Origin of the sequence: Massilia niabensis, assembly GCF_042655085.1 — a bacterium.
In the GTDB taxonomy this organism is placed as follows: Bacteria; Pseudomonadota; Gammaproteobacteria; order Burkholderiales; family Burkholderiaceae_D; genus Telluria; species Telluria niabensis.
The window spans coordinates 792,887-850,151 of sequence record NZ_JBHSMU010000015.1 but is presented as its reverse complement, the minus strand read 5'-3'; the positions used below and the strand labels follow the sequence as shown (position 1 = coordinate 850,151).

General features: G+C 65.4%; 50 protein-coding genes (2 of these 50 cut by a window edge). 32 read left to right on the top strand and 18 right to left on the bottom strand.

Annotated elements, in window-relative coordinates; genetic code table 11:
- Positions 1-1,515 carry the 5' portion of a response regulator gene (locus tag ACFPN5_RS18240; RefSeq protein WP_379785200.1) on the bottom strand. It extends 1,467 nt beyond the left edge of the window, so 1,515 of the gene's 2,982 nt are visible here — the first part of the coding sequence; the start codon lies at positions 1,513-1,515; its stop codon lies off the left edge, out of view.
- Between the two features lie 246 nt (positions 1,516-1,761).
- Here ACFPN5_RS18240 and ACFPN5_RS18235 point away from each other — a divergent pair, with 246 nt between their 5' ends.
- The 4 genes from ACFPN5_RS18235 to ACFPN5_RS18220 all read left to right on the top strand — a co-directional run bounded on the left by ACFPN5_RS18235 (position 1,762) and on the right by ACFPN5_RS18220 (position 7,386).
- Complete coding sequence (locus tag ACFPN5_RS18235) at positions 1,762-1,989, top strand: hypothetical protein (protein WP_379785199.1); 228 nt, start codon at positions 1,762-1,764, stop codon at positions 1,987-1,989.
- Positions 1,990-2,102: 113 nt separating this feature from the next.
- Entirely contained in the window at positions 2,103-2,672 is a 570-nt protein-coding gene (locus tag ACFPN5_RS18230) for a DUF2760 domain-containing protein (protein ID WP_379785198.1), read from the top strand.
- The gene (locus ACFPN5_RS18225; RefSeq protein WP_379785197.1) at positions 2,669-4,540 is read left to right on the top strand and encodes an Hsp70 family protein; all 1,872 of its coding nucleotides are present in this window, start codon (positions 2,669-2,671) and stop codon (positions 4,538-4,540) included. The genes ACFPN5_RS18230 and ACFPN5_RS18225 overlap by 4 nt, the downstream gene beginning before the upstream one ends.
- Positions 4,537-7,386 (top strand): Hsp70 family protein, encoded by a 2,850-nt coding sequence (locus ACFPN5_RS18220; RefSeq protein WP_379785196.1) that lies wholly within the window; start codon positions 4,537-4,539, stop codon positions 7,384-7,386. The genes ACFPN5_RS18225 and ACFPN5_RS18220 overlap by 4 nt, the downstream gene beginning before the upstream one ends.
- A 214-nt stretch (positions 7,387-7,600) precedes the next feature.
- Here ACFPN5_RS18220 and ACFPN5_RS18215 read toward each other — a convergent pair whose 3' ends face one another.
- Entirely contained in the window at positions 7,601-9,739 is a 2,139-nt protein-coding gene (locus ACFPN5_RS18215) for a gluconolaconase (protein ID WP_379785195.1), read from the bottom strand.
- 415 nt (positions 9,740-10,154) lie between these two features.
- Between ACFPN5_RS18215 and ACFPN5_RS18210 the strand changes: the two genes are divergently transcribed.
- Complete coding sequence (locus ACFPN5_RS18210; protein WP_379785194.1) at positions 10,155-10,772, top strand: PRC-barrel domain-containing protein; 618 nt, start codon at positions 10,155-10,157, stop codon at positions 10,770-10,772.
- A gap of 120 nt (positions 10,773-10,892) precedes the next feature.
- Here ACFPN5_RS18210 and hrpA read toward each other — a convergent pair whose 3' ends face one another.
- Complete coding sequence (gene hrpA / locus ACFPN5_RS18205; protein ID WP_379785193.1) at positions 10,893-14,906, bottom strand: ATP-dependent RNA helicase HrpA; 4,014 nt, start codon at positions 14,904-14,906, stop codon at positions 10,893-10,895.
- Between the two features lie 162 nt (positions 14,907-15,068).
- On the opposite strand from hrpA, the gene argA reads away from it, so the two are divergent.
- From argA to ACFPN5_RS18190, 3 genes are all read left to right on the top strand, one after another.
- Positions 15,069-16,382 carry an amino-acid N-acetyltransferase gene (gene argA / locus ACFPN5_RS18200; RefSeq protein ID WP_379785192.1) on the top strand — a complete coding sequence of 438 codons (1,314 nt, stop codon included), beginning with the start codon at positions 15,069-15,071 and terminating at the stop codon, positions 16,380-16,382.
- Between the two features lie 36 nt (positions 16,383-16,418).
- Complete coding sequence (locus tag ACFPN5_RS18195) at positions 16,419-16,691, top strand: oxidative damage protection protein (protein ID WP_379785191.1); 273 nt, start codon at positions 16,419-16,421, stop codon at positions 16,689-16,691.
- 121 nt (positions 16,692-16,812) lie between these two features.
- Positions 16,813-17,961 carry a DUF3616 domain-containing protein gene (locus ACFPN5_RS18190; protein WP_379785190.1) on the top strand — a complete coding sequence of 383 codons (1,149 nt, stop codon included), beginning with the start codon at positions 16,813-16,815 and terminating at the stop codon, positions 17,959-17,961.
- A gap of 11 nt (positions 17,962-17,972) precedes the next feature.
- Here the strand turns inward: ACFPN5_RS18190 and ACFPN5_RS18185 are convergent, their stop codons facing one another.
- Complete coding sequence (locus ACFPN5_RS18185; protein ID WP_379785189.1) at positions 17,973-18,542, bottom strand: DUF488 domain-containing protein; 570 nt, start codon at positions 18,540-18,542, stop codon at positions 17,973-17,975.
- Positions 18,543-18,647: 105 nt separating this feature from the next.
- On the opposite strand from ACFPN5_RS18185, the gene ACFPN5_RS18180 reads away from it, so the two are divergent.
- Positions 18,648-19,490: a DUF817 domain-containing protein gene (locus ACFPN5_RS18180; RefSeq protein ID WP_379785188.1), complete on the top strand. Its 843-nt coding sequence runs from the start codon at positions 18,648-18,650 to the stop codon at positions 19,488-19,490.
- Positions 19,491-19,606: 116 nt separating this feature from the next.
- On the opposite strand, the gene ACFPN5_RS18175 is transcribed toward ACFPN5_RS18180, so the two are convergent.
- Positions 19,607-20,011 (bottom strand): hypothetical protein, encoded by a 405-nt coding sequence (locus ACFPN5_RS18175; RefSeq protein WP_379785187.1) that lies wholly within the window; start codon positions 20,009-20,011, stop codon positions 19,607-19,609.
- 240 nt (positions 20,012-20,251) lie between these two features.
- Between ACFPN5_RS18175 and arfB the strand changes: the two genes are divergently transcribed.
- Positions 20,252-20,650, top strand: coding sequence for an alternative ribosome rescue aminoacyl-tRNA hydrolase ArfB (gene arfB, locus ACFPN5_RS18170; RefSeq protein WP_379785186.1), 399 nt, complete (start codon positions 20,252-20,254; stop codon positions 20,648-20,650).
- Positions 20,651-20,662: 12 nt separating this feature from the next.
- On the opposite strand, the gene ACFPN5_RS18165 is transcribed toward arfB, so the two are convergent.
- The gene (locus ACFPN5_RS18165) at positions 20,663-20,992 is read right to left on the bottom strand and encodes a hypothetical protein (protein ID WP_379785185.1); all 330 of its coding nucleotides are present in this window, start codon (positions 20,990-20,992) and stop codon (positions 20,663-20,665) included.
- Positions 20,992-21,669, bottom strand: a complete 678-nt coding sequence (gene rpiA, locus ACFPN5_RS18160; protein WP_379785184.1) for a ribose-5-phosphate isomerase RpiA — start codon at positions 21,667-21,669, stop codon at positions 20,992-20,994. The genes ACFPN5_RS18165 and rpiA overlap by 1 nt, the downstream gene beginning before the upstream one ends.
- A gap of 164 nt (positions 21,670-21,833) precedes the next feature.
- Between rpiA and ACFPN5_RS18155 the strand changes: the two genes are divergently transcribed.
- The gene (locus ACFPN5_RS18155; RefSeq protein ID WP_379785183.1) at positions 21,834-22,805 is read left to right on the top strand and encodes a CE1 family esterase; all 972 of its coding nucleotides are present in this window, start codon (positions 21,834-21,836) and stop codon (positions 22,803-22,805) included.
- Between the two features lie 15 nt (positions 22,806-22,820).
- Here ACFPN5_RS18155 and ACFPN5_RS18150 read toward each other — a convergent pair whose 3' ends face one another.
- The 4 genes from ACFPN5_RS18150 to edd all read right to left on the bottom strand — a co-directional run bounded on the left by ACFPN5_RS18150 (position 22,821) and on the right by edd (position 26,619).
- A complete protein-coding gene (locus ACFPN5_RS18150) occupies positions 22,821-23,312 on the bottom strand; it encodes a hypothetical protein (protein WP_379785182.1) in 492 nt (163 codons plus the stop codon).
- Positions 23,313-23,487: 175 nt separating this feature from the next.
- Complete coding sequence (locus tag ACFPN5_RS18145) at positions 23,488-24,051, bottom strand: Rhs element Vgr protein (protein WP_379785181.1); 564 nt, start codon at positions 24,049-24,051, stop codon at positions 23,488-23,490.
- 13 nt (positions 24,052-24,064) lie between these two features.
- Positions 24,065-24,685: a bifunctional 4-hydroxy-2-oxoglutarate aldolase/2-dehydro-3-deoxy-phosphogluconate aldolase gene (eda, locus tag ACFPN5_RS18140; RefSeq protein ID WP_379785180.1), complete on the bottom strand. Its 621-nt coding sequence runs from the start codon at positions 24,683-24,685 to the stop codon at positions 24,065-24,067.
- A 14-nt stretch (positions 24,686-24,699) separates the two neighbouring features.
- Complete coding sequence (gene edd, locus ACFPN5_RS18135; protein ID WP_379785179.1) at positions 24,700-26,619, bottom strand: phosphogluconate dehydratase; 1,920 nt, start codon at positions 26,617-26,619, stop codon at positions 24,700-24,702.
- A 330-nt stretch (positions 26,620-26,949) separates the two neighbouring features.
- Here edd and pgi point away from each other — a divergent pair, with 330 nt between their 5' ends.
- The 4 genes from pgi (at position 26,950) to ACFPN5_RS18115 (ending at position 32,175) form a co-directional block, all read left to right on the top strand.
- On the top strand, positions 26,950-28,593 hold the full coding sequence (gene pgi / locus ACFPN5_RS18130) for a glucose-6-phosphate isomerase (protein WP_379785178.1): 1,644 nt from the start codon (positions 26,950-26,952) through the stop codon (positions 28,591-28,593).
- Positions 28,594-28,655: 62 nt separating this feature from the next.
- On the top strand, positions 28,656-29,513 hold the full coding sequence (locus ACFPN5_RS18125) for an SMP-30/gluconolactonase/LRE family protein (RefSeq protein WP_379785740.1): 858 nt from the start codon (positions 28,656-28,658) through the stop codon (positions 29,511-29,513).
- 312 nt (positions 29,514-29,825) lie between these two features.
- Positions 29,826-31,301 (top strand): glucose-6-phosphate dehydrogenase, encoded by a 1,476-nt coding sequence (zwf, locus tag ACFPN5_RS18120; RefSeq protein WP_379785177.1) that lies wholly within the window; start codon positions 29,826-29,828, stop codon positions 31,299-31,301.
- Positions 31,302-31,320: 19 nt separating this feature from the next.
- Positions 31,321-32,175 (top strand): SIS domain-containing protein, encoded by an 855-nt coding sequence (locus ACFPN5_RS18115; protein ID WP_379785176.1) that lies wholly within the window; start codon positions 31,321-31,323, stop codon positions 32,173-32,175.
- On the opposite strand, the gene ACFPN5_RS18110 is transcribed toward ACFPN5_RS18115, so the two are convergent.
- On the bottom strand, positions 32,172-32,831 hold the full coding sequence (locus ACFPN5_RS18110; RefSeq protein WP_379785175.1) for a TetR/AcrR family transcriptional regulator: 660 nt from the start codon (positions 32,829-32,831) through the stop codon (positions 32,172-32,174). The genes ACFPN5_RS18115 and ACFPN5_RS18110 overlap by 4 nt on opposite strands.
- Positions 32,832-32,918: 87 nt before the next feature.
- Here ACFPN5_RS18110 and ACFPN5_RS18105 point away from each other — a divergent pair, with 87 nt between their 5' ends.
- From ACFPN5_RS18105 to tal, 9 genes are all read left to right on the top strand, one after another.
- On the top strand, positions 32,919-33,359 hold the full coding sequence (locus ACFPN5_RS18105; RefSeq protein ID WP_379785174.1) for an ester cyclase: 441 nt from the start codon (positions 32,919-32,921) through the stop codon (positions 33,357-33,359).
- A 33-nt stretch (positions 33,360-33,392) separates the two neighbouring features.
- Entirely contained in the window at positions 33,393-34,133 is a 741-nt protein-coding gene (locus ACFPN5_RS18100) for an oxygen-binding di-iron domain-containing protein (RefSeq protein ID WP_379785173.1), read from the top strand.
- A gap of 142 nt (positions 34,134-34,275) precedes the next feature.
- Positions 34,276-36,480, top strand: coding sequence for a hybrid sensor histidine kinase/response regulator (locus tag ACFPN5_RS18095; RefSeq protein WP_379785172.1), 2,205 nt, complete (start codon positions 34,276-34,278; stop codon positions 36,478-36,480).
- Positions 36,477-36,887: an ASCH domain-containing protein gene (locus tag ACFPN5_RS18090; protein ID WP_379785171.1), complete on the top strand. Its 411-nt coding sequence runs from the start codon at positions 36,477-36,479 to the stop codon at positions 36,885-36,887. The genes ACFPN5_RS18095 and ACFPN5_RS18090 overlap by 4 nt, the downstream gene beginning before the upstream one ends.
- A gap of 157 nt (positions 36,888-37,044) precedes the next feature.
- Positions 37,045-38,595 carry a S10 family peptidase gene (locus tag ACFPN5_RS18085; protein ID WP_379785739.1) on the top strand — a complete coding sequence of 517 codons (1,551 nt, stop codon included), beginning with the start codon at positions 37,045-37,047 and terminating at the stop codon, positions 38,593-38,595.
- Positions 38,592-38,960, top strand: coding sequence for an EF-hand domain-containing protein (locus ACFPN5_RS18080; RefSeq protein ID WP_379785170.1), 369 nt, complete (start codon positions 38,592-38,594; stop codon positions 38,958-38,960). Before ACFPN5_RS18085 ends, ACFPN5_RS18080 begins: the two co-directional genes overlap by 4 nt.
- A gap of 22 nt (positions 38,961-38,982) precedes the next feature.
- On the top strand, positions 38,983-39,306 hold the full coding sequence (locus ACFPN5_RS18075) for a low molecular weight protein tyrosine phosphatase family protein (protein ID WP_379785169.1): 324 nt from the start codon (positions 38,983-38,985) through the stop codon (positions 39,304-39,306).
- Positions 39,307-39,397: 91 nt separating this feature from the next.
- Entirely contained in the window at positions 39,398-39,895 is a 498-nt protein-coding gene (locus tag ACFPN5_RS18070) for a GAF domain-containing protein (protein WP_379785168.1), read from the top strand.
- Between the two features lie 138 nt (positions 39,896-40,033).
- Positions 40,034-40,963, top strand: a complete 930-nt coding sequence (gene tal, locus ACFPN5_RS18065; RefSeq protein WP_379785167.1) for a transaldolase — start codon at positions 40,034-40,036, stop codon at positions 40,961-40,963.
- 64 nt (positions 40,964-41,027) lie between these two features.
- Here the strand turns inward: tal and ACFPN5_RS18060 are convergent, their stop codons facing one another.
- Positions 41,028-41,642 (bottom strand): TetR family transcriptional regulator, encoded by a 615-nt coding sequence (locus tag ACFPN5_RS18060; protein ID WP_379785166.1) that lies wholly within the window; start codon positions 41,640-41,642, stop codon positions 41,028-41,030.
- Positions 41,643-41,798: 156 nt separating this feature from the next.
- Between ACFPN5_RS18060 and ACFPN5_RS18055 the strand changes: the two genes are divergently transcribed.
- The 4 genes from ACFPN5_RS18055 (at position 41,799) to ACFPN5_RS18040 (ending at position 48,912) form a co-directional block, all read left to right on the top strand.
- Positions 41,799-43,130, top strand: coding sequence for an efflux RND transporter periplasmic adaptor subunit (locus ACFPN5_RS18055; RefSeq protein WP_379785165.1), 1,332 nt, complete (start codon positions 41,799-41,801; stop codon positions 43,128-43,130).
- Positions 43,131-43,160: 30 nt separating this feature from the next.
- The gene (locus tag ACFPN5_RS18050; RefSeq protein WP_379785164.1) at positions 43,161-46,319 is read left to right on the top strand and encodes an efflux RND transporter permease subunit; all 3,159 of its coding nucleotides are present in this window, start codon (positions 43,161-43,163) and stop codon (positions 46,317-46,319) included.
- On the top strand, positions 46,319-47,773 hold the full coding sequence (locus tag ACFPN5_RS18045; RefSeq protein ID WP_379785163.1) for an efflux transporter outer membrane subunit: 1,455 nt from the start codon (positions 46,319-46,321) through the stop codon (positions 47,771-47,773). The genes ACFPN5_RS18050 and ACFPN5_RS18045 overlap by 1 nt, the downstream gene beginning before the upstream one ends.
- Before the next feature lie 224 nt (positions 47,774-47,997).
- Entirely contained in the window at positions 47,998-48,912 is a 915-nt protein-coding gene (locus ACFPN5_RS18040; protein WP_379785162.1) for a M28 family peptidase, read from the top strand.
- Between the two features lie 15 nt (positions 48,913-48,927).
- On the opposite strand, the gene hemW is transcribed toward ACFPN5_RS18040, so the two are convergent.
- The 5 genes from hemW to ACFPN5_RS18015 all read right to left on the bottom strand — a co-directional run bounded on the left by hemW (position 48,928) and on the right by ACFPN5_RS18015 (position 53,556).
- Positions 48,928-50,169 carry a radical SAM family heme chaperone HemW gene (gene hemW / locus ACFPN5_RS18035; protein ID WP_379785161.1) on the bottom strand — a complete coding sequence of 414 codons (1,242 nt, stop codon included), beginning with the start codon at positions 50,167-50,169 and terminating at the stop codon, positions 48,928-48,930.
- Positions 50,166-50,750 carry an RdgB/HAM1 family non-canonical purine NTP pyrophosphatase gene (rdgB, locus tag ACFPN5_RS18030; RefSeq protein WP_379785160.1) on the bottom strand — a complete coding sequence of 195 codons (585 nt, stop codon included), beginning with the start codon at positions 50,748-50,750 and terminating at the stop codon, positions 50,166-50,168. The genes hemW and rdgB overlap by 4 nt, the downstream gene beginning before the upstream one ends.
- Positions 50,751-50,828: 78 nt before the next feature.
- Positions 50,829-51,563: a ribonuclease PH gene (gene rph, locus ACFPN5_RS18025; protein WP_379785159.1), complete on the bottom strand. Its 735-nt coding sequence runs from the start codon at positions 51,561-51,563 to the stop codon at positions 50,829-50,831.
- Positions 51,564-51,588: 25 nt separating this feature from the next.
- On the bottom strand, positions 51,589-52,539 hold the full coding sequence (locus ACFPN5_RS18020) for a PP2C family protein-serine/threonine phosphatase (RefSeq protein ID WP_379785158.1): 951 nt from the start codon (positions 52,537-52,539) through the stop codon (positions 51,589-51,591).
- A gap of 9 nt (positions 52,540-52,548) precedes the next feature.
- Positions 52,549-53,556 carry a serine/threonine protein kinase gene (locus ACFPN5_RS18015; RefSeq protein WP_379785157.1) on the bottom strand — a complete coding sequence of 336 codons (1,008 nt, stop codon included), beginning with the start codon at positions 53,554-53,556 and terminating at the stop codon, positions 52,549-52,551.
- Positions 53,557-53,649: 93 nt separating this feature from the next.
- Here ACFPN5_RS18015 and ACFPN5_RS18010 point away from each other — a divergent pair, with 93 nt between their 5' ends.
- The 4 genes from ACFPN5_RS18010 to ACFPN5_RS17995 form a co-directional block, all read left to right on the top strand.
- Complete coding sequence (locus ACFPN5_RS18010; RefSeq protein ID WP_379785738.1) at positions 53,650-54,537, top strand: YicC/YloC family endoribonuclease; 888 nt, start codon at positions 53,650-53,652, stop codon at positions 54,535-54,537.
- A gap of 200 nt (positions 54,538-54,737) precedes the next feature.
- Complete coding sequence (gmk, locus tag ACFPN5_RS18005; RefSeq protein WP_379785156.1) at positions 54,738-55,382, top strand: guanylate kinase; 645 nt, start codon at positions 54,738-54,740, stop codon at positions 55,380-55,382.
- A gap of 50 nt (positions 55,383-55,432) precedes the next feature.
- Entirely contained in the window at positions 55,433-55,636 is a 204-nt protein-coding gene (rpoZ, locus tag ACFPN5_RS18000; RefSeq protein WP_193688750.1) for a DNA-directed RNA polymerase subunit omega, read from the top strand.
- Between the two features lie 75 nt (positions 55,637-55,711).
- Positions 55,712-57,265 carry the 5' portion of a RelA/SpoT family protein gene (locus ACFPN5_RS17995; RefSeq protein WP_379785155.1) on the top strand. The gene runs 699 nt beyond the window's last position, so the window shows 1,554 of its 2,253 coding nt (coding positions 1-1,554); the start codon lies at positions 55,712-55,714; the stop codon falls past the right edge of the window.

Here is a 57,265-nt window from a genome sequence, read left to right as displayed (position 1 = left end):
CAGTTGCAGGTTGCTCGAAATGATCTGCAGCACGTTGTTGAAATCGTGGGCGACGCCGCTGGCCAGCTGGCCGACCGCTTCCATCTTCTGGGCCTGGCGCAGCGCTTCCTCGACCTTGAAGCGTTCGGTTTCCTCGAGCACGACCTGGCGTTCCAGCGCACCGTTCAATTCGCGCAGCGCGATCTCGGCCTGGCGCAGGCTTTCCTCGGTGCGCTTGCGATCGGTGATGTCGAAGGCCACGCCGAGGTAGCGCTGCACCCCTTCCACGGTCGAGGCCACGGGCTGGCCGCGGCGCGCGATCCAGCGCCGCTCGCCGGTGTCGGCGCGGATGATGACGAACTCGGCATACGCGATCGGATTCGATTCGCTGCCAAGCCGCGATGGCCCCGCCAGGTGCGCGTAAGCGGGGTCGACCTGGCCCAGCAGCAGGTTGGCGTCGATTTTCACATCGGGCGCGAAGCCCCAGAGGCGACGGTAGGCCTCGGACACGATGACTTCGCCGGTCGCCGGATACCACTCGAAGGTGCCTATCTCGCCCGCTTCCTGGGCCACGCGCAGGCGTTCCTCGGTCAGCGCGTGGTCCGTGATGTCGACGCCTTCAATAAAGATGCCATAAATCTTTCCCGTCGCATCCTTCAGCGGCTGGAACACGAAATCGAGGATGCGGCGCTCGGTCACCGTGCCGTTGCCACTGTCGAGCCGCACGTCGAGGTCCTGGCCATGGAAAGGCTCGCCCGTCTCGCGTACCCGGTCGAGCACATCGATGTAACCCTGCTCGACGACTTCCGGCAGCGCCAGGCGCACCGGTTTGCCAACCACCTGGCGCTGCTGGACCAGCCTCAGGTAGGAGTCGTTGGCCAGCTCGAAGACGTGGTCGGGTCCGGTGACCACGGCCATGAAACTGGGCGCTTGGCGGAACAGCCCATTGAGGAAATCCATGTCCCCGGTCAGCTGGCGGTTGGCCTGTTCGAGCCGCACGCGCAAGGCGTCGAGGTCGGCGTTGACCCGCCGCAGGTGCTCTTCCTGGCAGGCGCGCTGGCGCTCGCCCTGGACGCGCGCCGTGGTTTCGATCACGGTGGTCAGCACGCCGCGTATCTGCGCGTCGCCGTCGACGACCGGTGTGTAATACAGGTCGAACCAGGCGCCTCCCGGCTCGCCATCGCGATCGAGCACGAGATGCTGGTCATGGAAAACCTGCTCCCGGCCGGCAAAGCAGGCGTCGTAGACGCTGACGTTGAAATCGCGCGTTTCAGGCCACGCGTCAAAAACGGACCGGCCGAACACGGCAGGATGACGCGCACCAGCAATGCCCGCGTAGGCATCGTTATAGATCAGTACGCGATCCTCGCCCCAGGCCAGCACCATCGCAACCGGCGAGCGCAACACCATATCCACCATGCTGCGCAACGCCTGCGGCCAGGTTCCCGTTGCGCCGAGCGACGTGTTGCTCCAGTCGTGGCTGCGAACCAGTGCGGCGGTCGCGCCACCACAGGCGGGCCAGACGATCGTGCTCATAGGTGCCTTATGTGGTGGTGAAGGGAGAAGGTCGCCGTGCAGGCGCCGACGGGGCGAAATCAAGGGCAACAGTGTACCGGAAACCGCATTTCAAGCGTGCACAACCGTGCTCGCACCGCAGCGGTCCGGACCGAGTGCCCCGCTTGTTATCGAACTGGTAGCATTTACCCTGATCCCGCTTCAGGGCCGAGGTTTTCGAAAGGAATATATAAAATGTTGAGAGTAAAAAACACGGATAACGGCCGAGTGGACAAACTCGGCGTTCTTGCCGCGCGCGTGGTCGAGGAGGCGCTGGCCTCGGGCCTGTCCTGGGACGAGGCGATCGTCGCCTTTGGTATCGCCAGCAAGGCCATTGCCGTCAATGCAGCTACCCAGGGAAATGGCACGCCGGAAGAATGTATCGCCCATGCGCAGGGGCGGCTGCAATTCGGCATGGAACACAGTTCGGAAGTGCTGAGGGCTTTGCTCAGCTGATTATCCCCCGGGTGCCGCCTTGTGGTTGAACTGGTATCATTCGCGTTTGTCCGGACCCCGGCCCCGACGCTGTCTGACAGCGCGCCGGTCCCTTACCTTACAGAACATCAAGAATGAGCACACCGACCCAACTGCCCTCTTTCTGGAGCCGGCTTTCCCTGGCCTTCGGCACCTTTTTCAAGACCGTCGGCGACGCCGAATTCGCCGCGCGCGTGCGCGATGACGAGGTGGGGCCCGTAGCGGCACCGCCCGCACCAGCCCCGGCGCCTACCCCGGCCCCGCCGCCCGTCCAGCTGCGCGTGGCGACGCCGGAAGCGGCCCTGCAACTGCTGACCCTGCTTCAGCGCGAAGCGCGCCTGATCGACTTCGCCCACGAGAACCTGGCCGCCTACGCCGACGCCGACATCGGCGCCGCCGCGCGCGTGGTCCACGAAGGCTGCGCCCGCGTGCTGAAGGAACACTTCACGATTCAACCCGTGCGCAGCGAAGCCGAAGGATCGCGCGTCACGCTCGATGAAGGCTTCGATGCGGCCAGCGTGCGCCTGACCGGCAACGTGGTCGGCAAAGCGCCGTTCAAGGGCACGCTCAGCCACCGCGGCTGGCGCGCCACCGAAGTACGGCTGCCGCAGCTGGCCAAGGAACATGACGCGACCGTGATCGCACCGGCGGAGGTGGAACTGTGAGCGCCCGTTACGCCATCGGCATCGACCTCGGCACCACCCACAGCGCGCTGTCGTACGTCGACCTGGAAGCGAGCGACGGCGAAACGACCGCGCACGGCGTGCTGCCGGTGCCGCAGCTGACCGCACCGGGCACCGTCGAATCGCTGCCGCTGCTGCCCTCCTTCCTCTACCTGCCGCATCCGGACGAACTGGCGCCGGGCGAACTGGCCCTGCCCTGGAATAATGAAAGTTCCGGCGACGGCGGTGGCGCAAGCGACACCGCCGTCGCCGGAGAAATGGCGCGCAGCCGTGGCGCCACCACGCCGATCCGCCTGGTGTCATCCGCCAAGAGCTGGCTGTGCCATCCGGGCGTGGACCGCCGCGCCGCCATCCTGCCATCGGACGCGCCGGAAGAAGTCACGCGCGTCTCGCCGCTGGAGGCGTCCACGCGCTATTTGCAGCACCTGCGCCGCGCCTGGGACAGCGCCCATCCGGAAGCACCGTTCGACCAGCAACAGGTGACGGTCACGATCCCTGCTTCGTTCGATCCGGGCGCGCGCGAACTGACGGCGGAAGCGGCAAGGAATGCCGGCTATACCTCTGCTAACCTGCTCGAAGAGCCGCAAGCGGCGCTCTACAGCTGGATCCAGGGCAGCGGCGGGGCCTGGCGCAAGCAGGTGAAAGCCGGCGACATCGTGCTCGTCGTGGACGTCGGCGGCGGCACCAGCGACTTTTCGCTGATTGCCATCCTCGAGCGTGACGGCAAGCTGGAACCGCACCGCGTCGCCGTGGGCGACCACATCCTGCTCGGCGGCGACAACATGGACCTGGCGCTGGCCCACCTGGTCGCGAGGAAGCTTGCCGCCAACGGCACCCAGCTCGACGCCTGGCAGATGCGCGCCCTCACCTACGGCTGCCGCGGCGCCAAGGAGCACCTGCTGGCCGACGCCAACGCCACCACCTGGCCGATCGTGGTGCCGAGCCGCGGCTCGAAACTCATCGGCGGATCGATCCGCACTGAACTGACGCGCGACGAAGTCACGACATTCATCACCGACGGCTTCTTCCCACGCGTGGAAGCTTCCGCGCGCCCGGCCACGCGCACCCGCGCCGGCCTCACGCAGCTCGGCCTGCCCTATGCGCACGATGCCGCCGTCACGCGCCACCTGGCCGCTTTCCTGGCGCGCCAGGCCGGGGCGACCGCGGAGCTGGAAGGGTTCGAGGGACGCGTCGCGCCTGAACACAGCTTCCTCCATCCGAGCGCGGTGCTGTTCAACGGCGGCGTCTTCAAGTCCGATATCCTCGCCCGGCGCGTGATGGACACCATCAACGACTGGCTGTACATGGAAGGCGCGGAAGGCGCGCGCATGCTCGAGGGCGCCGACCTCGACCTGGCCGTGGCACGCGGCGCGGCCTACTACAGCTATGCGCGGCGCGGCGGCGGCGTGCGCATCCGTGGCGGCACGGCGCGTTCCTACTATGTCGGCGTGGAGTCGTCGATGCCGGCGATTCCCGGCATGGAGCCGCCGATCCAGGCCTTGTGCGTCGCACCCTTCGGCATGGAAGAAGGCAGCGAGCTCGAACTGCCGGGCCAGGAATTGGGCCTGGTGGTGGGCGAGCCGGTGCACTTCCGCTTCTTCGGCTCGACCACGCGCCGCCAGGACAGCATCGGCGAAGTGCTCGACTTCTGGGGGCCGGACGAGCTGCAGGAACTGAACGAAATCCAGGCCACCCTACCGCTTGAGGGCCGTAATCCGGGTGACGTGGTGCAGGTGAAGCTGCACGCGCTCGCGACCGAAGCGGGCACGCTGGAACTGGCGGCGGTGGCGCAGGACGGCCAGCGCTGGAGAGTCGAATTCGACGTTCGCAACGCACCCGATCATTCGTGAAACCCTGGCTGGTCAGCATCGACCTCGGCACCACCAACACGGTGCTGGCCTATGCGCGGCCCGGTGTGGAACAGGTCGAGCTGTTTGCCATCGACCAGCTGGTCGCGCCCGGCGAAGTGGCCGGCCAGCCGCTGCTGCCCTCGAACCGCTACCACCCTGCCGAAGGGGAACTGGCGGCCGGTGAACTGCAGCTGCCCTGGCAGCAGGAAGACGTCGCCGGCGTCGAGCGCGTGGCCGTCGGGCGCCTTGCCCGCGTTCTGGGCGCCGCGACACCGGGCCGGCTGGTGGCGAGCGCCAAGAGCTGGCTGTCGCATCCCGGCGTCGACCGCATGGCGCCGATCCTGCCCTGGGGCGCCGAGCCCGACGTGCCGAAGGTCTCGCCCGTGGCGGCGAGCGCCAGCTATCTTGCGCACCTGCGCGCCAACTGGAACACCCGCTTTCCCCAGCAGCCGCTGGAGCACCAGGACCTCGTCCTCACCGTGCCGGCCTCGTTCGACGAAGGAGCGCGCGCCCTGACGCTCGAAGCGGCCAGGCTGGCCGGCCTGCCCCACCTGCACCTGCTGGAAGAACCGCAGGCCGCGCTCTACGACTGGCTGTACCGCCATCGCGACACCCTGCTCGAGGACCTGGCCGGCACGCGCCTGGTGCTGGTGCTCGATGTCGGCGGCGGCACAACCGACTTCAGCCTGGTGAAGGTCGAATTGGAGGATGGCGAACCCAAGCTGACCCGCATCGGGGTCGGCAACCACCTGATCCTCGGCGGCGACAACATGGACCTGGCGCTGGCGCACCTGGTCGAAGGGCGCATGGCCGAGGGCGCAGGCGAAAACGTGCAGCGCCTGAACGCTTCCCGCCTGGCGCAGCTGACCGAGCGCTGCCGGGCGGCCAAGGAACAGCTGCTGGCGAGCGATGCGCCGCAACAGGTGACGGTCACCCTGCTCGGCGCCGGTTCGCGCCTGATCGGCGGCAGCCGCAAGGCCGAGCTGCGGCGCGACGACATCGAACGCATCGTGCTGGACGGCTTTTTTCCGCTGAACGAGGCGCAGGAAGGAGCGAAGCGCGCGCGCGCCGGCATCGTCGAATTCGGCCTGCCGTATGCGAGCGATGCGGCCATCACGCGCCACCTGGCGAGCTTCCTGCGCCAGCACGCAGCTGCCGCGCGCGAAGCGCTTGGCCTGCCGGAAGACGACGATACCTTGCCGATACCCGACACGCTGCTGCTCAACGGCGGCGTGTTCCGCAGCGCGGCGCTGTCAAGCCGCGTGGCCGCGACGCTGGCGCGCTGGCGCGGGCAGCCGCTGCGCATGCTCCATAACGACAATCCGGACGTGGCGGTCGCGCGCGGCGGCGTGGCGTATTCGCTGGCGCGCCAGGGCCAGGCGCCAGGCATCGAAAGCGGCGCGGCGCGCAGTTACTACCTGTTGCTCGAGGGCGAACGCGGTGTGTCCAGCCCCGCCGGCACCCTGCGCGCGGTCTGCCTGCTGCCGCGCGGGACCCCGGCCGCCGTCGAAGTGCGCCTGCTCCAGCGCAGCTTCGCCCTGCGCCTCGGGCGGCCGGTGCGCTTCCACCTCGTCTCGACGATTGCCGACAGCGGCCACGCGCCGCAGCCGGGCGAACTGGTCGACCTGCCGCCGGCGGACGTCGTACGGCTGCCGCCGATCGCCACCGTGCTGCGCGCGGCGCCGGGCGCTGCCGCCCGCAGCGACATTCCGGTGCAACTCGTGACGCTGCTGAGCGAAGTCGGCGCGCTGGAAGTGCATTGCGTTGCCGAAGACGGCAGCGGGCGCTGGCAGCTGGCATTCGAGCTGCGCGAGGCGGAAGGCTCGGAAGGGGCCGATGCAACGGAACCGGGCGCTGCGCTGGCGCCGCAGCTCGACGCCGCCATCGAAAAGATCGACCGCATCTTCGGCACCCGCTCGAAAGGCGTCGACCCGAAGGAAGTGCGCCAGTTGCGCGCAAGCCTCGAACACCTGCTGGGCGCGCGCGAGCGCTGGGCTACGCCGCTGTTGCGGCGCCTGTTCGACGCGCTCATGGAGCGCGCCAAAGGGAGGCGCCGCTCCGCCGAACACGAACGTGCGTGGCTGAACCTGGCCGGGTATTGCCTGCGTCCGGGCTTCGGCGACCCGCTCGACGGCTGGCGCATCGAGCAACTCTGGGCGATGTTCGAGAGCGGGGTCCAGTACCACAAGGACACGCAGGTGCGCGCAGAATGGTGGACGCTGTGGCGCCGCGTGGCCGGCGGCCTCGACACAGGGTCGCAACTGCGCCTGCTCGACGACTTCGCCTTCAACCTGCAGGCCGACGCGTCCGAACGCGGCAAGCGGCCCATCACCCTGGTCGACGGCAGCGAGGACGACATGCTGCGCCTCGGGGCGTCGCTCGAGCGCATCCCATCGGCCTACAAGGCGGAAATCGGCAACTGGATGATGGAGCAAATCGAGGCGATGCCATCCGGCGCCGCCAGGCTCGATGCGAAGACCGCGGCCGCCTACACGCGCTACCTGTGGGCGCTGGGCCGCGTCGGCGCGCGCCAGTCCTTCCACAGCAGCGCGCACGAGGTGGCGCCCGTCGCAGCGGCCGAGGCCTGGCTGGGCAAGCTGTTGCTGCTGGACTGGAAGAAGGTCGAGCCGGCCGGTTTTGCGGCCAGCCAGATCGCCCGCATGACGGGCGACCGCTCGCGCGACATCGGCGAAGCCGTGCGCGAGCAAGTCCTGCGCCGCCTGGCCGCCGCCGGCGCCCCCGCTACCTGGTCCACGATGGTGCACGAGGTGGTGGAACTCGACCAGGCCAGCGAAACGCGCATGCTGGGCGAAGCGCTGCCGCCGGGGTTGAAGCTGCTGCGCTGAGGTGGCCGTCCATGTGACCGTAGGGTGGTCGGCTCTACCGGGCTGCCGGCCTATACGCGGCGTGGACGCCGCCCACGCGTTCAACTATCCGGTGAACTGTCGCGATGTTTCTGCGGCCGGCTGAACGCGTGGGGTGACGCGGGCTAGATGCCCGCGGAACGCGAAGCGGCGCAATGGCCGCGTGCATGCACCGTGCCGGGTGGAGCCGACCACCCTACTCCACCGTGATCGGCAGGTCGCGCCCTTCAACCGCCACCTGCCCCGCATAATCAGCCGCATAAATGCGCAGGATGTAGTCGCCCGGCGCCAACGCGCCGACTTTCCAGCTGCCCGGCACGACCTGCCCGTCCTGCAAGCGGTTGTTGACGGCATACGCGAAGCGCGTGGCCTTGCTGCCGTAGACCGTGATGCCGCTGTTGGCCGCATACACCAGCTTGACCGCTTCGCGCTCGCGCGGCAGGCGGTCGTAGACCTGCGTGACGATGGGCTGCTCGTAGCCGGCGACCGCGCGCCCATCGGCATGCAGCAGCTGGTAGCCCAGCTTGTAGAGGCCGAGGCGGCGGCGCGCCAGGTTGCCGTCCATCTGGTCGTAGCCGTCGGCCACGATCGACACCTCGCCCAGCGTACGCGCCACCTTCACGCGCTGGCCGCGCCTGGCGGGAAGGCGGCGGCCGATGCTGTCGTACAGGGCCACGTCCTGGATGCGCGGCGCGATCGTATCGCTCAAGCCCGCGAAGGGCAGCGTCAGCGGGTTCACCAGCGAGCCGCCCGGGTAGTAATCCATGTGCACGTGCGCCATGCTGTTGATGCTGCCAAGCGCGTCGCCCACGGCGAAGCGGGTGCCGCGCGGCACCCGCACGCGCATCGGTTTGCCACGGGCGTCGAGCAGCAACTGGAAGCGCGCATCAAACGCCCGGTCCCGGCTGTCGCGGCCGACGCGCATGTGGATGTACGACAGCGGCCCTACGGCGATGCCTTCGCTGAGGGTGCCGTAGCCCCAGTTCGCGTACGGGTCGCTCACTTTGGAGGGCGTCACCGCCAGCACGCGCGAGCCGATGTCGGCGCGCACGTCGAGCCCTGCATGGAAGTGGTCGCGGCTCTCGCCGTTGTAGCTGCCGCGCACCTCGCCCATCAGGCCCACGACCTCATGGACCTGGTCCTGCGGGCCGACCGGCCACGGCATGGGTTCGTTGCGGACCGGCTGCACAGGCGGCACGGATGCCGGCGCCGGTTCTCCCGGCTGCGGCGGCGCCAGGCGCACGACGTTCAGCGCCAGCGCGTCGGCCACGATCACGGCGCCGCCGCGCTCGACCGCGATGCCGCGCGGCGCGTACAGGCGCACCGTGCCATCACTGGCGTAGGTCGATTCGGGCGGGCGGTCGGCGTCGGGCAGCGCGCGCAGGTCGCCGCCGGGCGCCAGTTGCAGGATGCGCCCGCCTGCGCCGCTGGCGATGTACAGGTAGCCGTCGCTTGTGATGGCCAGGCCGGTCGGGCGCCGCAGCACCGGATTTGGTTCGCCCTCGATCGGCGCCGCGATGGTCGACACCAGGGCGTCGGCCCCGATGCGCCGGATCGCGTTGTTGCCGGTGTCGGCGACGAACAGCGTGCCCTCCTTGTCCACCGCGATGGCGCTGGGCGTGTCGAAGGCCGCCAGCGATGCCGGTCCGTCGGCATTGCCCGGCTGGGCGTGGCCGGCGACCGTGGTGACGGTGCCGTCGGGCGCAATGCGGCGGATGCGGTCGTTGTAGGTGTCGGCGACATACACATTGCCGCGCGGATCGACCGCGATGCCGACCGGCGCATGGAAGCGCGCTGCCCGCCCCTTGCCATCCAGGTGGCCCGGCTGGCCATCGCCTGCGAGCGTGGTGACGCTGCCGTTCGGTGTGATTTTGCGGATGGCGTGGTTGCCGGTGTCGGCCACGTACAGGTTGCCGGCGCGGTCAAAGGCGAGCGCCGATGGAGTGTGGAAAGCGGCGGCGCCGCCGACGCCGTCGAGGAAGCCTTCGCTGCCGCCGGCAAAGGTGGAGACGCTGCCTTGCCGATCGATCCGGCGGATGCGGTTGCTGTCGCCGCCGTCGGCGACGTAGACGTTGCCGTGCGCATCGAGGGCCACGCCGAACGGGTCGCTGAAGCGGCTGCTCGCCGCCGGACCGTCGGCGACGCCGCTCTGGCCGTTGCCGGCCAGGGAGCTCACGCGCGCGGCCCAGAATGCCTGCGTCGGCGCCGCGGCGGGCAGCAGGACCGCCTGCCGCGACCCGGATGTGTCGCGCCCGCCCTGGAGAAGATAGCCGCCCACGCCGGCGGCCAGTACACCGGCGCCGGCCAGCGCCGCGATGATCGATTTTCGGTTCACTCTAGCGCCTGCTATTGCACAAACTGAAAGTTTAACCGATCAGCCTGATGCGCACGGCAGGCGCGTTCATTCGTGTGCCCGGTATCAGCGCTTGCGCAGCAGGCGTGCGAACAATGAGGAGATCGACCGGGTAGGAATCAGTTTGGCCAGCGGGCCTGGATGGTTGCAGCGCGATGTGATGGTCATGTTGTGATCTCCGAAACATTGATTATCAGGATATTCATACTGCCGAGTTCGCTCTGTGCGCCAGTTCGCATAGCGTCGCACCTCGCCATGACGCCCTTGTGACAAACGCGCGCACGCCGTCACATTTGATCCATATCATGGTCAGTACAGCGCTGCGCCCTACTCTTTTTGGGCCCACCGCTTGCGGAGGACCAGAGCGTCTCATAACCACAGATGAGGGAGAAACGACATGAGCTACGCAGATCGTGACAAATATGGGATGTACAAGCACACCAGCAGCGCGGGGCCGGGGCCGGCATTGATGGGGGCGGACACGCTGCTCGGCGACCACGTCGTCAACGTAGCCGAGGAGAAACTGGGTGACATCAAGGAAATCATGCTCGACATGAACACCGGCCAGGTCGCGTATGCCGTGCTGGCCTTCGGCGGTTTCCTTGGCATGGGCGAAAAACTGTTCGCCGTGCCCTGGCAGGCGCTGCACCTCGACACGTCCCACCACCGCTTCGTGCTGAACGTCGACAAGGAGCGCCTGAAAACGGCTCCCGGCTTCAACAAGGATGCCTGGCCCGACATGAGCGACATCAATTGGGCCAACCAGGTCCACACCTTCTATGGCACCGATCCGCACCGCGGCGGCGCCCCGACCATGGCGCCGGGCGTAGGCATGCGCACGGGCATGAGCGAAGGAGGCGGCGCCGGGATTGGCTCGGGCATGGGCACCACGGCCGGTGGCATGGGCAACACGGAAGCCGCAGTCCATGGAACGGGCGGCAGCGTCGACCCGCGTTCCGGCAACCTGGGCGACGACAAGGACATCAGCAGGATCCGGGGCAGTAATATCGGCTGAGGATCGTAGGGTGGACGGGTTCCCCGTCCACGCGTTCAAATCACGTTATCGGGCCCGCTCCGTGGCGTACACCGTGCGTTGAACGCGTGGACGGCAGAGCCGTCCACCCTACGCATCCCTTTATCGAATCATCGACTCCCACACCTTCTGCAGGCGCTTGGCCGACACCGGCATCGGCGTGCGCAGCTCCTGCGCGAACAGCGACACCCGCAATTCCTCGAGCATCCAGCGGAACTCCGTCATGCGCGGGTCGTTGCTCTTGCCCGGCTGCTTCGAAATGCGCTGGAACTGGCTGGCGGCGTTCTGCCACTCGGCCATCAGCTGGGCGTCGCGCGACGGATTGCCGCGCAGCTTTTCCAGGCGGATGTTCATCGCCTTCAGGTAGCGCGGGAAGTGCGCGAGCTGGCTGTACTCGTTGTCGGCGACAAAACGCTTGTGCACCAGCCCCGCCAGTTGCGCCCCCATGTCGGCGGCCACCGCCTGAGGCAGTCCGTTGAGTCGCTTCGGCATGCCGTGGAACTCGGCCAGGACCGAGCCCACCAGGCGCGCGATCTCATTGATCAGCAAACCAATGCGCCCCTTGCCCTCCTCCTTGCGCTTGTTGAACGACGCGGCATCGCTTGGCAACGGGTCCTGCAGGCAGGCGATGTCGATCGCCTTCTGGATGATCTGGTCGCGCAGCTCTTCCTGCGAGCCGACCGTCATGAACTGCATGCCCATCTGCTGCAGGCCGGGGATGTTCTTCTCGGCGAACTTCAGCTGGTCCTTCAGCTGCAGCGCGAACAGGCGGCGCAGGCCGATGCGGTGCGTGCGCGCCGCCACGTTCGGATCGTCGAACACTTCGAGGTCGCAATGCGTGCCCTTGTCGACCAGGGCCGGGAAGCCAATCAGCGTCAGCTTGCCCTGGTTGATTTCAAGGAGCTCGGGCAGCTCGCCGAAGGTCCAGCTGGTCAAACCCGTGTGCTGGCTGACGGCTGGTGCGGCAGCCTGGGGAGCCGGCGCGGCGCCTTTGCCCTTGCCCTGCGGCGCCGGCGTCGATGGTGCCGCGCCCTTGCCGCCGCCCCAGGACGCAGGTGTGGCCACGTTGGCACGCACCGTGCCGACTGCCGCCGGCGTCGCTTCGGCCATCTTCTGGAAGCTCTCCCGCGCCTGGCTGCCCAGCTCCGCCTGCAGGCTCGCCAGGTTGCGCCCCATCTCGAGCTGGCGGCCGTGTTCGTCGATGATCTTGAAATTCATGAACAGGTGGGTCGGCAGCGTCTCGAGCTTGAAGTCGCCCGTCAGCACGTTCACGCCCGTCTCGGCGCGCACGTCTGCGATCAGGACGTCGACCAGGTCGCCGCGTCCGAACGCATTTGCCGCATGAATACGTTCGACAAAGCGCGCCGCGTAGTCCGGCAGCGGAACGCAGTGGCGGCGCAGCTTTTGCGGCAGCGATTTGAGCATCAGGTGCACGCGCTCCTTGAGCATGCCCGGCACCAGCCAGGCCGCGCGCTCCTGCGGAATCTGGTTCAGCGCAAACAGCGGTACGGATAAAGTGACGCCGTCGCGCAGGCTGCCCGGCTCGAAGTGGTACGACAGCCCCATCTCGATGCCGGTGACGTTCATCGTCTTCGGGAACAGCTCGGTCGTCACGCCGGCCGCTTCGTGGCGCATCAATTCTTCGCGGTTCAGGAACAAGAGCTTCGGGTTGTCGCGCGCGCCGTCCTTGTACCATTTTTCAAAACCGGCGCCATTCACCACGTCCTTCGGGATCTCGGCGTCGTAGAAGGCATAGATCAGCTGCTCGTCCACCAGCACGTCCTGGCGGCGCGACTTGTGCTCGAGGTTCTCGATCTCCTTCACCAGCTTGTGGTTGTGGGCATAGAACGGTGCGCGGGTTTCGTAGTCGCCGGCCACCAGCGCGTCGCGAATGAAGATCTCGCGCGCCTCGTACGGGTTGTGTAGCGCATGGTTGATGCGGCGGCCGCTGTAGACGACGATGCCGTACAGCGTCGCCCGCTCGAGCGCCGACACCTGCGCCGGTTTCTTTTCCCAGCGCGGCTCGCCCCACGATTTTTTCAGCAGGTGCGCGCCCACCTTCTCGACCCACTCCGGCTGGATCTGCGCGATGCAGCGCGCGTACAGGCGCGTGGTCTCGACCAGTTCCGCCGCCATGATCCACTTGCCCGGTTTTTTCGTCAGCGACGAACCCGGCCAGATATGGAACTTGATGCCGCGCGCACCCAGGTAACCGGCGCCCGGCTCGTCCTCGGCCTTGAAGCCGATATTGCCCAGCAGGCCAGTCAGGAGCGCCATGTGCAGCTGGTCGTAGGTCGCAGGGGCCTCGTTCAGGCGCCAGCCCTGCTCGCGCACGATGGTCAGCAGTTGCGAATGGACGTCGCGCCACTCGCGCAGGCGTACCTGCGACAGGAAGTTGGCGCGGCAGTTTTCCTGCAACAGGCGGTTGCTTTTCTTGTGTTCGATCGCGTCTTCGAACCACTTCCAGATCTTGATGAAGCTGAGGAATTCGGACTTCTCGTCCGCGAACTTCTTGTGCTTCTCGTCGGCCTGCTGCTGGTATTCCATCGGCCGGTCGCGCGGGTCCTGCACCGACAGCGCCGAGGCGATGACCAGCATCTCGGACAGGCAGTCGTTGTCGAGCGAGGCCAGGATCATGCGGCCCACGCGCGGGTCGAGCGGCAAGCGCGCCAGTTTGCGGCCGAGCGGCGTCAGCTCGTTGACATCGTCGACGGCGCCCACTTCCTGCAGCAGCTGGTAGCCGTCGGCGATCGCGCGGCCCTGCGGCGGCTCGATGAACGGGAAGGTTTCCACGTCCGTCAGGTGCAGCGACTTCATGCGCAGGATGACGGCGGCCAGCGAGGAGCGCAGGATTTCCGGTTCGGTGAATTTCGGGCGCTGCAGGAAGTCGTCTTCCTCGTACAGGCGGATGCAGACGCCATCGGCCACGCGGCCGCAACGGCCGGCGCGCTGGTTCGCCGCCGACTGCGCGATCGGTTCCACCTGCAGCTGCTCGACCTTGTTGCGGAAGCTGTAGCGTTTGATGCGCGCCAGGCCCGCATCGACCACGTAGCGGATGCCCGGCACGGTCAGCGAAGTCTCGGCCACGTTCGTGGCCAGCACGATGCGCCGGGCGTTCGTGGTGCGGAACACCTTGTCCTGCTCTTCGACCGAGAGGCGCGCGAACAGCGGCAGGATCTCGACATGCGGCGGATGGTGCTTGCGCAGCGCTTCGGCGCAATCGCGGATCTCGCGCTCGCCCGGCAGGAACACGAGCACGTCGCCCTGGCCAAGGCGGCACAGTTCGTCCACCCCCTCGACCACGGCGTCCATCAGGTCGCGTTTCTCGCGCGCCTGCTGGCCTGCATTTTGTCCTCTTTGGGCGGGCTTGTTGTCGACGCCACCGCCAGCAGCGACGGGGTCGCGGTCCACGGGACGGTAACGCACCTCGACCTTGTACAGGCGGCCCGAGACCTCGATTACCGGCACCGGTTTTTTGCCCTCCTGCGTGAAGTGGCGCGCGAAGCGCTCGGCGTCGATCGTCGCCGAGGTGATGATCACCTTCAGGTCGGGACGGCGCGGCAGCAGCTGCTTCAGGTAGCCGAGCAGGAAGTCGATGTTCAGGCTGCGTTCGTGGGCCTCGTCGATGATGATCGTGTCGTAGGCTTTCAACAGCGGATCGGTCTGGGTCTCGGCCAGCAGGATACCGTCGGTCATGAGCTTGATCGAGGCGCCCGGCTGCAGCGTGTCGTTGAAGCGCACCTTGAAGCCGACGTGTTCGCCGAGCGGAGTGCCGATCTCGAAGGCGATGCGCTTCGCGGTCGAGGACGCGGCAATCCGGCGCGGCTGGGTGTGGCCGATCAGGCCCTTCTCGCCACGGCCAAGCTGCAGGCAGATTTTCGGGAGCTGGGTCGTCTTGCCGGAACCGGTTTCGCCCGAGACGATGATCACCTGGTGCTCCATCAGGGCCTTGGCGATCTCCTCGCGGCGGCCCGAGACCGGCAAGTCTTCCGGATAGGTGAGCGGCGGCAGCGGAGTTTGCACACGCGGCACGCGCGGTGCGCGCTCATTCTTCTGCGGGCGTTCGCGCTTCGTCTCGGGTTTCGTCTGAAGCGCACCGTCGCGCGTCTGCGTCATCGGCGCGCGCAACTCTCCCGCGCCACGCTGGCGCGGCTTATTAGAAGACTGGTTCGGGGATCCTGCGCGCGCCGTGTCCGGCGAAGGCTTGTTACTCTGTTCAGACATTGTTTTTACGAGGTATTTGGTGCGCAAGTCGCGTAGCGAATTATAATGCGGCAAATGGAAAACCCTACCCAATTCGTCCAGTGGTTGCGCTCTGTCGCGCCGTATATTCATGCCTTTGGCGGCAAGACGTTTGTCGTTGCGTTTCCCGGTGAGCTGGTCGCCTCCGGCGCCCTGCCGGTACTCGCGCAAGACCTGTCCCTGCTCGTCGCACTCGGCATCCGCATCGTGCTCGTGCATGGCTCGCGTCCACAGGTGGCCGAGCAGCTCGGGCTGCGCAGCGTCGAGGGCCGTTTCCATAACGGCGTGCGCATCACCGACACCGCCGCCATGGAATGCGCAAAGGAAGCGGCCGGCGAACTGCGCCTCGATATCGAAGCCGCGTTCAGCCAGGGTTTGCCGAACACGCCGATGTCGAACGCCCAGATCAGCATCGTGTCCGGCAACTTCGTCGTCGCCCGCCCGCTCGGCGTGATCGATGGCGTCGACTTCGAACTGACGGGCATGACCCGCAAGATCGCCGCCGACAAGATCGCCCCGATCCTGCAGACCGAAGACAACCTGGTGCTGCTCTCGCCGCTGGGCTTTTCCCCGACCGGCGAAGTCTTCAACCTGACGATGGAAGACGTAGCCGCATCGGCCGCCATCGCCCTCCACGCCGACAAGCTCATCTACATCACGGAAACGCCGCTGATGTCCGACGAGGCAGGCACCGAAATCCGCGAACTGTCCTCGCACCAGGCCGAGGCCGTGCTGCAGGCGAACTTCCTGCCGCCGGACGCCGCCTTCTACCTGCGCCACGCGATCAAGGCCTGCAACAGCGGCGTCGACCGCGCGCACATCGTGCCTTTCGAGATGGACGGCTCAGCCCTGCTCGAGCTGTTCACCCACGATGGCGTGGGCACCATGATCAGCCACGAAAACCTGGAAAGCCTGCGCCAGGCCACAATTGAGGACGTCGGCGGAATTATCAAGCTGATCGAACCACTGGAAGCCGACGGCACGCTGGTCTATCGCGGCCGCGAACTGATCGAGCGCGAGATCGAGCAGTTCTCCGTCATCGAGCACGACGGCGTGATCTTCGGCTGCGCCGCCCTGTATCCGTTCCCGGACGCGAAGATGGGCGAGATGGCCTGCCTGACCGTGAACCCCGACGTCCAGGCCCAGGGTGACGGCGAGCGCATCCTCAAGCACATGGAAAACCGCGCGCGCGCCGCGGGCCTGACCAAACTGTTCGTGCTGACCACGCGCACCGCGCACTGGTTCAAGAAGCGCGGCTTCCAGCCGGCCACCGTGGACGACCTGCCGAAGGACCGCCAGCACATGTATAACTGGCAGCGCAAGTCACAGGTTTTTATCAAGACCTTATAATCTTGGTTTTATCTCATACCGAATCAGGAGCAACACATGGCCCGCACCGTCCATTGCATCAAACTGAACAAGGAAGCCGAAGGCCTGGACTTCCCGCCCGTACCCGGCGAAATGGGCAAGAAGCTGTACCTGTCGGTGTCGAAAGAAGCCTGGCAGGGCTGGCTAAAGCACCAGACCATGCTGATCAACGAAAACCGCCTGAACCTGGCGGATGACCGCGCGCGCAAATACCTGGCGCAACAGATGGAAAAGCATTTCTTCGGCGAAGGCGCCGACGCGGCTGTCGGCTACGTGCCGCCAACGGCCTAAGCAGTCTTCCGGGCAGGCGCTCGCCTGCCCATCCCCGCTCGCACGCGCCCCGCGCGCAATCGTGTGATCTTCCCAGTCCAGTCGCAGTATGCTCGAGGTTCCCGCCACCAGAGGAACGCGCATGCATCCGTCGAATATTGTCCTGCTTGAATTCCATCCGGAACGCGATGACCTCGCGCCCGACAAGGAACTGCGCGACGGCCTGTCGGTTGCCTTGCGCATGGGCCACACCCTGTGGCTCGCCAACGATGAATCGGTCACCATCGAGCGGCTGACGCTGCGCCCCGAAGACAGCCAGGGCAAGAGCAGCTTCACGCGCGACCATAAACAATTCGCCCTGCACGACTTCCTGCCGATGCCGCTGCCGGCCTCCGATCCGGAGTGCCCTGACGAACTCAACGAAGCCGATATCGAAGGCCTTGCCTGCGACGGCAAATACCTCTGGGTGGCCGGTTCGCACAGCCTGCGCCGCAAGCAGCCAAAAGACGACGACGGCACCAAAAAGGCCTACAAGCGGCTGGCTTCGGTCAGCGCCGACGGCAACCGCTACCTGCTCGCGCGCATCCCGATCGTCCCCGAAGACGACGGCTACACCCTGGTGCGCGAGGCCCAGGGCAAGAACAAGCTGCACTACGCCGCCATCCTGCGCGGCGACGCCCACGGCAACGAACTGACGGAACTCCTGAAGCAGGACGAGCATCTCGGCCCCTTCCTCCCCATTCCCGGCAAGGACAACGGTTTCGACATCGAAGGCGTGGCCGTGGCCGGCAAGAACCTGCTGCTCGGCCTGCGTGGCCCGGTCCTGCGTGGCTGGGCCGCCATCATCGAGGTGTCCCTGGTCGAGGACGAGCAGCCCGCGACCCTGCGCCTGGGGCCGGTCGGCAAGAACGACGAGCTGTACCGGAAGCATTTCCTCGACTTGCGAGGGCTCGGCATTCGCGACCTGTGCGTCCAGGGCGAGGATCTGCTGATCCTGGCCGGCCCGACCATGGACCTGGACGGCCCGGTCGTCCTGTATCGCTGGCCGGGCGGCGCCCAGCCCGACGCCGGCTGCATCGTGCCGACCTCACAGCTCGAGCACGTGCTCGACCTGCCCTTCGGCCAGGGTGTCGATCACCCGGAAGGCATGACCTTGTTTCCGGCAAACGCCGGCGCCGAAGAAGGCTTGCTGGTCGTGCACGATTCCGCCTCGCCCAGCCGCCAGATTGGCGAGAGCATCCTGGTGGCGGATGTGTTTCCCTTGCCTAAGCGGAAAAAGCCGGCGGGCTAGGCGTTTTGTCTTCAGCAGCAGCCCTGCCCCTCCAGCCCGGACGACTCCTCTCCGGTTTCTTCCGGTGGATACAAGATTCGCGTGCCATCGACCCGCGCGAACTTCGTCAGCGTGTGCGGCCGCCGCTTGCCCCGGTTGATGATGTGCTCGGCCTGGATGCCGCGCACGGCGAGCGCGTCGGCCACCATCGAACGGTGGCAGCGCCACGGCACCGATTCGGCGCACATCAGGGCGCAGCGCGTGTTGCTTGCCAGCTGCACCACCTCCTCGACATTCTGGTTGAATTCGGGCGTCTGCATGTAGTCGGCATAACCGCGGAAGGAGGTATTGCGCCAGCCGCTGTTGGGGGAATCCTTCAAAGGACGGCGCAGCCCGCCCAGGCCCGGCATCTGGCGGTAGGCAATGCCGGCCTCGGCCAGCGAAACCGGCAACAGGTCCTGTCCGAACTGCGGGTTATGGCGCGACTTCGGGACGGTGCGGATGTCGAGCAGGAACTGCACCCCGTTTTCCTGCAATAAGGCGATGAATTCCTCAATCGGCCGATTCGAGTGGCCGATGGTGCAAACGATATCGGTATTCACTGGAGCGCTCCAAATTCACTGAAAGTGTATTGTCGCGCCGACAGGGCTATTCCGGCGCAGCGGAGCCCGGCGTAGAATCGGTGCATCCAAAAAAAGAAGATCAACATGCTTGCCGCGTTTGACAACCACCTGATGGACGCCCGCCCGCGGCACATGACATGGCTGCGCCGCGGTCTGATCGAATTCCTGTATTTCGGCTTCAAGAACGCGCGCTCCTGCCTGTTCGTCTTCACTTTTCTCGCCGCGATGCTCCTGATGCCGCGCTCCGGCATCCTCGGCATTCCACGTTACGACATGCTACTGATCGTCGCGCTCGCGATCCAGTTCTGGATGGTGTACGCCAGACTGGAAACCTGGGATGAACTGAAAGCCGTCTGCCTGTTCCACGTGGTCGGCTTTGCGCTCGAGGCCTTCAAAGTGTCCGGCAGCATCCAGTCCTGGAGTTATCCCGATTTTGCGTACACCAAGACCTTCGGGGTGCCGCTGTTCGCCGGTTTCATGTACGCGTCGGTGGGCAGTTATATCGTGCAGGCCTGGCGCATGTTTGACCTGCGCATCCGCCACCATCCGCCCTACTGGATGGCGGCACTGATTGCCATCCTGATCTATGCGAATTTCTTCACCCACCATTACATTGGCGACTACCGCTGGTACCTGGCGGCCTGCGCGCTCGGGCTGTATTCGCGCACCGTCGTCATTTACCGCCCGCTCGACCGCGACCGCCAGATGCCGCTGATGCTCGGCTTCGTGCTGATCGGCTTCTTCATCTGGCTGGCCGAGAATATCGGTACGTTCTGGGGCTTGTGGCGCTATCCGGACCAGCTCGGCGCCTGGTCGATCGTCCACCTGAGCAAATGGAGTTCCTGGTCGCTGCTGGTGATCATGACCTTCACGATCGTGGCCGGCCTGAAGCACATCAAATCGAAAATCCATATCGCCGAGGCGTAAGAGCTGAAAAGCGCAAAAGGCCACACACCTGCATGGCAGGTGTGTGGCCTTTTGCTTGCAACGGCTATCGAGGTTCCCAGCCAGCAGCGGGTGCCGGCTACGAGAACTGCGGCAGCTTAGCGCTTGTCCTGCATTTTTTCGCCGACGCGCTCGATGCCCTTGCCAGCCTTGTCGGTAACGGCGTCTGCGCCTGCAGCGACTTCAGCAGCGGCTTCCTTCGATTCCTGGCGCACTTCGGCGCCGGCTTCCTTCAGGTTCTCGGCGGCTTTGTCGGTTGCCTGGTCGACGTTCGCAGCGGCCTTCTCGGCGGCCTGATCGACGTTCTCGGCAGCGCGCTCGGTAGCAGCGCCAACAGCAGCACCGGCTTCCTTCGTTTCCTCGGCGACCTTCGCGCCAGCATTGTCAATCGCTGCGCCGGCTTCCTGTGCAGGACCGGTCGAAGGGTCGTTGTCGGCTTTCTTGCAACCGGTGGCGAGAACGGCGACAGCCAGCATCAGGGCGGAAATGGTGGTTTTGTTCATGATTTGCTCCTTAACAATTTGTTGTCATTAGATTACCCTTTCCAGAAAATACATGCCACACGTTACACTTGTAACGTGCGCGCACCTGTCCGGAAACGGCTGCGTTCAAACTTCCACAATTCATAGGTATGAGCCCATGTATCGCATCTGCTGCCTGTTGGCTACTGCCTTTGCGCCTAGCACCACTAACGCACGAGCCCTGGCTTCGGCTGACATCACTTATCGTTTCATGGAATCAATATGGCCGTAGCGCTCAATCCGGCTGAAGTCGAGTTCATTGCGATTCGCGCCCAGGGGCCGGGCGGACAGAACGTCAACAAGGTGTCGTGCGCCGTTCACGCGCGCTTCGACGTCGGCGCCTCGTCGCTGCCGGCTTACGTCAAGGAACGCCTGCTGGACATGCGCGACTCGCGCATCACCCGCGACGGCGTGGTGGTGCTCAAGGCGCAGCAATCGCGCAGCCTGGAACAGAACAAGGAAGATGCGCTGCAGCGCCTGCAGGCGCTGGTCGATGCGGCGGCCGAGATTCAGCTCGTGCGCCGGGCAACCAAGCCGACGCGCGGCTCGCAGCGGCGCCGGCTGGATGAAAAAACGCGCAGCGGCCAGGTCAAGGCGCTGCGCGGCAAGGTACGAGAGTAATTACCGTCGGCCTTACATTTTTCGGCACTGGCGCAGCTCGCAGCGCGCCATGAACACCCTGCCGCCCGCACACTGCAGGCGATAGACCTCGACCGGTCCCGGCGCGGTCACCAGTCCCGCGCCCTGCCCCGTGCAGGCATGCTGGCGCGCCAGCTGCTCGACGGTCACCGAAGACACGCCGACCCGGTAGGGCACGCGCTCGATCAGCGCGCCGCCGGCATCGACCAGTTGCGGTGCCGATGTGGCCGCCGCCGCGACTGCCGGCGTGGCCGGCTTCTTTCCGAACATCGCACAGCCGCTCAGGGCGGCGAGCATCATCAGCGGCAGTAAGCGTTTCATCATCAGAACGTGAGGGTCTTCACGCCATCGGCCGTGCCCAGCAGGCAGACGTTGGCGCCGCGCTGGGCGAAGAGGCCCACCGCGATCACGCCGACGATGCCGTTGATGTGGGTTTCAACGCCGACCGGATCGGCAATCTCCATGCCGGCCACGTCGATGATCTCGCCGCCGTTGTCGGTGATAAAGGCCTCATCGCTGCCGGCTTTCGTACGCAGGCGCGGCTGGCCGCCGAGGCTGGCCAGCTTGCGCATCACGGCCGCGCGCGCCATCGGGATGACTTCCACCGGCAGCGGAAACTTGCCCAGGGTCTTGACCAGTTTCGAGCCGTCGGCGATGCACACGAACTGCTTCGACACGGAAGCGACGATCTTTTCGCGCGTGAGCGCCGCGCCCCCGCCCTTGATCATGGCGCCGCTATCGGTGATTTCGTCGGCACCGTCGATGTAGACGGCGATCGACTCGACCTCGTTCAGGTCGAACACGGGAATGCCGTGACCGCGCAGACGCTCGGCGGTGGCTTCCGAAGAGGCAACGGTGCCCTTGATGCGGTCCTTGATCTTCGCCAGTTCGTCGATAAAGAAGTTGGCCGTCGAGCCCGTGCCCACGCCGATGATTTCGCCGTCGACCACGTAATCGATGGCGGCGCGTGCCACGGCTTGCTTGAGTTCGTCCTGAGTCATGATGTCCGCAATGGTAAAGAAGGAAAGGCGACATTTTAGCGGATCGGGGTGTCCCTGGCCGCAGGGACAGGTGCCGGGCATGCATTTCCGGTCCCTGCCCATGCAGATTTATAATGAACTGCGGAAATCACCAACACTTCACAACGCGCCCACGTGGAAGGCACATGCCCAGCTACTCCAGGCTCAAATCGGTACTGAAAGCCGCCTTCCGTGGCAGCCGCGAGAGCGTGGCTACTGGCCTGCGGCCCGTGACGGCAACGCTCGACCGTCCCGAAGGGAGGCGGCGCTACCTGATTGCGGTGCCCGCCAGGCCCGGTCCGGGCAAGCGGGCGCTGGTCGTGGTCCTGCACGGCGCCTTCCTCTCGGCCGAGCAGGTCCTGGGCCTGGCGTTTCCGCCCTCGCCCCTGTCCTTGTGGCTCGACATTGCCGAACGCGAACAACTCGTGGTGGTGGCCCCTGATGCCGGCAAAGGTGGCTGGAACGACTGCTTCGCCAGCGCTGCCCGGGTCGCCAGGAAGAACGATGTCGCCTTCATCGAGGCGGTCATCGATCGCGCCATCGCCGAGCACGAAGTTGATCCGCAGCGCGTCTACCTGATCGGTATGTCGCGCGGCGGCCATATGGCGTATCGCCTGGCAATCGAGATCCCGCACAGGCTGGCGGCGTTCTCGACCGTTCTCGCCAACATGCCCCCGCCAGGGCGGGCCAGGATGCCGGTGGTAGCGCTGCCGGTCCTGGTCTTTGGCGCCACCGCCGATCCCCTGATGCCCTATCACGGGGGCAAATACTTGTATGTGCTGGGTTTCCTCGATCGGGTCAGCAGTATCGAGGAGAGCGTGAAGGTATGGCGCGAACTGGCCGGCCTGCCTGACATGCCGGATGCGTCGTACCCCATCGAGCGCGAAGCCGGGGGCAAAACCAGTGTCACCTGCTCCATGTGGGGACAAGCCCCGGATGGGCTCCAGGTAGGCTTGTACAGGATCGAGCGCGGGGGCCATGTGGAGCCGAGCCGCCGCAAGCGCTATCCCTGGTTCATCACTGCGCTGGTCGGCGCGCAGAATGCCGATATCGAGGTGGCGGAAGCTGCGTGGGAATTCTTCAGGCACAAACGCGCCGGACTGCCTGCCAATCGGTGAGTAGGTGATGCGGGCTCAGTCCCTGCCCGGCAGGCAGCCATACTGGTCGCGGCCCGCGCGCCGCTCCGCACCGACATGGTGCACCTTCAGGCCTGCCGGCTGGCGCGCCAGGCAGAAACGGGTTTGGTAGCGCAAGGGGCGCGCCGGGCTCTTGCCGGGGCGGGCGTCGATGACGACCGTGTACAGCTCGCCCTCCTTCAGCACCGCGGCCGGCGTTTGCGGCAGCGCCGGTATCCGGCCGCCGTAGGGGATGCACATGCTGAAGGCGACCGGAAATGTCCGATCGCGCGGCATGGCCATGCGCCACAGGGGAAGCTTGTCCCCGCTCGCCGTGACCGTGATCGACCCAAAGTCAGGCGTGCCGCCGCGCCCTTCTTCGCGCTGCGAAATCGTAAAGCACGGCACGCCGTTCGCCCCCGCCCGCACCTCCGCTTCGCCGACGCGACGTGCCGCCTGAGCAGGAAGCACGGCCAGGCAGGCAAGGCACAGGATCAGAAGCGGTTTCATCGCGGAGTCGGAAAACAAGAAAGTGGTGAGGAATAAGACTACAATGTTGCTGCATGGCAGCATTGAGAAAAATCAATGGCGGGATGGGGAGTGGAATGCCGGAGACGGCATATGCAGATGTGCGGTGCGCAGAGGGTGATTGAACGCAGTGATTCGGACTGTTGGACTTTACCCGTCACACCCGCCGCCACAGCGGCAGGCGCGCCAGCTGCCGCGCCGGCCCGCGGTGCAGGTTCTCGCGGCTGCGAGGGTCAGCGAGGAACCCCGCCAGCACCCGCTCGTACAGCGCCAGCTCGCCCTGGTAGCGCCGCTGCCGCATCGCCTCCGGCCGCCCCAGGAACTTCAGCACGAAGTAATCGGCCAGCAGGTCGCCCTGTGCTTCCATGTTGTAGTCGGAGAGAAGCGCGTCCTCATGCAGGTCGTAGTGGTAGGGCAGCCCGAGGCGCACCGCGCCGCGCAGCCGTACTGGGTAGCCGAGCTGGTGCTGCCAGACGTGCACCATCTCGTGCATGAACCAGTGCTGGCCTACGATGCTGGCCTGGGCGTAGTCGTCGAGGAAGCAGGAATGGTGGAAGTAGATGCTGCCGTTCGGCGTCATCGCGCAGTTCTTCGGCTGCAGGTAAGGCAGGTAGCGCCGCGAGAACACGCGCACGCGCGCGTAGTCGATGGCGTCGCCAAACAGCAGCGACGCCATTGCGATCTCGCCCGCGGTGAGCGGGCGCCAGCGGCGGCTAGTCAAACCCGGGCCAATCTTATGCGCGCAGCGCCGCCGCGGCCCTGGCCAGCTCGGTGATACGGCCCCAGTCGCCGGCGGCGATGGCGTCCTTCGGGGTCAGCCACGAACCGCCGACGCAGGCCACGTTCTTGCAGGCCAGGAAAGCCGGCGCGGTATCGATCGAGATGCCGCCGGTCGGGCAGAAGGTCACGTCCGGCAGCGGGCCGGCGATCGCATTGAGCATGCCGACGCCGCCCGCCGGCACCGCCGGGAACAGCTTCAGTTCCCTGAAGCCGGCTTCGCGCGCCGCCATCACTTCCGACGGCGTCATCACGCCCGGCAGCAGCGGCAGGCCGCTCTTTCGTGCCGCCTCGATCAGGGCCGGCGTCAGCCCCGGCGAGACGCCGAACACGGCGCCGGCGTCGCGCGCGGCGGCGAATTCCTCGCCCTGGGTCAGGGTGCCGACGCCGACGATGGCGCCTTCGACCTGCGCCATGGCGCGGATCGCACCCAGCCCGTGCGGCGTGCGCAAGGTCACTTCGAGCACGCGGATGCCGCCGGCAACCAGGGCTTTCGCGAGCGGCACGGCGTGCTCCGGATCGTCAATGGCGATCACGGGAATCACGCTCGCCGAGCGCATGATGTCAAGTATGGTCATGGTCGTAGTCATGGTTATTTCTGGGTCCTGAACAGGAAATCTTCGTCGGAGCCGGGCATGATTTCGCCGCTGTCGGCGCCCTCATGCAACGGCACGGTGGTTTGTTTCGGCGACGGCAGCGGGAAGGTGGCCGCGCCCTCTTCCGCCGCGCTGCTCGAATTGCGGAACATGGCAAACAGCTCGCGCCCCATGCCGATGTGGGACGACGAGATGTCGGCCGTGACCTGCTTGCGCGCGGCCCATACGTCGGCCGGCACCAGGGCTTCGAGCGTGCCGGCATTCGCATCGACACGGATCATGTCGCCGTCGCGCACCAGGCCGAGCGGGCCGCCGGCCAGAATTTCGGGCGACACGTGGATCGCCGCCGGCACCTTGCCCGACGCGCCCGACATGCGCCCGTCCGTCACCATCGCCACGCGGTGGCCGGCATCCTGCAGGTTCGACAGCGAAGGGGTGAGCGCATGCAGTTCCGGCATGCCGTTCGCGCGCGGGCCCTGGAAGCGGATCACGGCCACGAAATCGCGGTTCAGGTGACCGGCCTTGTAGGCATGCATGAAATCTTCCTGCGAATTGAAGGTCAGCGCAGGGGCTTCCACAACCTGGTGCTCCTTCTTCACGGCCGACACCTTCATCACCGCGCGGCCGAGGTTACCCTTCACCAGCACCATGCCGCCGTTATCGCTGAACGGGTTGGTGTGCGGGCGCAGCACCGATTCGTCGCCGCTTTGTACCGGCACGTCGCGCCACACGACCTTGCCGTCCTCGCCGAGGAAAGGCTCCTTGCAGTGCTTGCGCAGGCCGTGGCCGAGAATCGTGTTCACGTCCTCGTGCGCCAGACCGGCATCGAGCAGCTCGCGGATCACGAAGCCCGGGCCGCCGGCAGCCTGGAAGTGGTTTACGTCGGCGTCGCCGTTCGGGTAGATGCGCGTGATCGACGGCACGACCTTCGACAGCTCATCGAAGTCGTTCCAGTCGATGACGATGCCGGCGGCACGGGCGATGGCAACCAGGTGCAGCGTGTGATTGGTCGAGCCGCCGGTCGCGTGCAGCGCGACGATGGCGTTGACGATGCTCTTTTCGTCGACGATGTGCCCGACCGGCATGTAGTTGCCGCCCTGCTGGGAGATCGCCACCGCCTGCTGCGAGGAGGCGCGGGTCAGCGCATCGCGCAGCGGCGTGCCCGGCGTGATGAAGGCGGCGCCCGGCAGGTGCAGGCCCATCATCTCCATCAGCATCTGGTTGCTGTTGGCGGTGCCGTAGAAGGTGCAGGTACCGGCGCCGTGATAGGACTGCGACTCGCACTCGAGCAGTTCTTCGCGGCTGGCCTTGCCCTGCGCGTAGAGCTGGCGCACGCGCGCCTTTTCCTTGTTCGACAGGCCCGAGGTCATCGGGCCGCCGGGCACGAACACGGCCGGGATATGGCCGAAGTGCAGCGCGCCGATCAGGAGGCCCGGCACGATCTTGTCGCAGATGCCGAGGTACAGGGCGGCGTCGAACATGTTGTGCGACAGCGCCACGGCAGTGGACATGGCGATGGTGTCGCGCGAGAACAGCGACAGTTCCATGCCCGGCTGGCCTTGCGTGACGCCGTCGCACATGGCGGGCACGCCGCCGGCGAACTGGGCCACGGCGCCGATCTCGCGCACGGCGTCTTTGATCACGGCCGGGAAGTATTCGAACGGCTGGTGCGCCGACAGCATGTCGTTGTACGACGAGACGATCGCGACCGAGGGTTTTTTCGTTTCGCGCAGCTTGAGCTTGTCGTTCTGGGGGAAGGCGGCGAAGCCGTGCGCGAGGTTGGTGCACGACAGGGCGCCGCGCTGCACGCCGTGGATGCGCGCCGCCTCAAGGTGGGCAAGGTAAGCGGCGCGCGAGGCGCGGCTGCGCTGGATGATCCGGTTCGTTACCTGTTCAACTACAGGGTGGAGCGTCATTATCGTTCCTTCGAAATTGTATTCTGAAATTTTACTACAGAATGAGATGGGCGGTTGCGGGCTCTGGTTTCGCAGCTGGGGTGCTGTGCCATACCGCGTGGGCACAAGTGCCTACGCCGGCCGCGCCCACCCTACGAAAACCCGACGAGTGCCGCGCATTATGCGGTGTGATTAACGCACGCTTTTGTAGTGTGGGCTCTTGAGCCCACGCCGTACAACATTTGCATATCGATCAGCACGTGGAAGCCGGACTGGAGCATTTCGTAGTGAATTTACGGACGATTCCTGTATTATTCAATAACCTGTCCAAAACAACATCGCACGCTCAACATGACCGCCTTGTCCCTTACCAGCACCGCCAGCTTCCACGCCCTTGAAACCCATGCCGTCGAGGCAGAAGACTGGCAGATGCGCAGCCTGTTCGCGGCCGACCCGGACCGCTTCGAGCGCATGTCGATCGAGGCCGCCGGCCTGTTCCTAGACTATTCAAAAAACCGTCTGGACGGGCGCACGCTTGAACTGCTCACAGCGCTTGCACGCGAGCGTGGCGTCGAGGGGCGCCGCGATGCGATGTTCGCTGGCGACAAGATCAACAACACCGAAAACCGCGCCGTCCTGCACACCGCCCTGCGCGCGCCGCAAGGTGCCCAGCTCAACGTCGACGGCCAGGACGTGGGCGCCGACGTGCACGCCGTCCTCGCCCGCATCAAGACCTTCACCGATGCCGTGCGCAGTGGCGAGTGGCTGGGCCACACGGGCAAACCGATTACCGACATCGTCAACATCGGCATCGGCGGCTCGGACCTCGGCCCGAAGATGGTGTGCCTGGCGCTGCGCCAGTACAGCCACCCGCGCCTGACCCTGCATTTCGTGTCGAACGTGGATGGCCACGACATGGACGCGGCGCTGGAAAATGTGGACCCGGAAACCACGCTCTTCATCATCGCCTCGAAGACGTTCACGACGGCCGAGACCATGATGAACGCGCAAACCGCGCGCATGTGGTTCGTGGCGCATGCACCGGAAGAAGCCCTGGCGAAGCACTTCGTGGCGGTGTCGACCAATGTGGAAGCGATCAAGGCCTTCGGCATCGACCCGGCCAACATGTTCCCGTTCTGGGACTGGGTCGGCGGACGTTATTCGGTCTGGTCGGCGATCGGCCTGCCGGTGGCCCTGGCCGTCGGCTTTGGCTACTTCAGCGATTTCCTGGCCGGCGCCCACGCCATGGACCAGCACTTCCTCACCGCGCCGGTGGAAGAGAACATGCCAATGCTGCTGGCCCTGGTGGGCTTCTGGAACCGCCAGTTCCTCGGCTGCACCTCGGTGACGATCGCGCCCTACCACCAGGACCTGAACCGTTTCCCGGCCTACCTGCAGCAGCTCGACATGGAAAGCAACGGCAAGCGCGTGACGCGCGACGGCGAGCCGGTCGACACGCCGACCTGCCCGGCGATCTGGGGCGAGCCCGGTACCAATGGCCAGCACGCCTACTTCCAGCTGCTGCACCAGGGCACCGACGTGACGCCGATCGACTTCATCGCCGCGCTGCGCCCTGCCCACGAACTGCACAACCACCACACTGCCCTGCTGGCGAACTGCTTTGCCCAGTCGGAAGCCTTCATGAAGGGCAAGACGATCGACGAGGTGCGCGTCGACCTGCAGCAGCAGGGCCTGGCCCTTGCCGAGATCGAACGCCTGGCGCCGCACAAGACCTTCCCCGGCAACCGCCCGAGCAACACGATCCTGATGGAATACCTGACCCCGGCCACGCTGGGCGCCCTGATCGCGCTGTACGAGCACAAGACCTTCGTCCAAGGCGTGATCTGGGACCTGAACAGCTTTGACCAGTGGGGCGTGGAACTGGGCAAGGTGCTGGCCAAGAAGATCGAGGCGGAGCTGGCGGGTGCTCCGGCGCCGGAGCAGCACGACAGCTCGACCAATGGCCTGATTGCCCGCGCAAAGGCCGCCGTATGATAGGTGGCAACGTGAGACACCAGAAATCCGACCTGAAGATCCACGTCGCCCATGACCAGCCGATGCAGGTGGGCGAGTGCCCTCTCTGGCACGAGGTCGAGTCGGCACTGTACTGGGTCGACATCAACGGCCTGACCGTGAACCGCCTGCACCCGGCCAGCGGCAAGTTTTCGAGCTGGAAGATGGGTTCCGAGCCCTCGGCGCTGGCCATCGATGGCGACAACAACCTGGTGGTGGCCACCCGTGCCGGCTTCGTGCGCCTGAACACGACCAGCGGCGACATGATTGATATCTGCCCGGCGCCGTACGACACCAAGATCACCCGCTTCAACGACGGCCGCGTCGACCCTGCCGGGCGCTTCTGGGTCGGCACCATGTACGAGCCGCGCGACAAGCCCGCCGCCGAAATGTACGTGCTCGAGCGCGACGTCTTGCGCCTCGCCTGGTCGGGGGGCATGACGAACTCGAACGGGCTGGCCTGGTCGCCGGATGGCCACACCATGTTCCATGCCGACACCACCAGCCACCGCATCGACCGCTACGATTTCGATGCCGCGATGGGGGTGGCGTCGAATGGGCGTACCCTGGCCACCTTCTCGCTCGATAAAAGCGCGGCGGACTACGGCGGGCGCCCGGACGGCGCGGCGGTCGACTGCGAGGGCAATTACTGGGTCGCGATGTTCGAAGGCGGCCGCCTGTTGAAATTGTCCCCAAGCGGCGAACTGCTGCGCGACATCCCGCTGCCGCTGCGCTGCCCGACGGCGGTCGCCTTCGGCGGCCCCGACCTGCGCACCCTGTACGTCACCAGCGCCAGCCACGGCCGCTCGAGCGCGGAGCTTGCGCAGTATCCGCTGACCGGCAAGGTGCTGTGCATGCGTGTCGATGTGGCGGGCCAGGTGCAGCCGGAATATCGGCGCTAAGTTGGCTTCGTAGGGGTCATTGAGGCCAATGGCCTCAATGACGGGTTCACCGGACGGCTCTACCCTATTTATCGGCATTCACGGGACGCGTGCGCCGTCCACGCGTCCGACGCACGGATGAACATCGCGATATGCAGAGGATGGTTGAACGCGTGGGCGGCGCACGCACCCGGACCGATCATGCAGCAAGGTGGAGCCGACCACCCTACGCCGCGGCCCATCCTTACGTAGTAGAATTTCTTGCTAAGCGCATATTCATGTAGTAAATTTACATGAACAGCTTCCCTTACCATTTGCGACCCTGAACACACTATGGCTCTTTCCGATTTCGACCTCGTTCTTTTTGGCGGCAGCGGCGACCTTGCGATGCGCAAGCTCCTGCCTGCGATGTATGCGCGCGATGTCTGCAGCGACTTGCCGCCTACCGCCCGCATCATCTGCGTCGGCCGCAACGAGAGCTCGCAGGAAGAGTTCCTGAACTTCATCGACTCGCATTCGAAGCAGCACATCAAGGACCAGGAAAGCGTCGACGAGCACAAGTGGAGCAGTTTCCTCAAACGCATTACGTATGTCGCGCTGGACGCCACCGACGTCAAGACCTATGGCCCCCTGGTCGAGACCTTGCGTCCCGAGGAAGCGATCACGCGCGTGTATTACCTGGCGACGCCGCCGCACCTGTTCGCCCAGATCTGCGACAACCTTGCCGCAACCAGCCTGGCGACGCCGAACTCCCGCGTCGTGCTGGAAAAGCCGCTCGGGCGCGACCTCGATTCGGCCAAGCAGATCAACCTCGATGTCGGCAAGGTGTTCGCCGAATCGCAGATCTACCGGATCGACCACTACCTCGGCAAGGAAACCGTGCAGAACCTGCTGGCCTTGCGCTTCGGTAACGTGCTGTTCGAGCCGCTCTGGCGCCGCGAGTGGATCTCCGACGTGCAGATCACCATCGCCGAGAAGATCGGCGTCGGCAACCGCCTTGGTTACTACGACACTTCGGGCGCGCTGCGCGACATGCTGCAGAACCACCTTCTGCAACTGCTGTGCATCGTGGCGATGGAGCCGCCGACCTCGATTTCGCCGGACGCGGTGCGCGACGCCAAGCTGCAGGTGCTGCGTTCGCTGAAACGTTTTACGCCGACCACGCTGAGCCAGAACATCGTGCGCGGCCAGTACCGCGCCGGACACGTCGACGGCAAGGCCGTGCCGAGCTACCGCGACGAGCCGGACGCGCCCAAGCACTCGAAGACCGAAACCTTTGTCGCCATGAAGGCCGAGATCGACACCTGGCGCTGGGCCGGCGTGCCCTTCTACCTGCGCACGGGAAAACGCATGGCCGACCGCCTGGCCGAGATCGTGGTGCGCTTCAAGCAGATCCCGCATTCGATCTTCAACCAGCCGACTTCGAGCTTCCAGCCGAACAGCCTGGTGATCCGCCTGCAGCCGGACGAAGGGCTATCCCTGAACCTGATGGCCAAGACCCCAGGCGACAGCATGCGCCTGAAACAGGCCGAGCTCGAACTCGACTTCCGCGAGCAGTTCAAGGCGCCGCGCATGGAAGCCTACGAGCGGCTGCTGCTCGATGTCCTGCGTGGCCAGCTGACCCTGTTCATGCGTGGCGACGAGCTGGAAGCAGCCTGGGAATGGGTCGAGCCGATCCTGAACCATTGGGAGCAGGACGACACGGCGCCGGTGCCATATGCCTCGGGCACCTGGGGCCCGGCCGCCTCCTCGGCACTGATCGGCCGCGACGGCCTGCAGTGGCGCGAAGAAGCGCTGCCCGAAGACTGATCTCATCACAAGCTCATTTATGCTGCTCGACATGATCCGCACCCAGCTCGACTCGCTCTCGAAGTCCGAGCGCAAGGTCGCGCTGGCGGTGCTGGAAGCGCCCGCCACCACGGTCAGCCAGAACATCACGGCGCTCGCCAGGAGCGCGCAGGTGTCCGAGCCGACCGTCGTGCGCTTTTGCCGCACGCTGGGCTACGACGGCTGGCACGAGTTCAAGCTGAAACTCGCGCAAGGCCTGGCGCTGGCCCTGCCCGCCGCCAACGAGCAGCCGGCGCAGGACGACCTGGCGGCGGATTTGGTAAACAAGATCTGCAGCCGCTCGATCAATACCCTGCTCGACCTGCGCAACAACCTCAATGCCGAATCGGTGCAAAAGGCCCTCGACATCCTGTCGCGCGCTAATAAAATCGAGTTCTACGGCCAGGGCACGTCCGGCATCGTCGCCGCCGACGCCCAGCACAAATTCTTCCGCTCCGGCGTGCCGACCGTGGCCTATGCCGACCCGGCCATCCATTCGATTGCCGCTTCACTGCTGCGCGAAGGCGATGCGGTGGTCGCCATCTCCCAGCGCGGCAACAGCTCCTCGCTGGTACGCTCGGCCAAGCTGGCGCGGCGCGGCGGCGCCGACGTCATCGTGCTCGCGCCCTCGGGCACGCCGCTGGCCGACATGGCGACCGTGCTGATTCCGATCGACCTCGTCTTCAACATCGACCCCTACACGCCGATCTCGGCGCGCCTGGCCTACCTGGTGGTGATCGACGTGCTGGCCGTCGGCCTGGCGCTACAGCGCGGGCCCGAGTTCCGGAAAAAAATGCAGAACGCGCAAAAGGCGCTCGAAGAATTCGACATGCAGTTCGATTCGTTCATCGGCTAAGACTGGCGGCTGGCTTCGGCCAGTGCCTGGCGCACCAGCGACTGGGCCGCCCAGATGCCGGCAGCAATCGCCTCCTCCCTGGATGCGCCGGCGACATCGCGCATCGCCAGGATCGCCTCCGTCCCCATGGTCATTGCCAGGCCTGTCCGCAAGCGCGACCGGGCTCCATCATCGAGCCGGTCGGCGAGACTGTCCACAATCGGATCGATGTAGTTCATCCGCCTTGCCATCCGCGCAGGACGGTCTTCCGAAGCATTGTCCAGCCACATCTGCATGAAGGCGCGTTCAACGATATGGACGCCGGCCTCGTCCCCCAGCAGGAGGCGGTTCATGGCGTCGGCCGCGCGTCCGGCCGCTTCCACCGGGTCGGGGCCAGGCGCCACCACTTCATCGAGCGGGACAACGCCGCGGCCAAAATACGCTTCATGGATGAGTGCGTCGACCGAAGGAAAGTACCGGTACGCGGTGGCGCGCGACACCATGGCTTTTTTGGCGATGTCCTGCAGCGTAGGCTGTTGCCCGGCCTCGCTGAGGCCGAGCGCGGCATCGAGCAGGGCCTGGTAGGTACGCTGCTTCTGGTTGGCGCGCCCCTTCTGCAGGTTGGTGCGCGACACCGTGGGAGGCGACTGCGTGGCGCTTGACGTTTGGTTTGGCATGGTCTAAAAATAAGACAGGCGTCTCATATGAGACACCTGTTTATTATAGCCAAACGAAGCACTTGTACACACGTTCAAGGAAAAATCATGGCTGTCTTGACGAAATCCCAGTTTGATTCCCTGATTGACCGGCATTTCCGCTACGAGGCGCAAGACGATGTGGACGGGGTGTTGTCCACGCTCGTTGACGATCTCACGCATGACCTCGTCGGCTGGCCGGCTGGCGCCTCGCATGACAAGCAGGCAGCGAGGGCGTTTTATGACCAGATGTTTTCGGACCTTGCGGGCGAAAAGGTCACGACCATCAAGCGCCTGTATGGCGATGACTTTGTCGTTGACGAAAGTATCTGGCACGGGAAGGCCGTCGGCAACCCGATGGGCATCCCCGGCCACGGCAGGCCGCTCAGCTTCCGGATCCTGCACATTTTCGAGGTCGCGGCGGACGGCAAGATCAGGCGCGAAAACGTCTGGCTCGACCAGGCAGCGATCATCCGCCAGTTATCCGAACCGGTCGCCATCCCGGCCTGAATACTGGTCAGCCGCCTTTGTCTGGAGTGTGAAATGGGCATTACCAATCTATCTGCCGGTACCAATGTCCACGAGATCGCCGACGGCGTCTATCGCATCAATACGCCGGTAAGCCTGGTACCTGGCGGGTTCTCGTTCAACCAGTACCTGGTCGTCGATGACCAGCCGCTTCTTTTTCATACCGGGCCACGAAGAATGTTTCCCCTGGTCCGGGAGGCGGTCGAAAGCGTCATTCCGGTCAGCCAGTTGCGTTTCATCGCCCTGTCACATTTTGAAGCGGATGAATGTGGCTCCATCAATGAGTGGCTGGCCGTTGCGCCGCACTCCGCCCCCTTGTGCAGTCAGGTTGCAGCAATGGTGTCGGTAAATGATTTCGCCGACAGGCCAGCCCATGCAATGGCCGACGGCGCCGAGCTCGCGCTGGGGAAACGCTCGGTCAAGTGGCTCGATGCCCCGCATTTGCCCCACGGCTGGGAAACGGGCTTCCTGATGGATACCCGGACCAACACGATGTTTTGTGGCGATCTGTTCACCCAGGGCGGCATCGGCGCCGCCGCATTGACCAACGAGGATATCCTGGAGAATAGCGAAGCATTTCGCAAACCAATGGATTATTTTTCGCATTCGACGAATACGCGGCAACTCATCGACCACCTCGCCGCCGAATCGCCCGGCACATTGGCATGCATGCATGGAAGCGCTTGGTATGGAGATGGAGCGGGCCTGCTGCGTGCCCTCGGTGAAAGACTCGTTAGCAACGCATCGCTGCGATGATGCCGCAAGCCGCAAGGCCGTGTTGACCCTCCGGCCATTGCGCCGGAGGGCCTGCTGTTCATGCCGCTCCCCATTCCTGGTGCCTGAAGAAAAGCCAGCACTATTTTGATCGTATAATGCTTTTTTGCCAAAAAGCCAAATTATGCGGTCGGCATCCCGTTTCACCCTCTCCCTGCGTCGACTGCTCATCCTGTTGAGCGCGATCGGCCTGCTGCCTCTGGCCGCGCTCGGATTATGGTCGCTCCACACCGCCGGCGGTTACCAGCAGCGCGAACAGGACCGTGCGATGCTGGACCTGGCGCGCGCCCTGTCGAGCGCAGTCGATGCCGAACTCGACGGCACGGTGGCCGCCCTCGCCAGCCTGGCGCGCGCGCCCACTATGAGCGCCGGCGACCTGAAGGGCTTCTACGACAGCGCGCGCGAACAGGTTGCGGCCCAGCCCGAATGGCTGACGATCATCCTGACCGATGCTTCGGGCAACATCCTGTTTCGCACGACCAGTCCGTTCACCACGCCGGGCGGGCGCATCGCCGATCCGGAAAGCCTGCAGCAACTGCTCGCCGTGCAACGGCCGGTGGTTGGGCACGTAACGCGCGGCCCGCGCGGCCGCGCGGCCTTCCCGGTGCGGGTGCCGGTGCGCGACGACGCCGGCCGCCTGTATGTGCTCACTGCCGTCGTCAAACCGGACCGCATCCTGGGCGTCCTCAAACGCCAGCGGGTGCCGCAGGCCTCGGTCATCTCCATCATCGATGCCTCCGGTTCGATCGTGGCGCGCTCGAAGGACCATGACAACCGGGTCACCCGTCCGCCCAGCCCGTCCCTCACCCGGCTGATCCGTGGCGCGGCGCCCGAAGGCGTCGGCAGCACCGTCAACCTGGAAGGCGACCCGCTGGCCAGCGCCTATACCCGGGTGTCGCGCTATGGCTGGACCGTCGCGGTGGGCGTGCCCAAGCCTGGCATCGGCAGCGACAACGGCATTGCGCTCTACGGCTGGGGCCTGGCCGCCTCGCTGCTGGCCTGCATCGGTATCGCCTCGTTCCTGTCGAACCGTATCGCGCGCACCGCCGGCCGCCTGCAACAGGCAGCGATTGCACTGGGCGCCGGCCAGCCGGTGGCGATTGCCCCGTCGCGGATCCAGGAAATCAATGTCATGGCCAGGGCGCTGGAGGCGGCCGCGGGCGAGCGCAGTGCGCACGAGCAGGAGCGCTCGCGCCTGCTCGCTTCGTTAGAAGAGGCGCTGGCTGCCAGCCGCGACGCGGGCCGCGTGAAGGACGAGTTCCTCGCCATGCTCGGCCACGAACTGCGCAACCCGCTCAGCCCGATCGTCGCCGCGCTCGACCTGATGGACCTGCGCGACGAAAGCGCGAGCCGGCGCGAGCGCGCCATCATGCGGCGCCAGGTCAGCCACCTCAAGCGCCTGGTCGACGACCTGCTCGACGTGTCGCGCATCGCCACCGGCAAGATGCAGCTCGAGCGCCGCCCCCTGGACTTTGCCGAAGTCGTGCGCCACATCGTGGGCGCCCGCCCCGGCCCGCGGATCGAGCTGGTCGCGCCTGACGCAGCCTGGGTGCTGGGCGAAGAGAGCCGCCTGGCGCAAGTACTGAGCAATTTGCTGTCGAACGCGGAACGCTTCGGCAACGGATCGACCCGGGTCGCGCTGACGATCGACGCCGGTTGGGCCAAGCTGGAAGTGGTCGACCGCGGCGTCGGCATGCCCCCCGACCTGCTGGCCCGCATTTTCGAGCCCTTCTACCAGGCGCCGCAGCAACTGGCGCGCGGCACCGGCGGGCTTGGCCTCGGCCTGGCGATCGTGCGCAAGATCGTCGAACTGCACGACGGCCGCGTGGCCGCCCACAGCGACGGTCCCGGCAAGGGAAGCCGTTTCGTCGTCGAATTGCCTCTGGTTGCGGAGGAACCGGGCGCGCCGCCGCCAGCGGCCTTGCCGCCGCTGGCGGCCACCCGGGTCCTGCTGGTCGACGACAACATCGATGCCGCCGCGACGACAGCCATGGTACTGGAACAGTTCGGCCATGAAGTCCACGTCGCCCACACTGCCGCCGCCGCCCTGGCCAGCTTCGAGCGCTACCGGCCCGCGGTGGCGATCCTGGATATCGGCCTGCCCGACATGGACGGCTACGCGCTCGCCGCCGCCATCCGGCGCATGGGTACGAGCACGGATGCAACCCCGCGCCTGGTCGCGCTCACCGGCTACGGCCAGCAGTCCGATATTGAACGGGCCCTGGACGCCGGCTTCGACCTGCACCTGACCAAGCCGGCGTCGCTGAGCGACCTGGAGCGGGCGGTCGCAGGCGACGCGAGCCAGGGCACCGAAAAGGCATTCCTGTGACCAGCAGAAAAAAACTGACCTTCTGGGGCGCCGACGAGAACGACGACAGCCTCGTGCGCGAGGTGATCGCCGGCCGCAAGACGGTCACCGCCGACACGGTCGAGGACTACACCAAAGGGTATGGCGAACTCGGGGACGGCGGCTATGAAGCAGGCGACCTGATCGACGTCCACGACCTGAAGGGCCGCCTGCGCTGCACGATCCGGGCGAAGGAAGTCCGCGTGATCCGCTTCGGAGAGATTCCGGAAGACGTGTGGCGCGGCGAGACGTTTGCGAGCGCGCAGGAATTCCGCGACGTCCATATTCGCTGCCTGCCCCACCTCGACCTGCATGACGGGTTCGAGTTCGTGACGCTGCATTTCGAGCTGGTGGATGTGGCGCCGGATACGGAATACCTGCTGGCATAGTCGAGCGGGATCGCGGCGACCCGCTCATCCTGATTATTGTTGAGTTTTTCCCCAGTCGGCGCATAATCGGCGGCATACCCGTCAGTTTCCCGCGAGGACGATCATCGCCACCCAACGTTCTGCTCAACGGCCGCGTTGCGCCGGCCCAGTACCCAACCTGGCTGGCGTCCTGCTCGCCGCCCTCCTGGCCGCGTGCGGCGGCGGTGGCGACAGCGCCCCGCCGGCGGTGCCGCAACCGGTGCCGCCGCCGGTTTCAGCACTGCCGGGCAGCTATGCCGATCCCGTCCTTTACTCGGGCGCGGCCACCGCCTCGCTGGTGAACGCGGAGGAGCGCGCCGCCACGGTCCAGACGCGCATCACCCTCGACGGCCGCCCGCTCGACTACACCGCCACCACCGGCCACCTGACGGCCACGGACCAGGGCAGCGGGCAGCCGGCGGCGTCCTTCTTCTACGTCGCCTACACGGCCGGCGGGTTGCCGGCGGCGCAGCGGCCGGTCACCTTCTTCTACAACGGCGGGCCGGGTTCGGCGTCGATCTGGCTGCACCTGGGCTCGTTCGGGCCGCGCCGGCTGGCCACCACCTTCCCGTCCACCGAGCCGCCTGCCAGTCCACCGGCGCTGGTCGACAACCAGGAAACGCTGCTCGACCATTCCGACCTGGTGTTTGTGGACGCCATCGGCACCGGCTATTCGCAGGCGATCGCGCCGCGCACCAATGCCCAGTTCTGGGGCGTCGACCAGGACGCGGCGGCCTTCCGCGACTTCGTGCGCCGTTATCTCGCCGCCAATAACCGGCAGGCCTCGCCGGCCTACCTGTTCGGCGAATCCTACGGCGGGCCGCGCACGGCCGTGCTGGCCAACCTGCTTGAGAGCGCCGGGGTGCGCGTGGCCGGCGTCATGCTGCAGTCGCCCGCCATGAACTACAACTCCAACTGCGGCGTGTTCAATCCCGGCCAGCTCAGCTGCGAAGGCTATCTGCCGAGCTATGCGGCCGTCTCAAGCTACCACCAGAACGGCGGCAGCCTGCCGACCGACTTCTCGTCGGTCTTGCTGCGCGTGCGCGAGTTCGCCGCCGGCCCTTACCGCAGCGAGGTCGGTCCTTTCCTGGCCGGCGGCACGCCGCCGAGCGATGCCACCCTCACGCAGCTGGCCACCTACACCGGACTGCCTGCGCTGACCTGGCGCCAGGATTTTTCGATGGTGCCGGGCGCCTATCGCGCCCGTTTCCAGATGGGGCAGGTGATAGGACGCTACGATGCCCGGGTGCGCGCGCCCAGCGGCAGTGCGCTCACGGCCGGCGGCGACCCTTCGCTCACGCTGATCGGCAACGTCTTCAATGGCACCATCCGCACTTATCTCGAGAACGAACTGCGCTACACCGCGACTACGCCCTACCTGGGCTCGAACAACATCGTCAACCAATGGAACTTCACCCATGACGGCAAGGCGCTGCCGGACACGATACCGGACCTGGCCGCGGCCCTGACGCTCAATCCGGCCATGAAGGTGCTCGCCATGGGCGGCTACCATGACCTGGCGACGCCGTTCTATCAGACCGAGCTGGACCTGGCGCGGCTGGGCGCCGGCGCCAACATCCAGATCCGCAACTACGACAGCGGGCACATGAGCTACCTCGACGACCGCGTGCGCCGCCTCCAGAAGGCCGACCTGCGCGCCTTCTACAACAGCGTATCGGTGGCACAATGAAGACCATGCATCTGCTTTTACTTTTCGTGAGTGTGGCGCATTTGGCCGCCCCGGCTGCCGCGCAGGCGCCGATCGGCGTCGACGGCCTGGTGCCGCCGGCACTGCGGATCCGTCCGGCCGAACCGCCGGCTGCGGGTGCAGCGCTGCGCGCGCAGGCGCTGGCCAAGCTAGAGGCGCAGTTCCGGGCGGCGGACCTGGATGGCAACGGCAGCCTGACGCTTGAGGAATCGAAGGGCTTCGGCTTCGTTGCCAGCCATTTCGACGACATCGACGCCGGACGCCGCGGCGCCGTCACCTTCGACGATCTGCGCGCCTACCTGGCGCGGGCGAAAGCCGACCGGCGCCAGGCGACTCGTCCTGACTGAACACCGGCGAACTGCACACCGGATGACGCGCGCCCTCTTCCTTTGCACCCATAACCGCCTGCGCAGCCCGACGGCGGAACAGGTCTTCGCCAGCTGGCCGGGGATCGACACCGACTCCGCCGGACTGGGCGCCGACGCCGACATCCCGCTCGCGCCGGAGCAGCTGGACTGGGCCGAGATTATTTTTGTGATGGAGAAGAAGCACAGGGCCAGGCTCTCGTCGAAGTTCAGGAGGTACCTGAACGGCAAGCGCGTCGTTTGCCTGGATATTCCTGACGAATACGCCTTCATGCAGCCGGAACTGATCCGGCTGCTGGAAGCGAAGGCCGGGCGCTTCCTGAAGTAAGGCGGAGCTTGCCAAATGGCGGGGTGAGGAAGCGGGCTGTCCGTGCTGGCTGTAAAATAGCGGTTTTCGCCAAGACTTTTTGACTTCGCCCATGCACATCAATCCAGAACGCAGCACCCGTCCCGATTACGACCTGCTGGTGCGCCAGGTGACCAGCATCCTCGAAGGCGAGCGCGACCTCACCGCCAACGCGGCGCAGTTTTCCGCCCTCGTGTACGACACCCTCGCCGACCTGAACTGGGCCGGTTTCTACCTCACCGTGCCGTCGAAAAAAGGCGAAGGCCAGGATCTGCTGGTCGGGCCTTTCCAGGGCAAGCCGGCCTGCGCGCGCATTCCCTTCGGGCGCGGCGTGTGCGGCACGACCGCCGTGGAACGCAAGACCATCGTGGTGCCGGACGTGCATGCGTTTCCGGGGCATATCGCCTGCGATTCGGCGTCGAACTCGGAGATCGTGCTGCCGGTGATCAAGGATGGCAAGCTGGTGGGGGTGTTCGATATCGATAGCCCGGTGCTGGACCGGTTCTCGGATGAGGATCGGGCGGGGCTCGAGGCGATGGTGGCGGCGTTTTTGAACGCGACCGATTGCTGATCAGGGCGCTGCGCAGTTTTAAATATTTGGATCGCAACTGCCGTACCGCGTGGGCTCAAGAGCGGTTCGCCGCCCTGCCCACCCTACGAAAACATCCTTGCAAATAATATTTGCACTTCTTAGCAAACAGGCAAATTAATGAACCAACTCGAACAACTGAAACAGTACACCACCGTCGTTGCCGATACCGGCGATTTCCAATCGATCAAGGCCTACGCGCCGCAGGATGCGACCACGAATCCGTCGCTGATCCTGAAGGCCGTGCAGAAGCCGGAATACCTGCCGCTGCTGCAAAAGGCGGTTGCGGACGCCAAGGGCGGCTCGACTGATGCGATCGTCGACAGCCTCTTGATCGCCTTCGGCGTCGAGATCCTGAAATTCGTGCCGGGCCGCGTCTCGACCGAGATCGACGCCGCGCTGTCCTTCGACATGGAAGCGACCGTCGCCAAAGGCCGCGAACTGATCGCCCTGTACGAAGCGGCCGGCGTGTCGCGCGAGCGCGTCTTGATCAAGATCGCCTCGACCTGGGAAGGCATTCGCGCCGCCGAGATCCTGGAAAAGGAAGGCATCCACTGCAACCTGACGCTGCTGTTCTCGCTGTGCCAGGCCGTGGCCTGCGCCGAAGCAGGCGTGCAGCTGATTTCGCCCTTCGTCGGCCGTATCTACGACTGGTACAAGAAGTCGACCGGTACCGACTACCAGGGCGCGGACGATCCGGGCGTGCAGTCGGTCAAGCGGATTTACCAGTACTACCGCAGCTTCGGCTACAAGACCGAAGTCATGGGCGCGAGCTTCCGCAATACCTCGCAGATCCTGGAACTGGCCGGCTGCGACCTCCTGACCATCTCGCCGGACCTGCTGCAAAAGCTGGCCGACAGCGATGCACCGGTCGAGCGCAAGCTGACCCAGGACGCAGATGTGGCGATCGACAAGATTGCAGTCGATGAGAAATCGTTCCGCTTCATGCTCAACGAAGACGCGATGGGCACCGAGAAGCTGTCCGAGGGCATTCGCGCCTTCGTCGCCGATTCGGCCAAGCTGAAGAAGATGATCGAAGAGATGCGCTAATCCAGCAGCGGCTGGCGTTATACAGGGAAGGCGCGTGGGTCAGTTGGTTGACCGCGCGCCTTTTTCATTTCGTCCGGATTCCCTCGAGCATGGTCGCGATCAGCTGGTCGCCGGTCTCGACCAGCCCGAACGCGCCGGGTTCGAACATCCAGGTACGGATCAGGCCATCCATCATGGCCCACAGCCCGAGCGCAAAGACCTGCGGCTGCACGTCTTTGCGGACCAGTCCGCTTTCCTGCGCCAGCTCCAGCCGCTCCTCTACTTGCGCCATCCATTCCGCCTGGTTCTGGCTGCGCCGCACGCGCACTGCATCCATCTCGCTGACGAACTCCACTTTCAGCGAAGAAATTTCGAACACGCGCCGGGCCTGGGGATCGGTTTCGGTCACGCGGAAAATATTGACGAGGAAGGCACGCAAGTCCTCCAGCACATTGGCCTCGTCTGCCTCGCCCAGCACGTTCAGCGCGCACTCGAACGGCAAGATCGCGCGCTCCATCATGGCGTTGAAGAGCGCGCCCTTGTCGTCAAAATGCCAATAAATCGCCCCGCGCGTCACGCCTGCGGCGCTTGCGATATGCTGCAAGGTCGTTCGCGAGACACCCTGCTCAACAAATAATTTCTCTGCAGCATCCAAGATGCTGTCGCGCGTGGCCGCCGCTTCTTCTTTCGTCCTGCGCATTGGCTTTCTCCGTTTTTGGGTGGTCCTGCACGTTAAACATACACTCGTGATAGTATATAAAAAAATCCGTAAAAGCCAGTAATGAAACCGTGCGCAGGGGCCTCTTGGTTCTTGGGGACGGTTTTGTTTTCCCCAAAAACTCGAAGGAAGCACGTAATGCGCTCTGCCCACTCCTCTACCCTCTCTCTCACGCGGATCGCCGCCAGCACGCTGATGGCCGTGGCCCTGCTGTCGGCCTGCGGCAAGAAAGACGCTGCCCAAGCCGGTCCTGGCGCCGGCGGCCAGATGCCGCCACCTGAAGTCGGTGTCGTCACCACCAAATTCGAAACCGTCGCGCTGCAGACGGAACTGCCGGCCCGTGCCGAGCCGGTACGCGTTGCGCAGGTGCGTGCCCGTGTCAACGGCGTCGTGCTCAAGCGCCTGTTTACCGAGGGCAGCGAGGTCAAGGAAGGCCAGTCGCTGTTCCAGATCGACCCGGCGCCCTACCAGGCGCAGGTTGCCGCCGCCCAGGCCGACCTCGGCCGCGCCCAGGCGACCCTGACCCAGGCCGCCGCCCAGGCCGCGCGCTACAAGCCGCTGGTCGAGGCCAATGCGATCAGCAAGCAAGAATACACTAACGCGGTAGCCGCGCAGAAACAGGCTGAAGCGGCCGTGGCTGCCTCGCGCGCCCAGGTGCGCATTGCCCAGATCAACTCCGGTTACGCCAACGTCAATGCGCCGATCTCGGGCCGCATCGGCCGCGCGCTGGTGACCGAAGGCGCGCTGGTCTCGGCCGCCGAGGGTACCGAACTGGCCGTGATCCAACAGACCAGCTCGATGTACCTGAACATCACCCAGTCGGCCACGGAAGTGCAGCGCCTGCGCAAGCAAGCCGGCGGCGGCGCGAAAGACGCCCCCGTGACCGTGCTCCTCGACGATGGCACCGAGCTGCCGACCCGTGGCAAGCTGCTGTTCTCGGATGTGACGGTCGATCCCGGCACTGGCCAGGTCACCCTGCGCGCGACGGTGCCGAATCCGGACAACGCCCTGCTGCCGGGCCAGTACGTGCGCGTACGCCTGGCCCAGGCTCAGCTGCCGAACGGCATCATCGTGCCGCAGCAAGCGGTCACCCGTGGCGGCGCCCAGGGCGACACCCTGATGGTCGTCGGTCTGGACAACAAGCCGGCCCCGCGCACCGTCAAGATCGCATCGCAACAGGGCTCGGATTGGGTCGTCACCGAAGGCTTGAAGGAAGGCGAACGCGTGATGGTCGACGGCTTCCAGAAGCTGCAGATGCTGCCGCCGGGCACCCCGGTCAAGGCAGTGCCATGGCAGGCCGGCACGCAGACTACCGCAAGCGCGCCAGCTGCGGCACCAGCCGCAGCGCCAGCAGCATCGGTCGCCAGCGCCGGCCAGGCCGCCGCCGCGACCGCGCGCCAGCTGCCTGCTTCAGCCCCGTCGGGCTCCACCGCCGGCGCCGCGCCGGCAGCCGCATCGACGAGCCGCTGAGCGCTCCAGGTATAGAACAGGACTATTGCAATGGCACGTTTTTTTATTGACCGCCCTATTTTCGCCTGGGTGATCGCGCTGTTTATCATGGTGATCGGTGCGGTCTCGATCACCCAGCTGCCGATCGCCCAGTATCCGAACGTGGCTCCGCCATCGATCGTGATCAATGCCGCCTATCCGGGCGCCTCGGCCCAGACCCTGGAAGACTCGGTCATCTCCGTCATCGAACGCGAGATGAACGGTTCGCCGGGCCTGGTCTACATGGAGTCGAGCAGCACCGCCAACGGCAGCGGCTCGATCACCCTGACCTTCGAGACGGGCACCGACCCCGAGCTGGCCCAGGTCGACGTCCAGAACCGCCTGTCGCGCGCGGCCCCGCGCCTGCCGGCAGCCGTGAACCAGCAGGGTGTGCGCGTCGACAAGGTGCGCGCGAATTTCCTGCTGTTCACCATCCTGTCGTCGGACGACCCGAAGTGGGACCCGATCGCGCTGGGCGACTACGCCTCGCGCACGGTGCTCCCTGAAATCCAGCGTATCAAGGGCGTCGGTACCGCCCAGCTGTTCGGTACCGAGCGCGCCATGCGCGTCTGGATCGATCCGGCCAAGCTGGTGGGCTTCCGCCTGTCGCCGGCCGACGTCAACAACGCGATCCGCAGCCAGAACGCCCAGGTGGCGTCGGGCACCATCGGCGAACTGCCGCTGGCCCAAGGCCAGGAAATCACCGCGACCGTCGTGGTGACCGGCCAGCTCTCGACTGTCGAACAGTTCGGCAACATCGCGCTGCGCGCAAACCCGGACGGCTCGACCGTTCGCCTGAAGGACGTTGCCCGTATCGAAATCGGCGCCCAGGCGTACGGCACCTCGGCACGCCTGAACGGCAAGCCGTCGACCGGTATCGGCGTGCAGCTGTCGCCATCGGGCAACGCGCTGGAAACAGCGCGCCTGGTGCGCGAGCGCATGGACGAACTGTCGAAGTTCTTCCCGGCCGGAATGAAGGCCACCGTGCCGTTCGACAGCTCGAAGTTCATCGACATCTCGATCACCCAGGTGGTGCATACCCTGATTGAAGCGCTGGTGCTGGTGTTCCTGGTGATGTACCTGTTCCTGCAGAACTTCCGCTACACCATCATCCCGACCCTCGTCGTTCCGGTCGCCCTGCTCGGTTCCCTGGGTACGCTGCTGGCGCTGGGCTACTCGATCAACGTGCTGACCATGTTCGGCATGGTGCTGGTCATCGGTATCGTGGTCGACGATGCGATCGTCGTCGTCGAGAACGTCGAGCGCATCATGAGCGAGGAAGGCCTGCCGCCGCTGCAGGCGACCCGCAAGGCGATGGGCCAGATCTCGGGCGCCATCATCGGCGTGACCGTGGTCCTGATGTCGGTGTTCGTGCCGCTGGCCTTCTTTGGCGGCGCCGTGGGTAACATCTACCGCCAGTTCTCCGTCGTCATGGTGTCCTCGATCGCCTTCTCGGCCTTCCTGGCGCTGTCGCTCACGCCTGCCCTGTGCGCCCACTTTCTCAAGCCGGTCGAAGCCGGCCACCACCACGAGAAGAAGGGTTTCTTCGGCTGGTTCAACCGCCGCTTCTCCCGCACCGCGAAGGGCTATGAAAGCTGGGTCGGCAAGCTGGCGCGTTATGCCGGCCGTGCGCTGGTGGCCTTCGTGCTGGTATGCGGCCTGGTCACACTGCTGTTCACGCGCATGCCGAACTCCTTCCTGCCGAACGAAGACCAGGGCTACGTGATCGCCAACATCCAGCTGCCGCCGGGCGCCACGCTCGAGCGCACCAACGAAGTCATGCGCACCGCCGAGGCCTTCATCATGAAGCAGCCGGAAGTGGCCAACATGGTCAGCGTGCTGGGCTTCTCGTTCTCGGGGGCCGGCCAGAACATGGCGCTGGCCTTCATCCCGCTGAAGGACTGGAGCGAGCGCAAGGGTCCGGACTCGAGCGCAGACGCCGTTGCCAGCCGCATCATCGGCGGCCTGTCGGGCGTGCGCGATGCCTTCATCTTCGCGCTGTCGCCACCGCCGATTCCCGAACTGGGCCGCGGCACGGGCTTCAGTTTCCGCCTGCAAGACCGCGGCGGCAACGGCCACGACGCCCTGCTGGCGGCGCGTAACCAGCTGCTCGGCATGGCCGCGCAAAGCCCGGTCCTGGCCGGCGTGCGTCCGGAAGGCCTGGAAGACGCGCCGCAGGTCATGCTCGACATCGACCGCGACAAGGCGCAGGCGCTGGGCGTCACGTTTGACGCGATTAACACCGCGATCTCGACCTCACTCGGTTCGTCGTACGTGAACGACTTCCCGAACGCCGGCCGCCTGCAGCGTGTGGTGGTCCAGGCCGATGCCAAGGACCGCATGCAACCGGACGACCTGCTGCGCCTGAACGCCCTGAACATCCAGGGCAACCCGGTGCCGCTGTCCTCGTTCGCCAGCACCAAGTGGGTGACCGGTCCGATGCAGACCCTGCGCTACAACGGCTATCCGGCGATGAGCATTTCGGGCGACGCCAAGCCGGGTTACTCCACCGGTGACGCGATCGCCGAGATGGAAGTCCTGGCGGCCAAGCTGCCAGCCGGCTTCGCCTTCGAGTGGACCGGCCAGTCGCGCGAGGAGCAGCTTTCAAGCGGTACGATGGGCATCCTGATGGCCTTCTCGCTGCTGGCGATCTTCCTGTCCCTGGCTGCCCTGTATGAAAGCTGGTCGATCCCGGTGGCGGTGCTGCTGGTCGTCCCGTTTGGTATCCTGGGCGCGGTGCTGGCGGCCCTGCTGCGCGGCTACCCGAACGATGTGTATTTCAAGATCGGCCTGGTGACGATCGTCGGCCTGGCGGCGAAGAACGCGGTGCTGATCATCGAGTTCGCGAAAGACCTGCAGGCGCAGGGACGCACGCCAATGGAAGCGGCGATCGAAGCGGCACACCTGCGTTTCCGTCCGATCATCATGACTTCGCTGGCATTCATCCTCGGCGTGCTGCCGCTGGTGATCGCAGGCGGCGCCGGCTCGGCATCGCAGCGCGCCATCGGTACCGGCGTGATGGGCGGCATGATGACAGCGTCGACGATCGGCGTGCTGTTCGTCCCGATGTTCTTCGTCGTGGTGCGTAAATTCTTCAAAGGCAGCGAACGCCAGCGCAAGAAGTACGCTCATGAAGAAGACACCAGCAAGGTAATTGAGGAAAAAATCTAATGAAAACATTGGAAAAAGCACTGAAACTCATCGTTACTCCCCTCGCGCTGTCGATGGCGCTGGCAGGCTGCATGTCGCTGGCGCCGAAGTACGAGCGTCCGGCGGCTCCGGTGGCCCCGGCCTTCCCCGAGGTGCCGCGGGCCGGCGGCACGGCGCTGCCGGTGGCAACCTCGGAGGCCCCTGCAGCCCTCGCCTGGCAGCGCTTCTTCGCCGATGCGCGCCTGCGCCAGCTGATCGAGATGTCGCTGGCGAACAACCGCGACCTGCGCGTGTCGATCCTGAACATCGAGCAGGCCCGCGCCCAGTACCGCATCACCCGCGCCGAGCGCCTGCCGACGGTGTCGGGCATCGTCAGTGGCAACCGCCAGACGACCGGCGACGACGCGCCGATCTCGAGCATCTACCAGGCGGGATTCGGCGTCTCGGCGTTCGAGCTGGACCTGTTCGGCCGCGTGCGCAACCTGTCGCAGGCGGCGCTGGCGCAGTTCCTCGCTACCGAGGAAGCGCGCCGCACCACGCAGATCAGCCTGGTCGCATCGGTGGCCAATACCTACCTGACGCTGCTGGCCGACGACGAACTGCTGGCCATTACCCAGCAGACGCTCAAGACCCGCGAAGAGTCCGACCGCCTCACGCGCCTGCGCTTCGAGAACGGCGTCGTGTCCAAGCTCGAACTGCAGCAGTCGACCTCGCTGGTGGAGACGGCGCGTGCCGAACTGGCTCGCTTCCAGCGCCAGCGCGCGCAGGACGCCAACCTGCTGACCCTGCTGGTGGGGCAGACGATTCCGGAAAACCTGCCGGCCGGCGCCACCCTGGCCGCGACCGAGCTGCCCGAGCTGCCGGCGGGCCTGCCGTCCGACCTGCTCACGACCCGCCCGGACATCCGCGCGGCCGAGCAGCAGCTGATCGCGGCGAACGCCAACATCGGCGCGGCGCGTGCCAACTACTTCCCGCGCATTTCGCTGACGGGTTCCGTGGGCAGCGCCAGCACCGAACTGTCCGGCCTGTTCAAGAGCGGTTCCTTCGGCTGGACCTTCGCACCGCAGGCGGTGCTGCCGATCTTCGACCTGGGCCGCATCCGTGCCGGCGTCGACTCGGCACGCGCCGGCCGCGATATCGCGGTGGCCGAGTACGAGCAATCGATCCAGACGGCGTTCCGCGAAGTGGCGGATGCGCTGGCCGGCCAGGCGACCTTCAGCGAGCAGCTGCGCGCCCAGCGCGCGGTGGCGGCGGCCGAGCAGGACCGCTACAACCTGTCCGAGCTGCGCTACAAGAGCGGCGCGGCCAGCTACCTCGACCTGCTCGACGCCCAGCGTTCGCTGTTCCAGGCCCAGCAGCTGGCGGTACAGGCCAACCTGCAGCGCCTGCAGAACCAGGTCACGCTGTACCGGGTGCTGGGCGGCGGCTGGAGCGAGCCGGTAGCGGCAGCGCCGCTGGCGCAGGCATCGCGCTGAGCAGCCTGAGCTGAAAAAAACCGGGGCATGCCCCGGTTTTTTTACGTCCACTCAACGGGAACTTTACGGCCGGATTCGTGTGCGGTCCTGATGTGAACTTGGCTACACTGGCAGGGTCTACCAGTTGGTGCGCCCTCAGGCGCTGAGAGACTGCCATGCGAAACTTTTTTCACTCACACTGGAAGGTCGTCGTTGCGCTCATTCTGCTTATCCTGGTGGCTGTCTTGACGTTCCGCCCCGATACCGCCGAGGCGGCGCCCGACCTTGCCGAGCGCATGCGCCAGCATGTGCGCGCGGTCGCGTCCGAAGAACACAACACCGGCACGCCCGAGCAGCTCGAGCGTGCCGCCGTGTACATCGAAACGGCGCTGGCGCGTGCCGGCTACTCGCCATCCAGGCAGGAATACACGGCCGGCGGGCAACGGGTGCGCAACATCGAGGTGGCAGTGAGCAATGCCGCCCCCGGCAAGCGGCCGGACCGCATCTTCATCGTCGGCGCCCATTACGATTCGGCCCCCGGCGCACCGGGCGCGAACGACAACGGCAGCGGCACCGCGGCCGTGCTGGAGCTCGCGCGCCTGCTGAAAACCATGCAGCCGCGCGCCGGCACCGAAGTGCGCTTCGTGTTTTTCGTGAACGAGGAGCCGCCTTACTTCATGGGTGCGGACATGGGCAGCATGCGCCACGCTGCCGAGATGAAGCGCCAGGGCCAGAACATCCAGGGCGCGCTGGTGCTGGAGACGATGGGCTATTACACGGACGCGCCCAACACCCAGAAGCTGCCGCCCGGGCTGGAAGGCCGCTACCCGAGCACGGGCAATTTCATCGCCTTTGTCGGCACGCTGGAGTCATCAAGCCTGGTACGCGATGCGCTGGCCGCCTTCCGCGCCGCGTCCGACTTCCCCGCACACGGCCTGGCCGCGCCCGCGCACACCACCGGTGTCACGCTGTCCGACCATTCATCCTACAACCGCCACGGCTACCCGGCGCTGATGATCACCGACACCGCCTTCATGCGCTACCCCTACTACCATACCGACCAGGACACGCCGGACAAGCTCGATTACGAGAGCATGGCGCGCGTGGTGACGGGCTTGTCGAAGACGATCGTCGCCTTGGCGGGCGCCAAGCAGGGCTAACCTTACTTCCTGACCCTACTTCGTTTCGCCTAAAAACATCTCTTGTAAATCATTGAGGAAACGCTGGCCGAGTTCGGTCGGCCGGATCAGCTTGAAATCGCGGTACAGCAAACCCTTGGCTTCGGCGGCATCGAGCGCCTTGCTGATCGCCGTGATGCTCATGCCGGTGCGTTCGCCGAACAGATTCGGGTCGAAACCGCCGGTCAGGCGCAGCGTGTTGAGCATGAATTCGAAACCCATGTCGGCGCGCGCGATCTCGTGCTCTTCCTGCACCGGGTTGCCGCGTTGCGCCGCTTCCATGAAGGAGGCCGGCTGCTTGAAGCGGGCCTGGCGCAGGATGCGGTGCGGGAACGAGATTTTCGAGTGCGCGCCCGCACCTATTCCAAGGTAGTCGCCGAAATTCCAGTAATTCAGGTTGTGGCGCGCCAGCCGGCCCGGTTTTGCATATGCCGACACTTCGTAATGGTCATAACCGGCGCCCCGCATCGTCTCCGCGATCATGTCCTGCATGTCGGCGCTGGTATCGTCGTCGGGCAGCGCCGGCGGATACTTGGCGAAGACCGTGTTCGGCTCCATCGTCAGGTGGTACAGCGACAGGTGCGGCGGCGCGAACGACAGTGCCGTCTGCAGGTCGCTGTGCGCTTGCTCGAGCGTCTGCGACGGCAGCGCGTACATCAGGTCGAGGTTGAAGTTGTCAAAGGTCGAGTGGGCGATCTCCACCGCGCGCAGCGCCTCGCGCTCGTCGTGGATGCGGCCGAGCGATTTCAGGTGGTCTCCATTGAAACTCTGGATGCCGATCGACAGGCGGTTCACGCCGCTGTCGCGGTACTGGCGGAATTTCTCGACCTCGAAGGTGCCGGGATTCGCCTCCATCGTGATCTCGGCGTCGATCTCCAGCGGCAGCAAGGTGCGCACATCGGACAGCAGGCGATCGAGACCGCTTGCCGTCATCAGGCTGGGCGTGCCGCCGCCGATGAACACCGTATGGATCTTGCGGCCCCAGATCAGCGGCAGCGACTGTTCGAGGTCGAGGCGCACCGCGTCGAGGTAGGCCTTCTCCGGCAGTTCGCCCTTGGCCTCGTGCGAATTGAAGTCGCAATACGGGCACTTGCGCACGCACCAGGGGAAGTGGATGTACAGCGACAGCGGCGGCAAGGCGGTGAGATTGAGCGCGCCCGGCTGCAGGTATTGCAATGCTGCGGTAGCGGGGTTGCGCGGTTCACTGACCTTCGCGCCCGCGACTTTGATCGGGATCATCGCAGCTTCCCTACCAGTGCACGCAGGGCCTGGCCCCGATGCGACTGCGCGTTTTTTTCCGCCGGCGTCAGTTCGGCTGTGGTCTTGCCAAGCGACGGAATCAGGAAGTACGGGTCGTAGCCGAAGCCGTTCTCGCCGCGCGGCGTGTCGATGATCTCGCCATCCCAGCGGCCGTCGGCGATGATCGGCTGGGGATCGTCGGCGTGGCGCACGTAGACCAGCACGCAGTAATAATAGGCGGATTTGTCGGCGTGATGCGCCAGGTCGGCCACCAGCTTGTCGTTGTTGCGCGCGTCAGACTTCGGTTCGCCGGCGAAGCGGGCCGAGTAGACGCCAGGTGCACCGCCGAGCGCGTTGACGCATACGCCCGAGTCGTCGGCCAGCGCCGGCAGCCCGGTCAGGCGCGACGCGTGACGCGCCTTTTCCAGTGCGTTCTCGACAAAAGTGGCATGCGGCTCCTCGGCTTCGGGCACGTTGAATTCGCCCTGCGGGTGCAGGGTGAAACCGATGGGCCCGAGGATTTGCTGGAATTCCTTGAGCTTGCCGGCGTTGTTCGAGGCGAGGATGAGGCGTTGGGTCATGGTGGGAGTCAGGCGGGATAGAGCGAAGGGGGTATTTTACCCGTTCGCCCGCGACATCGCCGGTGCCGCGGTCCCGGATCAGCCAGCGATACCGAGCGCCTGCTTCTGCATCCGCACCAGCTCCGCAATCCCGCCCTGCGCCAGGTCGAGCAGGCGGTTCATGCCCGCGCGGTCGAACGCTGCGCCCTCGGCCGTGCCCTGCACTTCGATGAAATGGCCGGCTTCGGTCATCACCACGTTCATGTCGGTGTCACAGCCCGAATCCTCGACGTAGTCGAGGTCGAGCACCGGCATGCCCTGGTAGACGCCGACCGAGATCGCCGCCACAAAATGCTTCACCGGCACGGATGGCAGCAGCCCGCGCGCCACCAGTGCGCTGAAAGCGTCATGGGCCGCGACCATGGCGCCGGTGATCGAGGCGGTGCGGGTGCCGCCGTCGGCCTGGATCACGTCGCAATCGAGGTGCAGCGTGCGTTCGCCGAAGGCTTCCAGGTCGAAGGCGGCGCGTAGCGAGCGGCCGATCAGGCGCTGGATTTCCTGGGTGCGGCCCGACTGCTTGCCGCGCGCCGCTTCGCGGTCCATGCGCGTGTGCGTCGAGCGCGGCAGCATGCCGTATTCGGCCGTCAGCCAGCCCTGCCCTTTGCCCTTCAGGAAGCCAGGCACCTTCTCTTCGATGCTGGCGGTGCAGATCACCTTGGTGTCGCCGCACTCGATCAGCACCGAGCCTTCGGCATGTTTCGTGTACTGGCGCGTGATGCGGATGGTGCGCAGCTGGTCGACTGCGCGGCCGCTCGGGCGGGATGCAAACGTCATGGTGAACCTTTTATTGATTGAGTAATTATTTAAGCAACTGGGACGACTTCTCGATCGCCTGGTTGATCTCCGCAATCGCCTTTTCGATCTCGTCTTCGTCGAAGGGGTCGGAATCGGCGTCGGCCATGGCCGCCGCTGATTCCGACGATCTTCCTATATTGCTGATGGTGCTGCTGACCTGGTCTTCCGGCAGGAGCTGGGTCGAGATCACATTCGGACCAGTGGCGCCGGCGTGGTCCGCGCCCTGCCAGCTGATCGCCAGCGCGGTCGTGTTGTCGGCGCGCGGGCCACCGATGGCGGTCGCCATGGCGACCAGATCGGGCACGGCCTGCACCACGGTCTGGGTGGCCAGTTTTTGCACGATCTCGGCGTCGGGCACCATCGACCAGAGGCCGTCGGAACACAGCAGCAGCACGTCGCCGGATTCCAGGTTCGCCTGGCGCGACAGCTCGATGCGCGGCGGGGTGGTCGCCCCCAGGCAGTTGTAGAGCTTGTTGCGGTCGGGATGGGTCATGCGTTCATGCGGGCCGGCCAGGCCCTTCGCGATCAGGTATTCGAGGTGCGAATGGTCGCGCGTCTGCGCCAGCACCTGGTTGCGCCGCACCCAGTACAGGCGCGAGTCGCCGCAATGCGCCCATACCGCGCAGTTGTGCTGCACCAGGCAGGCGACCACTGTCGTGCGCGGGCTCTCGGGCAGCTTGTGGCGCGCCGTGTAGGCAAGGATGTCGCGGTGTGCCTGCACCAGCGCTTCTTCAAGAAAGCGTTCCGGTTTTTTAATATACGGCCGCGCCCCCATCTGGAACATCATCGACAGCGTCTGCATGGCGATGGTGGCCGCGATTTCGCCATGCTGGTGGCCGCCCATGCCGTCGGCCAGCACCAGCAGCAGCGCGTCGCGCGTGAAGCAGTAGCCCATCCGGTCCTGGTTGACGCGGCGGCCGCCGATATGGCTTTGCTGGTAGACGGAAAACTGCATGGTGCCTCCTTAATTCTTGCTGCCGTTTTGCACCCGGCCAAATGAACCGAGCCGGCCCAGCAAACGGCGCAGGCCGCCGGCGGGTTGCTCGGCTGCGTCATGTGTTTCCTGCGCTTCTGCCGCCAGAGGCGTCACCGGCGCCGCCTGCAGCACCTTCTGGACGGCGAACACGCTTTGCGGGCGCGCCATCGGATCGAGCGACAGGCAGGCGCGCACCATGGCGATCAGCTCCGGCGAATAGGTGCTTGCCAACATGTCGAACTGGGCGGGCAGTTTGTCCTCGGCCTTGCGCGCGTCGGCGGCCTGCGGCGGAGCACCCGTCATGCAGGCAAACATCGAGGCACCCAGGCTGTAGATGTCGGACCACGGTCCCAGCGGCAGGCCTCGGGCATACAGGTCGGGCGGCGCGAAGCCGGGCGTGTACATGGGCGCGAGCGTCGGCACATCGTTGCCCACCGCCTGGCGCGCCGCGCCGAAGTCGAGCAGGATCGGCGAGCCGTCAGTGCGCAGGTAGATGTTGGCCGGCTTCAGGTCGAGGTGCAGCAGCTTGTTGGCGTGGGTTTCGCGCAAGCCGCGGCAGACGCCGTCGAATACCTGACGGATGAACGCCTCGCCGAGGCGACTGCCCTTGCCTGCACTGCGTGCAATGTGTTCCTGCAGCGAGTGGCCGGACTCGTAAGCCATCACCATGTACACGGTCTCATTCGCGCGGAAGAAGTTCAGGATGCGCACCACGTTCGGGTGGATGATGCGCGCCAGCGCCCGCCCCTCCTCAAAAAAACACTTCAGCCCGATGCGGAACAGGGGCAGGTTCGACCTCGCGATCGAGGGCGCCAGCTCGCCCGGCTGGCGCAGCGCGAGCGCGCTCGGCAGGTACTCCTTGATGGCGACAGCGCTGCCTTCGGCGTCATATGCAAGATAGACAATACTGAACCCGCCGGACGCGATTTTCTTTACAATGCGATATCCGGCAATCTCCAGCCCTTCCGGCAAGGGTGCGTTATTTTGTGCGGCCATACTGAAGAGTCCCTTGCGTAACACGGCGATTGTGTGGATAAATGTCGGTCTTGTAAAGCATAAAAACCGGGGACATTAGTGAGCATTTCTAGCATGACAGGCTATGCGGTTGCCACCAGCGAAGGCGCTGCCGGCACCCTCACGATCGAGCTCAAGAGCGTCAATTCGCGCTTTCTCGATCTCCAGTTCCGCATCAACGACGAATTGCGCGCGCTGGAACCGGACCTGCGCGCCGCCATCATGGCCGCCATCACCCGCGGCAAAGTCGAAGCCCGCCTGTCGTTCGGCCGCAAGGTCGCCGGCGGCGCCCAGGCGCTCAATCATGGTTTGCTGGCCGACTTGGCGCGCTTGCAGACGGAAGTCACCCGCCACTTTGTTTCGGCGCCTTTGATGTCGGTGGCAGAACTGCTGCGCTGGCCTGGCGTGGTCGAGGAATCGAACATCGGCCAGGAATCGCTCCAGGCGGATGTGGCCGCACTGACCGCGAAAACGATCGCCGCGTTCGTGGACAGCCGCCGGCGCGAAGGCGCGGCACTGGAAGCCATGTTGCAGTCGCGGATCGACTCCATGGAAGCGATCGTCAAGCGCATCACGCCGCTGATCCCCCAGGTCATCGCGCAATTCCAGCAAAAGGCCGTCGAGCGCATGCAGGACGCGCTGGGGCTGGCGGGCCACGGCAACCAGTCGGTCTTGAGCCGCCAGGAAGTGTTCGAGCGGATCCGCCAGGAAGTGACGCTGTACGGCATCCGCATCGACGTGTCGGAAGAACTGTCGCGCCTGTCGGCCCACCTGAACGAAACCCGCCACATCCTGAAAAAAGGCGGCCAGGTCGGCAAGCGGCTGGACTTCATGATGCAGGAACTGAACCGCGAAGCCAATACGCTGGGCGCCAAGGCCTCGGTGAAGGAACTGGCGGATGCCTCGATGGAGCTGAAATTGCTGATCGAGCAGATGCGGGAGCAGGTGCAGAACCTGGAGTAAGCAGAAATTACATTCGCGGCGCGAGTCATCATCGGCCGCTTGAACGCGTGAGCGGGGGACCCGCCCACCCTATGGGTATATCGGTAACGTTACTGGCATACATGTAGGGTGGGCGGGTTTCCCGCTCACGCGTTCAGCTATATCATGAACAAACGCGACATGGTCGCAACCAAGAACACACGAACCAAAGGAACTACCCCATGATCACCACCGCTTTCTCCGGCAGCCTGTTCGTCGTCGCCGCGCCATCGGGCGCCGGCAAATCGACCCTGGTCAATGCGCTGCTGGCGCAGGAGCCGGGCATCCAGCTGTCGATCTCGACCACGACGCGCCCGCCGCGTCCGGGCGAGCAGGACGGCCGCGAATACCACTTCACCACCGCCGAAGACTTCGTGGAGCGCGCCGACCGCGGTGAATTCCTGGAATGGGCTGAAGTGCACGGCAATTACTACGGCACCAGCCGCTTGAGCGTCGAAGAGAAAATGAAGAGCGGCACCGATATCCTGCTGGAGATCGACTGGCAGGGTGCGCGCCAGGTGAAGAAGCAGTTCCCGGACGCGGCCGGCATTTTCATCCTGCCGCCGTCGATCGAGGCGCTGGAGCAGCGCCTGCACAAGCGCGGCACCGACGAACCGCACATCATTACGCGCCGTTTGCTGGCTGCCGGGGGTGAGATCGCTCACGCTCCCGAGTTCGAATATGCTATCATCAACGAAGAGTTCAATGTCGCCTTGGCCCAACTACAGGCGATAGTCCAGGCGACACGTTGCCGCTTTGCCCAACAGGCTGCCCGCAACGCCTCGCTGTTTGCCCAGCTGGGTATCCACGCGCACCAACCCACGTAATTCTTCGGCGTCGTCGACGCCGCTGTACTTTGTCTATTCAGGAGCTACACATGGCCCGTATCACCATCGAAGATTGCCTCAAAAACATCCCGAACCGCTTCCAGCTGACCCTGGCCGCCACCTACCGTGCGCGCCAGCTGCTGCAGGGCCATACTCCGAAGGTCGAAGCAAAAGACAAGCCGACCGTCGTCGCGCTGCGCGAAATCGCCGCCGGTAAAGTTGGCGTGGAAATGCTCAAAAAAGTGCCGATGTAAGCGCCCGTTTGCCTGCCTGTGCCCGCCCGTAATTCTGTTATTCTGTCACCACACTGCGGCTGATTGACATAACGTATGAACCTGTTCCCCCCGGACTCGACACATTCAGGCAACACCCCCACCCGGGCCAAGCGTCCGGGCAAGCCGCAAGAAATTCCCGAGTCCCCCGCTCCCGGTGTTGCCTCGGTCACGCAGCTGATCAACCAGCTGTCGGAGTACCTCACCCCCGCCGAACTCAAGAAGGTCAAGGAAGCCTACCGCTTCTCCGACGAGATGCACCTGGGCCAGGTGCGCAAATCCGGCGAGCCCTATATTTCGCACCCGATCGCCGTCGCCGAGATCTGCGCCGAGTGGAAGCTCGACGCCCAGGCCATCATGGCCGCCTTGCTGCACGACGTGATCGAAGACCAGGACGTCAAGAAGGAAGAGCTGCTCGAGCGCTTCGGCCCGCAGGTGGCGAACCTCGTCGACGGCCTGTCGAAGCTGGAAAAGATCGAGTTCCAGAGCCTGGTCGAAGCGCAGGCGGAAAACTTCCGCAAGATGCTGCTCGCCATGGCCTCCGACGTGCGCGTGATCCTGATCAAGCTCGCCGACCGCCTGCACAACATGCGCACGCTCGGCGCGATGGTCGCCGCCAAAAGGCGGCGCATCGCGAGCGAGACGATGGAAGTGTATGTGCCGATCGCGCACCGCCTCGGCCTGAACAACATCTACCGCGAGCTGCAGGACCTGGCGTTTTCGCACCTCTACCCGCTGCGCTACCGTACCCTGGCCAAGGCCGTCAAGGCGGCGCGCGGCAACCGCCGCGAAGTCGTCAAGAAGATCCTCGAATCGGTCAAGCACACGCTGTCGATGGCCGGCATCCAGGCCGAGGTCTACGGCCGCGAAAAAACCCTGTACGGCATCTATAAAAAGATGCGCAACAAGCACCTGTCGTTCTCGCAGGTGCTTGACGTGTACGGTTTCCGCGTCGTGGTCGACAACATCCCGAACTGTTACGTGGCGCTCGGCTCCCTGCACGGCCTGTACAAGCCGATGCCCGGCAAGTTCAAGGATTACATCGCGATCCGCAAGATCAACGGCTACCAGTCGCTGCACACGACCCTGATCGGCCCCTACGGCACCCCTGTCGAATTCCAGATCCGCACCCAGGACATGCACCGCACCGCGGAAAGCGGCGTGGCGGCGCACTGGCTGTACAAGACGGGCGACCAGAACATGTCCGACCTGCAGCAGCGCACCCATGCGTGGCTGCAGTCGCTGCTCGACATCCAGCAGCAGACCGGCGACTCGGCCGAATTCCTCGAGCACGTGAAGGTCGACCTGTTCCCGGACTCGGTCTACGTCTTCACGCCGAAGTCGAAGATCATCGCCCTGCCCCGTGGCGCGACGGCGCTCGACTTCGCGTATTCGATCCACACCGGCATCGGCGACCATACGGTATCGGTCAAGATCAACAACGAAACCCAGCCGCTGCGCACCGAACTGCACAACGGCGACATCGTCGAAATCGTCACCGACCCGGATTCGCGCCCGAGCCCGACTTGGCTCAGCTATGTACGCACCGGCAAGGCGCGCTCGGCGATCCGCCACCACCTGCGTACCGTCAACGTCAACGAGTCGGTCGAA

Bases quoted from the DNA above. Each gene is read 5' to 3' on its own strand.
- arfB (WP_379785186.1), top strand. From the start codon at position 20,252: ATGGCCGTAGCGCTCAATCCGGCTGAAGTCGAGTTCATTGCGATTCGC.
- argA (WP_379785192.1), top strand. From the start codon at position 15,069: ATGGAAAACCCTACCCAATTCGTCCAGTGGTTGCGCTCTGTCGCGCCG.
- ACFPN5_RS18055 (WP_379785165.1), top strand. From the start codon at position 41,799: ATGCGCTCTGCCCACTCCTCTACCCTCTCTCTCACGCGGATCGCCGCC.
- ACFPN5_RS18060 (WP_379785166.1), bottom strand. From the start codon at position 41,642: ATGCGCAGGACGAAAGAAGAAGCGGCGGCCACGCGCGACAGCATCTTG.
- ACFPN5_RS18210 (WP_379785194.1), top strand. From the start codon at position 10,155: ATGAGCTACGCAGATCGTGACAAATATGGGATGTACAAGCACACCAGC.
- ACFPN5_RS18010 (WP_379785738.1), top strand. From the start codon at position 53,650: ATGACAGGCTATGCGGTTGCCACCAGCGAAGGCGCTGCCGGCACCCTC.
- ACFPN5_RS18190 (WP_379785190.1), top strand. From the start codon at position 16,813: ATGCATCCGTCGAATATTGTCCTGCTTGAATTCCATCCGGAACGCGAT.
- hrpA (WP_379785193.1), bottom strand. From the start codon at position 14,906: ATGACGCAGACGCGCGACGGTGCGCTTCAGACGAAACCCGAGACGAAG.
- ACFPN5_RS18115 (WP_379785176.1), top strand. From the start codon at position 31,321: ATGCTGCTCGACATGATCCGCACCCAGCTCGACTCGCTCTCGAAGTCC.
- ACFPN5_RS18150 (WP_379785182.1), bottom strand. From the start codon at position 23,312: ATGAAACCGCTTCTGATCCTGTGCCTTGCCTGCCTGGCCGTGCTTCCT.
- ACFPN5_RS18155 (WP_379785183.1), top strand. From the start codon at position 21,834: ATGCCCAGCTACTCCAGGCTCAAATCGGTACTGAAAGCCGCCTTCCGT.
- eda (WP_379785180.1), bottom strand. From the start codon at position 24,685: ATGACCATACTTGACATCATGCGCTCGGCGAGCGTGATTCCCGTGATC.
- ACFPN5_RS18070 (WP_379785168.1), top strand. From the start codon at position 39,398: ATGCACATCAATCCAGAACGCAGCACCCGTCCCGATTACGACCTGCTG.
- zwf (WP_379785177.1), top strand. From the start codon at position 29,826: ATGGCTCTTTCCGATTTCGACCTCGTTCTTTTTGGCGGCAGCGGCGAC.
- ACFPN5_RS18075 (WP_379785169.1), top strand. From the start codon at position 38,983: ATGACGCGCGCCCTCTTCCTTTGCACCCATAACCGCCTGCGCAGCCCG.
- tal (WP_379785167.1), top strand. From the start codon at position 40,034: ATGAACCAACTCGAACAACTGAAACAGTACACCACCGTCGTTGCCGAT.
- ACFPN5_RS18165 (WP_379785185.1), bottom strand. From the start codon at position 20,992: ATGATGAAACGCTTACTGCCGCTGATGATGCTCGCCGCCCTGAGCGGC.
- ACFPN5_RS18110 (WP_379785175.1), bottom strand. From the start codon at position 32,831: ATGCCAAACCAAACGTCAAGCGCCACGCAGTCGCCTCCCACGGTGTCG.
- rpiA (WP_379785184.1), bottom strand. From the start codon at position 21,669: ATGACTCAGGACGAACTCAAGCAAGCCGTGGCACGCGCCGCCATCGAT.
- ACFPN5_RS18050 (WP_379785164.1), top strand. From the start codon at position 43,161: ATGGCACGTTTTTTTATTGACCGCCCTATTTTCGCCTGGGTGATCGCG.
- rdgB (WP_379785160.1), bottom strand. From the start codon at position 50,750: ATGACCCAACGCCTCATCCTCGCCTCGAACAACGCCGGCAAGCTCAAG.
- ACFPN5_RS18080 (WP_379785170.1), top strand. From the start codon at position 38,592: ATGAAGACCATGCATCTGCTTTTACTTTTCGTGAGTGTGGCGCATTTG.
- ACFPN5_RS18175 (WP_379785187.1), bottom strand. From the start codon at position 20,011: ATGAACAAAACCACCATTTCCGCCCTGATGCTGGCTGTCGCCGTTCTC.
- rpoZ (WP_193688750.1), top strand. From the start codon at position 55,433: ATGGCCCGTATCACCATCGAAGATTGCCTCAAAAACATCCCGAACCGC.
- edd (WP_379785179.1), bottom strand. From the start codon at position 26,619: ATGACGCTCCACCCTGTAGTTGAACAGGTAACGAACCGGATCATCCAG.
- pgi (WP_379785178.1), top strand. From the start codon at position 26,950: ATGACCGCCTTGTCCCTTACCAGCACCGCCAGCTTCCACGCCCTTGAA.
- ACFPN5_RS18105 (WP_379785174.1), top strand. From the start codon at position 32,919: ATGGCTGTCTTGACGAAATCCCAGTTTGATTCCCTGATTGACCGGCAT.
- ACFPN5_RS18095 (WP_379785172.1), top strand. From the start codon at position 34,276: ATGCGGTCGGCATCCCGTTTCACCCTCTCCCTGCGTCGACTGCTCATC.
- rph (WP_379785159.1), bottom strand. From the start codon at position 51,563: ATGACGTTTGCATCCCGCCCGAGCGGCCGCGCAGTCGACCAGCTGCGC.
- ACFPN5_RS18195 (WP_379785191.1), top strand. From the start codon at position 16,419: ATGGCCCGCACCGTCCATTGCATCAAACTGAACAAGGAAGCCGAAGGC.
- hemW (WP_379785161.1), bottom strand. From the start codon at position 50,169: ATGATCCCGATCAAAGTCGCGGGCGCGAAGGTCAGTGAACCGCGCAAC.
- gmk (WP_379785156.1), top strand. From the start codon at position 54,738: ATGATCACCACCGCTTTCTCCGGCAGCCTGTTCGTCGTCGCCGCGCCA.
- ACFPN5_RS18180 (WP_379785188.1), top strand. From the start codon at position 18,648: ATGCTTGCCGCGTTTGACAACCACCTGATGGACGCCCGCCCGCGGCAC.
- ACFPN5_RS18045 (WP_379785163.1), top strand. From the start codon at position 46,319: ATGAAAACATTGGAAAAAGCACTGAAACTCATCGTTACTCCCCTCGCG.
- ACFPN5_RS18015 (WP_379785157.1), bottom strand. From the start codon at position 53,556: ATGGCCGCACAAAATAACGCACCCTTGCCGGAAGGGCTGGAGATTGCC.
- ACFPN5_RS18100 (WP_379785173.1), top strand. From the start codon at position 33,393: ATGGGCATTACCAATCTATCTGCCGGTACCAATGTCCACGAGATCGCC.
- ACFPN5_RS18125 (WP_379785740.1), top strand. From the start codon at position 28,656: ATGCAGGTGGGCGAGTGCCCTCTCTGGCACGAGGTCGAGTCGGCACTG.
- ACFPN5_RS18020 (WP_379785158.1), bottom strand. From the start codon at position 52,539: ATGCAGTTTTCCGTCTACCAGCAAAGCCATATCGGCGGCCGCCGCGTC.
- ACFPN5_RS18230 (WP_379785198.1), top strand. From the start codon at position 2,103: ATGAGCACACCGACCCAACTGCCCTCTTTCTGGAGCCGGCTTTCCCTG.